This is a genomic window from Niastella vici, assembly GCF_002077945.1.
In the GTDB taxonomy this organism is placed as follows: Bacteria; Bacteroidota; Bacteroidia; order Chitinophagales; family Chitinophagaceae; genus Niastella; species Niastella vici.
This window is the reverse complement of sequence record NZ_LVYD01000076.1, coordinates 1-57671: the sequence shown is the minus strand read 5'-3', so window position 1 is coordinate 57671 and position 57671 is coordinate 1. Positions and strand designations below refer to the sequence as shown.

General features: G+C 45.4%; 41 protein-coding genes (1 of these 41 running past the window's edge). 17 read left to right on the top strand and 24 right to left on the bottom strand.

Going from position 1 to position 57671, the window contains the following annotated elements:
- Together A3860_RS32160 and A3860_RS32155 are read right to left on the bottom strand one after the other, a co-directional pair.
- On the bottom strand, positions 1–572 hold the 5' portion of the coding sequence (locus A3860_RS32160) for a hypothetical protein (RefSeq protein ID WP_081154629.1). It extends 151 nt beyond the left edge of the window; the window shows 572 of its 723 coding nt (coding positions 1–572); its start codon is at positions 570–572; the stop codon falls past the left edge of the window.
- Positions 573–782: 210 nt separating this feature from the next.
- Positions 783–1520, bottom strand: a complete 738-nt coding sequence (locus tag A3860_RS32155; protein ID WP_143774373.1) for a DUF5677 domain-containing protein — start codon at positions 1518–1520, stop codon at positions 783–785.
- A 737-nt stretch (positions 1521–2257) separates the two neighbouring features.
- Between A3860_RS32155 and A3860_RS40770 the strand changes: the two genes are divergently transcribed.
- The gene (locus A3860_RS40770) at positions 2258–2467 is read left to right on the top strand and encodes a hypothetical protein (RefSeq protein WP_143774372.1); all 210 of its coding nucleotides are present in this window, start codon (positions 2258–2260) and stop codon (positions 2465–2467) included.
- 106 nt (positions 2468–2573) lie between these two features.
- A complete protein-coding gene (locus A3860_RS32145; protein ID WP_081154624.1) occupies positions 2574–3038 on the top strand; it encodes a hypothetical protein in 465 nt (154 codons plus the stop codon).
- Between the two features lie 37 nt (positions 3039–3075).
- Here A3860_RS32145 and A3860_RS32140 read toward each other — a convergent pair whose 3' ends face one another.
- On the bottom strand, positions 3076–4581 hold the full coding sequence (locus A3860_RS32140; protein ID WP_081154621.1) for a Fic family protein: 1506 nt from the start codon (positions 4579–4581) through the stop codon (positions 3076–3078).
- Between the two features lie 380 nt (positions 4582–4961).
- On the opposite strand from A3860_RS32140, the gene A3860_RS32135 reads away from it, so the two are divergent.
- A complete protein-coding gene (locus A3860_RS32135) occupies positions 4962–5405 on the top strand; it encodes a hypothetical protein (RefSeq protein ID WP_081154606.1) in 444 nt (147 codons plus the stop codon).
- 496 nt (positions 5406–5901) lie between these two features.
- Here the strand turns inward: A3860_RS32135 and A3860_RS32130 are convergent, their stop codons facing one another.
- The 5 genes from A3860_RS32130 to A3860_RS32105 all read right to left on the bottom strand — a co-directional run bounded on the left by A3860_RS32130 (position 5902) and on the right by A3860_RS32105 (position 12257).
- Positions 5902–8778 (bottom strand): polysaccharide lyase family protein, encoded by a 2877-nt coding sequence (locus tag A3860_RS32130; protein WP_081154604.1) that lies wholly within the window; start codon positions 8776–8778, stop codon positions 5902–5904.
- A 363-nt stretch (positions 8779–9141) separates the two neighbouring features.
- Positions 9142–9561, bottom strand: coding sequence for a VOC family protein (locus A3860_RS32120; RefSeq protein ID WP_081154598.1), 420 nt, complete (start codon positions 9559–9561; stop codon positions 9142–9144).
- 56 nt (positions 9562–9617) lie between these two features.
- Positions 9618–10349, bottom strand: a complete 732-nt coding sequence (locus A3860_RS32115; RefSeq protein ID WP_081154596.1) for a helix-turn-helix transcriptional regulator — start codon at positions 10347–10349, stop codon at positions 9618–9620.
- A 46-nt stretch (positions 10350–10395) separates the two neighbouring features.
- The gene (locus tag A3860_RS32110) at positions 10396–10716 is read right to left on the bottom strand and encodes a hypothetical protein (protein ID WP_143774371.1); all 321 of its coding nucleotides are present in this window, start codon (positions 10714–10716) and stop codon (positions 10396–10398) included.
- A 125-nt stretch (positions 10717–10841) separates the two neighbouring features.
- Positions 10842–12257, bottom strand: a complete 1416-nt coding sequence (locus tag A3860_RS32105; protein WP_081154591.1) for a Gfo/Idh/MocA family oxidoreductase — start codon at positions 12255–12257, stop codon at positions 10842–10844.
- 278 nt (positions 12258–12535) lie between these two features.
- On the opposite strand from A3860_RS32105, the gene A3860_RS32100 reads away from it, so the two are divergent.
- Complete coding sequence (locus tag A3860_RS32100; protein WP_158085431.1) at positions 12536–13354, top strand: class I SAM-dependent methyltransferase; 819 nt, start codon at positions 12536–12538, stop codon at positions 13352–13354.
- Between the two features lie 146 nt (positions 13355–13500).
- Here the strand turns inward: A3860_RS32100 and A3860_RS32095 are convergent, their stop codons facing one another.
- The 4 genes from A3860_RS32095 to A3860_RS32080 all read right to left on the bottom strand — a co-directional run bounded on the left by A3860_RS32095 (position 13501) and on the right by A3860_RS32080 (position 20568).
- Positions 13501–15213: a RagB/SusD family nutrient uptake outer membrane protein gene (locus A3860_RS32095; RefSeq protein ID WP_081154634.1), complete on the bottom strand. Its 1713-nt coding sequence runs from the start codon at positions 15211–15213 to the stop codon at positions 13501–13503.
- A 10-nt stretch (positions 15214–15223) separates the two neighbouring features.
- Positions 15224–18496: a SusC/RagA family TonB-linked outer membrane protein gene (locus A3860_RS32090; protein ID WP_216823558.1), complete on the bottom strand. Its 3273-nt coding sequence runs from the start codon at positions 18494–18496 to the stop codon at positions 15224–15226.
- Positions 18497–18707: 211 nt separating this feature from the next.
- Positions 18708–19868 (bottom strand): FecR family protein, encoded by a 1161-nt coding sequence (locus A3860_RS32085; protein ID WP_081154584.1) that lies wholly within the window; start codon positions 19866–19868, stop codon positions 18708–18710.
- A gap of 94 nt (positions 19869–19962) precedes the next feature.
- The gene (locus tag A3860_RS32080; protein ID WP_081154581.1) at positions 19963–20568 is read right to left on the bottom strand and encodes an RNA polymerase sigma factor; all 606 of its coding nucleotides are present in this window, start codon (positions 20566–20568) and stop codon (positions 19963–19965) included.
- A gap of 243 nt (positions 20569–20811) precedes the next feature.
- On the opposite strand from A3860_RS32080, the gene A3860_RS32075 reads away from it, so the two are divergent.
- The 6 genes from A3860_RS32075 (at position 20812) to A3860_RS32050 (ending at position 31143) form a co-directional block, all read left to right on the top strand.
- Entirely contained in the window at positions 20812–22644 is a 1833-nt protein-coding gene (locus tag A3860_RS32075) for a glycoside hydrolase family 97 protein (RefSeq protein WP_081154633.1), read from the top strand.
- Positions 22645–22777: 133 nt separating this feature from the next.
- Positions 22778–23410 carry an RNA polymerase sigma factor gene (locus A3860_RS32070; RefSeq protein ID WP_081154579.1) on the top strand — a complete coding sequence of 211 codons (633 nt, stop codon included), beginning with the start codon at positions 22778–22780 and terminating at the stop codon, positions 23408–23410.
- Positions 23411–23542: 132 nt separating this feature from the next.
- A complete protein-coding gene (locus A3860_RS32065) occupies positions 23543–24748 on the top strand; it encodes a FecR family protein (protein WP_081154576.1) in 1206 nt (401 codons plus the stop codon).
- Between the two features lie 35 nt (positions 24749–24783).
- A complete protein-coding gene (locus tag A3860_RS32060) occupies positions 24784–28119 on the top strand; it encodes a TonB-dependent receptor (RefSeq protein WP_081154574.1) in 3336 nt (1111 codons plus the stop codon).
- A gap of 11 nt (positions 28120–28130) precedes the next feature.
- A complete protein-coding gene (locus tag A3860_RS32055; RefSeq protein ID WP_173820296.1) occupies positions 28131–29723 on the top strand; it encodes a RagB/SusD family nutrient uptake outer membrane protein in 1593 nt (530 codons plus the stop codon).
- A 31-nt stretch (positions 29724–29754) separates the two neighbouring features.
- Positions 29755–31143 (top strand): Gfo/Idh/MocA family protein, encoded by a 1389-nt coding sequence (locus A3860_RS32050; protein ID WP_081154569.1) that lies wholly within the window; start codon positions 29755–29757, stop codon positions 31141–31143.
- Between the two features lie 209 nt (positions 31144–31352).
- Here the strand turns inward: A3860_RS32050 and A3860_RS32045 are convergent, their stop codons facing one another.
- Both A3860_RS32045 and A3860_RS32040 read right to left on the bottom strand, forming a co-directional pair.
- Positions 31353–32696 (bottom strand): ATP-binding protein, encoded by a 1344-nt coding sequence (locus A3860_RS32045; RefSeq protein ID WP_216823557.1) that lies wholly within the window; start codon positions 32694–32696, stop codon positions 31353–31355.
- 330 nt (positions 32697–33026) lie between these two features.
- Positions 33027–33860 carry an alpha/beta hydrolase family protein gene (locus tag A3860_RS32040; protein WP_081154565.1) on the bottom strand — a complete coding sequence of 278 codons (834 nt, stop codon included), beginning with the start codon at positions 33858–33860 and terminating at the stop codon, positions 33027–33029.
- A gap of 190 nt (positions 33861–34050) precedes the next feature.
- On the opposite strand from A3860_RS32040, the gene A3860_RS32035 reads away from it, so the two are divergent.
- Positions 34051–34281, top strand: coding sequence for a hypothetical protein (locus tag A3860_RS32035; protein WP_081154563.1), 231 nt, complete (start codon positions 34051–34053; stop codon positions 34279–34281).
- A gap of 59 nt (positions 34282–34340) precedes the next feature.
- Here A3860_RS32035 and A3860_RS32030 read toward each other — a convergent pair whose 3' ends face one another.
- Genes A3860_RS32030 through A3860_RS32020 form a run of 3 tightly spaced genes read right to left on the bottom strand, consistent with a single transcriptional unit; the run spans position 34341 to position 36290 of the window.
- Complete coding sequence (locus A3860_RS32030) at positions 34341–34616, bottom strand: helix-hairpin-helix domain-containing protein (RefSeq protein ID WP_081154560.1); 276 nt, start codon at positions 34614–34616, stop codon at positions 34341–34343.
- Between the two features lie 23 nt (positions 34617–34639).
- Positions 34640–35707 (bottom strand): hypothetical protein, encoded by a 1068-nt coding sequence (locus A3860_RS32025; protein WP_081154558.1) that lies wholly within the window; start codon positions 35705–35707, stop codon positions 34640–34642.
- Positions 35708–35729: 22 nt separating this feature from the next.
- Entirely contained in the window at positions 35730–36290 is a 561-nt protein-coding gene (locus A3860_RS32020; protein ID WP_081154556.1) for a hypothetical protein, read from the bottom strand.
- Between the two features lie 102 nt (positions 36291–36392).
- Between A3860_RS32020 and A3860_RS32015 the strand changes: the two genes are divergently transcribed.
- Both A3860_RS32015 and A3860_RS32010 read left to right on the top strand, forming a co-directional pair.
- Complete coding sequence (locus tag A3860_RS32015; RefSeq protein WP_081154544.1) at positions 36393–37193, top strand: AraC family transcriptional regulator; 801 nt, start codon at positions 36393–36395, stop codon at positions 37191–37193.
- A gap of 88 nt (positions 37194–37281) precedes the next feature.
- Positions 37282–39072, top strand: a complete 1791-nt coding sequence (locus A3860_RS32010) for a DUF885 domain-containing protein (RefSeq protein ID WP_081154541.1) — start codon at positions 37282–37284, stop codon at positions 39070–39072.
- A gap of 57 nt (positions 39073–39129) precedes the next feature.
- Here the strand turns inward: A3860_RS32010 and A3860_RS32005 are convergent, their stop codons facing one another.
- A complete protein-coding gene (locus A3860_RS32005) occupies positions 39130–40446 on the bottom strand; it encodes a vanadium-dependent haloperoxidase (RefSeq protein ID WP_081154539.1) in 1317 nt (438 codons plus the stop codon).
- A gap of 377 nt (positions 40447–40823) precedes the next feature.
- On the opposite strand from A3860_RS32005, the gene A3860_RS32000 reads away from it, so the two are divergent.
- From A3860_RS32000 to A3860_RS40765, 3 genes are all read left to right on the top strand, one after another.
- On the top strand, positions 40824–45638 hold the full coding sequence (locus A3860_RS32000) for a PKD domain-containing protein (RefSeq protein WP_081154536.1): 4815 nt from the start codon (positions 40824–40826) through the stop codon (positions 45636–45638).
- Positions 45639–45640: 2 nt separating this feature from the next.
- A complete protein-coding gene (locus A3860_RS31995) occupies positions 45641–46672 on the top strand; it encodes a PorP/SprF family type IX secretion system membrane protein (protein ID WP_081154534.1) in 1032 nt (343 codons plus the stop codon).
- Positions 46673–47159: 487 nt separating this feature from the next.
- Entirely contained in the window at positions 47160–47429 is a 270-nt protein-coding gene (locus tag A3860_RS40765) for a hypothetical protein (RefSeq protein ID WP_143774370.1), read from the top strand.
- Between the two features lie 13 nt (positions 47430–47442).
- On the opposite strand, the gene A3860_RS31985 is transcribed toward A3860_RS40765, so the two are convergent.
- The 4 genes from A3860_RS31985 to A3860_RS31970 all read right to left on the bottom strand — a co-directional run bounded on the left by A3860_RS31985 (position 47443) and on the right by A3860_RS31970 (position 54428).
- Positions 47443–48804 carry a RagB/SusD family nutrient uptake outer membrane protein gene (locus A3860_RS31985; protein ID WP_081154529.1) on the bottom strand — a complete coding sequence of 454 codons (1362 nt, stop codon included), beginning with the start codon at positions 48802–48804 and terminating at the stop codon, positions 47443–47445.
- Positions 48805–48815: 11 nt separating this feature from the next.
- A complete protein-coding gene (locus A3860_RS31980; RefSeq protein WP_081154526.1) occupies positions 48816–52259 on the bottom strand; it encodes a TonB-dependent receptor plug domain-containing protein in 3444 nt (1147 codons plus the stop codon).
- Positions 52260–52468: 209 nt separating this feature from the next.
- On the bottom strand, positions 52469–53713 hold the full coding sequence (locus tag A3860_RS31975) for a FecR family protein (RefSeq protein WP_081154524.1): 1245 nt from the start codon (positions 53711–53713) through the stop codon (positions 52469–52471).
- Positions 53714–53831: 118 nt separating this feature from the next.
- Entirely contained in the window at positions 53832–54428 is a 597-nt protein-coding gene (locus A3860_RS31970; protein WP_081154521.1) for an RNA polymerase sigma factor, read from the bottom strand.
- A 116-nt stretch (positions 54429–54544) separates the two neighbouring features.
- Here A3860_RS31970 and A3860_RS31965 point away from each other — a divergent pair, with 116 nt between their 5' ends.
- Positions 54545–54829 (top strand): hypothetical protein, encoded by a 285-nt coding sequence (locus tag A3860_RS31965; protein WP_143774369.1) that lies wholly within the window; start codon positions 54545–54547, stop codon positions 54827–54829.
- 3 nt (positions 54830–54832) lie between these two features.
- Here A3860_RS31965 and A3860_RS31960 read toward each other — a convergent pair whose 3' ends face one another.
- Together A3860_RS31960 and A3860_RS31955 are read right to left on the bottom strand one after the other, a co-directional pair.
- Entirely contained in the window at positions 54833–55885 is a 1053-nt protein-coding gene (locus A3860_RS31960; RefSeq protein ID WP_081154516.1) for a hypothetical protein, read from the bottom strand.
- Between the two features lie 98 nt (positions 55886–55983).
- Entirely contained in the window at positions 55984–57165 is a 1182-nt protein-coding gene (locus A3860_RS31955; RefSeq protein ID WP_143774368.1) for a putative phage abortive infection protein, read from the bottom strand.
- Between the last annotated feature and the right edge of the window lie 506 nt (positions 57166–57671).

The following is a 57671-nucleotide window of genomic DNA, read 5'->3' as shown; positions in this document are numbered from 1 at the left end:
CCTTCTTGTAAATGCCAATAAATACTATCTCTCTCATCTGCCGAAAGATATGCTGGGTCTAAGTCATTACCTAAATGATTTGGCTCAAATTGTTGTGCATAAACAACAAAAATCTCTTTGCCAGATTGCGAATATATTATTGTGTCAACATAAGCAGAAACTACTTTAATTCCGCCTGTCTGTCTGTTTCTTAATGCAATTAATGAATCAACTTGCACCGCAATGCGTAAACTGTCTGTTGTAAAAATATTTTGGCTAAAAGGTCTTGGGTATTTTGCTGTTAAGTCTGGTGTCCGATTGTAATTAATGCTATGAACAAGTCCGTTTGCTGACATTACTGTCATTGGAAGCCCAAGTAACAAGAATAAAAAAGTGTCTGCGTATTTTTTGATTTGCCGAATATGAAAAAGAATTATTGTCAATGAGGTAAGAAATAAAATGAGAGAAGTATAACCAAGTCCGTCAAAAAAATCACCAAGTCCACCGCCACCTTGACCTGTAAACAGTTTGTAAATTGAATACAAAAGTCCAAGCCCTAAAATTGCAACTAAAAATTTTGTAGAGAGTTTCATACTGGTGGTTAAAATAGCAGTTTACGAGCAGGTATTGCCGATGGTGGGGAATTATAATTCCGTCCGCCGGAACTGCCGCCTGGCTTTTTGATAAAGTTTAATATTAAGAACTAAAACTGGGCTTTATTCGTCGAGCCCCGTACCACAGTACAACAGAATTACCGCTGCTGATTGTTTCAATGTCAAGCCCCACTATTGGCAATACCAATGTTAGGCGATGATTTGGTCACGGAGATAATTCGAAACAAGCTTTTGAATACAACTAGCGTAGTGTTGTCCTTGCAAAACAAAAATATTTCTAAAAACAGGATTATCATACTCATTTGCTAGGCTGTTCACAATCCACGATGATGGGTGAATATACTTAGAATAGAGCTTGAAAAAAGACTCATATTCAACCTTGTTATTTGTCTGCTTGGCAAGATAACTTACAGTCCAATGCTTCTCGATAGGAACTTCGTGTTTATTCATTAGTTCTTTAATATAAGTCATTCTATCCTGAATAGATTTAATAACCGCTTCAGGCGTGCTTGGTTCTGTTAACGATAAAAAGCCTTCATTGATTTCTAATTCCTCTGATGCCTTTTGCCCAACAAATTCTTTAGCTTTAGAAGGATCTGAAAGTATGAAAGCAACTAACAAATAACATTCAAACAAGTTTCTAGCCGAGATAGCGCAAAATTCAATCGGAGATTGCTGGTATAACGTCAAGCGTTCTAAAAGAATTGATGTATAATTAGTCAGACTTCTCAAAGAAATTATGACAAAGTCCAATTCCTCATTTTCATGTAAATGGGAAACTTTATCATTCAATTGCAAAATAACCTCACGCAGATTTGCTTTTATGCCTTCAGTAGATCCATATATTTCTTTATCTCCAAATTTCATAAACCTAATCAAACTATCGCCTAACAATATATTTCTGCTATTATACGGTACTTTTAACAAAAGACAATTTTTGTAAGACGTTATTTTTTAATTGCTGAGTTAAAAAAACGCGGTTATTACCGGGTAGCGCAAATACGACTTTGGGTTGGTTTAGATCGTCCTTTTGTTCGAACTCGGTCCCAATCGCCAACTTATAAATCTTTTTCATGTTATCGTTTGAGATTTCAACAAATACTCATTATAGAAATCTACAATCTTATTAAGTTCTGCTACAAAACGGTTCGAAAGTTGTAACCTACAGCCCGCAAAACAAAACAAGTGCTCCCGGTAGGGGGCATTTTGCATTTGGGAGCGGGCCGAGCTTGCTCGGCTAAGCGGACAAAATGGAAAATGCCAGGCGCGGCAGCGCCAGCACTTGTTTTGTTTTGACGCGCCCCATTTCAGGGATCAGCGTAGCTAATCCCTCCCTCTCCGCTGATAAATTGAAACGCCTTCAAGTTGTTGAATTTGAAGGCGTTTCTCTGGTTCGAAATATTTCCACAGGTTGAGTACCGGTTTAATTTAATGTTTGGTTATCAGGTTGTTGGCGGGTTCGAAGTGTATCAGGATGAGATTCTGTTGCCTAACGGAATTTGCCAGATCATGAAGAAACCATGTTTCATCCAGTTCTCTTATAACAAGCCATTTTTTCCGCTAAATTCTTCTTCATTATTACTGACAAGCTCATAGCTTTCACCTGGGCAAGTATAGCGATCAGCGTATCAAGCAGTATCTGAGTTTGAGAAAAATTCATACCATTGCAAAATAATAGCTGTCTTCACGTTAAAAATAAATTGATGCAGATAAACGAATTCGATTATCAAAGTCTGGATGCTTTGTTTGGCGATTATAAAGAGCGCGCTCAGAAATTATTAAATGAGAAAATAGATCTAAATAAATTATCAGAGGTTGCGAAAAAGCCCCTTGACACCCTTACGGCAGATGACCTGGGAGGGAGACCTGTATAATCTGCGAGGATATATGCTAAGGCTGATTAAACAAATCAACACTACTCAGGAATTGATTGAGGAAGCTTTTATTAAGTGGAAGTTAAAAATGAATTAACAATTGGCAATGCATCCATATATACCTCATTTATTGAATGATATTACTGCGGCATACCGTACAGAAAAGCCCTGCCAGGAAAGAGAAAAAAGCTTTGCAGAAATTCTGGAAGAGATCAGTCGGATGAAAGCGGATCGAAAAAATACATTTGGCTATTTCTGTGGGCTAAAGAAAGAGGACTTTCCTCCATCTGATCAGTTGCTTAAGAAAGAAATGAAGCTTGTAAGCAGTGCTTTTAAAAAGATGATGCGAAGCTGGAATATCTCTTGTTGGTTACCCAAGGGACTACCTGCTGATCTGGTCTATGATCTGCTCATCCGAACTCTGGAGCGTAAGATCAATCCGCTGGAATCTGGTATGGTGCAGTTTAGTTATTGCAGTATGAATCCCAGCAATTGTTTGCTGGGGCAGCATTGCACTTGTTTGACACGGAAGGCTTCCGAAGGAGGCGGCTTTATTGAAATTAAGCCTTAACCTGAATAGATTAAGTGATACAATATCTGCGTATGATTCACTCAGCCGGGCCTAACTCAAATATTTTTCTATATGCCAGTTGCATCAAGGTTATTTCTTCATTGGTTAGCTTGGCAAAATAGTCGCGCCTTCTTTTGGGAAATACACCCTTATTCTGATGCAGAAAAACAATCATCATATTAATGTCCTTATCCGGCATGTCCACAATCCGTTGCAATTCTTTTTTTACTTCGTCATATCGTTGTATAAATACAAGTTCTTCCGGCATATCTTGTTTAAGGGTTGCATGAATAACCTGGGCCAGGTAAATACATTGATCGGTCAGATCCGGATATCTGAAATAACCATCTACTTCTTTAAGGTTGGTTACCTCAATTTCACCATCTGCTTTTTTATCATACCTGATCTGCTGCATCAAAGGCTTCGAATACTTTTCCAGTGCAGCATCATAATCCCTGATATTATTGAGCATGTGGGCCGATACCGGGATGATCAATCCCTGCGGTACAACGCCGTCGTGCACAAGGATATCGTGTATCAGGAACCTGTGCAGCCTGCCGTTTCCGTCTTCAAACGGATGAATGAATACAAAGCCGAAAGCAATGATAGCCGCCCTTATTTCCGAGTAGATGCCTACGGTTTTAAATGCTGTATCTTTTAAGCCTTCCATCAATGACAATAGAATAGCTGGCGGCGGGCACAAATAATGGATCAGGTCCTGGTAATTGGATAATGACTGCCCGATATAGTTCTGGAAATTACGAAAGCCTGTCGCCGCAAACCTGGGATCGACTATTGCATTTTGCAACTGTGTCAGCCGGGCTTCAGCCAATAGCAGTTCTGTCTGCTCTGCCCCGGCTCTGACCAGCAAAGCAATAAATTTTTCCATCCTGTCGGCAGAAGGCTGTTCCCTTTCAATCTCATAGGAAGAGCGGGTCTCCTTTGTATAGAGATAGCTGGTTGCCCGTCTGAAGATATCGGGGGGGAATTCATTTTTTAACTGTTGTATTTGTTTCGATATATCCTGACTTAATAAGGCAGTAAGGATATTCGTTTTTCTCACCATCGGGCAATAAGCTGCGGTGCCTAATAAATTATTGTTGATGCGCCATCGCGCATCCTTTACCGTTTTACCTGTAATATATTTATCCGCGTCCAGGAGATCCACATAGTTGCCGGATATCGGTTTATTAATATCAAGCTTCTTTTGCGTCAGAAATTCATACAAAAAGCCAATCATCCGGGCGTATTTACCTGAGGGAGCAGCTTCAATAAAAGCAGTAATCTCTGAAACAGGAATTTTCCCCAACACGGTTTTAAGAAAATCGAGGTTCAGGTCATCATATTTTAAAGAAAATTCCAGGTGTGACAAAGGCGTATCTGCATCGGGGGCGTATTTTGCCCCATATACTTGTTCAATATTGCCTTTGGAGGTTAATTCAATGGAATCATTATTTCCTATATATGAGCAGTGGGTCAGTAAATAGCCCAATAAGCCATACTTCTCCTTAAGCCATTGATATCCTGCTGGTTTTGTAGGCATACCGTAATTTACGGTAAAATTGTTAATCCGTACGGTAAAATGATTATATTATGATCGTAGTGCAGTAAAATAATTACACATACCTTGAAAAAGCTGTAAACTCATATAATGTACTGTAAAATGGTTACCTAAAACAAATTTTACTGTAAATCGTTGTCTCCTTATCAATTGTGCATTTGTTCGAACCCGATCCCCATCACCGGCTTAATGGAATATTAGGTGTTGTTGGAGATGGAAGTAAAACAGGAATAGCATTATACCAGTCAACTGCGGGAGACAAAAATAATTATCAAAAAGTTGAACCGCCAAAACCTCCGCCACCACCGGCTGAAAATAAGACAACCAATCCGTAGAATATTAAAAAATAAAAATATTAAGTAATGAAACTACCATTGATTTTTATAACACTTATAGCCGCATGCTTAGTAATAAATAGTTGCCATGCTCAAAGTAAGGTAACAACAGAGTTCGGGGAGGTAATTGTTGAAAATAGTGATACTGCAATGTTGCACAGATTGATGAAAATGAATTTTGAAAAATATAAAGGCAAAGAGGTTCGACTTATTTTAGATGATTTAAGTAGCCAATATCTGCGAAGATTTTTCTATGAAGGAAGACCCGGCTATGCCAGTTTTTTACGCATTCAATATTCGGAAAAGTTAGCCCTTGATGTGCATGTTAGAAAATATGAACACATGAACCCGATTGATAAGGAATATAAATGGGATATAGAAAAATTTAAAAAAGAAAAAGTTTTTAAGATAAAACTCCGGTATAACCGGAAGTGCATAAAAGGATGCAACGAGGAGGAAGTTGATAGATAAGTTATTGCCAGTGCGATTGCATATTATGCCTGATCTATAGCACATTACTAATTAGAAAAACAGACTTGCATATCGTTTATACGTTACCTTTTGAAATTTCGACAAATACTTATAACAGAAATCTGATATTTTATTCATATCCGCCACAAACCGGTTCGAAAGTTGTAACCTAAAACCCGCAGAAATTAGAAACGCCTTCAAGTCGTTGGATTTGAAGGCGTTTTTGTGTTCGAATGATTTTCAAATGATAAACCCCTTCTTGAATTAAACTTTGACTATCAAATAATTAGTGAGTTCGAAGTGTAATAATAACTAGCGGCACTGTTGTACCTGCGTTTTAGCCCACCACCAAGGCATCGCCGAAGGCAATCCCTCCTATAGAACCTGAAAAGAATTGCACCAACCCGAAAGCTGGTGCAATATTGAAACTTTAACAATCGGGAAATTGGATTTCAACCTGACCCGCTTATCTGAAAAGTTTAATTGACAGGATGTTTTATTGTTTTGTAAATTTCCGGGTTATTGTATGAACCCCATCGTCTATACGAACTAAATATACGCCAGCCGGGAAGCCAGCCATATTAAGCACATATTGCGCCTCTGAAATATTAACCGCAGTAAATAGCATTCTACCCCAAACATCGAACAACCGGATGTTCTGCAAACTTTTACCATCGCTTTTACTAATGGTAATCACATTTTTGGCCGGGGAAGGATAAATGCTGAGTGAACCCGCTTTATCGGGCGGTAATACCGGCTGCTCCGGTGTAGCTACCCTTGCCGATGTCAGGTTCGCTTCCAGGCTTATATAGTCGTACATGATATGGCTTACCCAGGCTGAATTGGAAGGCATTACAAGCGTTATAACATTGTTGCCGGCCACAAATTTTGTCATTGGAATAAGTACCTGGTTATATGTATATTTTCCATAATTGCTTTGACGGATAAATGCATTGCCATCGCCACCACTTGGATAATACCCCGTAAACAATGAGTTTTCGTTATTTACGTAAATCCATTGTTGTGCATGATCGTTGCTGGCATAAGCAATTGTTAACCGGGCGTAACCGGTGGTAGGGAATCCGGTTGGAAGTGTAAAGTTTAATCGCCATTTCCAGGCATCCCCCGGATTGGCAATGGCCGATGTATCGGGATATTTAGTATGCGCATAACACAATGCAGTAGCCCAGTTATTATTGGCAACCGTATATTCAATAGGATTGGCAAACGAGTCCCTGAATTTATTTTGGATATTACCTTCGCAGTAAGGGAAGTCACCCATTTTAAATTCATTACTCATTCTATTGGGCGTACCAATTTCCCATAAAAGTGATCCATAACTTCTGTCGATTACCCGGGTTTGAGTTCCCAAACTGGTGGTTCCGCCTGCAGTTACTACTACATTATCCAGCCGGTACTCTCCTACAGAACCGTCTGCATAAGCAAAGAACGAATAGGTGCCAGGGCGTATATTAGGTATTGAAAAATTACCGCTGGAATCCGACTTCACCCAATACTGGTAATCTTTACACTCATACTGAAAGTTAGTAGCGCCGTCTGCCAAACTGGTAACGCCTACCCAGGCGCCGCTGCCGGTATAACCGGGTTTTAGGGCATCTGATATCACAAATTTTCCCTCCACTGCACCGCGTAAAGAAGCAGGCGGATAGGCCGCAGAATCTTTCACCCAGGTATAAGGCCACTGCGTTTTTTCCTGTGTTAACCTTTGTTTGGCGGCGGCCCAGTTTAAATCCCCGGTAGACTGATCGGTTGTCAGTAGCAGGTAGGGGCCGTATACTTTTTTCCAGCTGGTAAGCGTATCGGCCACCAGGCCTTTTGCGCCATAATGCACTCCGTTCATACACTGATGAATAATGCCTGCAGCGGCATTCAGATCGTGGTACATCGGCCCTTCGTTATAATATTCGCAACTGGTATTCAGCAGCCAGCAGCCGATATTGTTAACATTACTGGCGTGGCCCCACAACGGATTGTCCCAGAATTTCATAGAGTACTCGTACTTGCCATCGTATTTGCCAGCCCGTACCCCTGTTGTAAGCAATACAATTTCCTGCGGACCGCCGCTGTTTACGGCCTGCGTGTAGTCGTATTCGGAAGGCATTTGCCAACTGCGCAACGAATCGGTATAAATTCGCTCGCACAGGTTAACACCGCTTGCATTATAGGCTATCCACCATACCTGCCGCCAACTTCCCAGGTCAAAGGCCGGGTAATTCGGTTTGTGCTCCAGCTTGCTATACACATACACACCCTTATCGTCTTTTTTCAATATATAATGCAACTCTGCATCGCAGGGCGTAACATGACCAATGGATGGCGTATAGGGGCGTTTTAATACGATGTGCGCCAGGTTTGCATCGTCCTGCACCACTTCGTAGGTACAGCCCCAAACCGTTTCAAAACCTTTAGAAGTAGTGAAATCGTGGTACATGTATTTATGGCTGCTGCCAGTACGGTTTACCGTTTCTGCGCCCTTGTACCGGTACGACAAAACATTGCCGGTATATTTTTCCACTGTAAATACCAGGTTGGTAGTAGAAAGTACCACCGAATCGGGATACTCCGTGATCATAGAGCCTGCCGGCCGCGCCACCTGCGCTATGGTGCTAGTGCCATCGTAGGTAACAGTAATAGTTTTACCCGGCGTACAGGTCATTTGTCCGTTGGCGACCAACCCGTTTAACAATGTTCTTTTGTCGCCGGCTGCTTTCAGTAAACCGCCATCGCTTACATAAATAGTTACGTTGCTGCCAATGGTTAAATTGGCCGTGGCCGAAAGGCTGCCGCCCAAAAGGTTGATGTTGGCAGAGAGGCCTGTGCCATTGGCAATGTTTAAATCGGTTCCTGCTGTTAATGAACCGTACAAATTAAGGGTTGCCGAAGCGCCGGAATTTCCATACGCAATATTACAGGCGTTCTTCGTACTGAATTTGGCCGATGCATTGATCGTTATGGTGGCCGGTGCGTTTCTGCCAATATACCCGGTATTGCGCACGTTAAAATCTGCCGGTGCGTTCAGCGTAATATTGCCATTTAAAGAATCGCTTCCCCAGGGATAAATAATGCCATTAATAGTCATGGAGCTGCCGGCTAGTGTATTCAGCTTAAGCGGCCTGTAGGAGTTGCCGCCGTTTCCACCGGTTAATACACAGTTGTTGGGAGAACCGTTCCCGATCATCAGTATTTCTGTTTGTGCCAGCGCTGCAGTATTGGTGGCTGGGCTCCAGTTAGACGAGGTAAAATAATTGCTGCTGGTAGAACCGTTCCAGGTAACTGTCTGAGCTGTTATGTTATTGGTAAAAAACAGGAATTGCAATACTATCCACCACAGGTGAACGCAGGTTTTTTTCATGAAAGAATCGTTTTAAAGTTAGCAATTGGGATACGGGTCGATTAAACTTTTCATGAACAAAGTATCAATTAAGACCTGCCAAAGCATCCTGTTTCATCCTGATAGGTCAGTTCATTTTCCTGCATGCCTTATAGAATAATCATATATGTAGTATGGATTCTGTTTTTCACCTTGATGGACTGCAAAGTATTTATTGTAGAAATTTATAATCCGGGCGTTCTTTCGAAACTTGCAAAGACCGTGTCCCCCATTTATAGCCCTATCGGATATCGGGTAAACGCCGGGGCAATTCAACTTTATCATTCTTTGGGGATTACCTAAGGCGACTTGCAGGCCTTTTTGCTTTAATTGGTATGCTAATGCTTATCTGCTACTCAACTTTCCGTCAAACTTTTTGATAGCTTCTGCCGAAATTGGCGTAAAGAAATTAACAAGGTTTCCATCCGGGTCACGGAACAAAAATGACCTGTTTCCCCAGGGCATTGTTGTTGGTTTTTGCACAATGCAATGCTGAAGAAAATCAGCCAGCCTTTTGTAATCGTTATCTACATCTTTAGTGATAAATTCTATTATGGCAGTTCGATTCTGTGCGGCTTTTGCCACCTCCTCACCTCCAAATAGCTGTAGTGTTCTGGTACTTCCAATTGCCAATGTGGCCCATTGGGTTTGCAGTTCGGCAAAATCATCGGTGTATTGAATTGCAGCTATACCAGTGACATGATTGTAAAATTCCACGAGTTTTTTTACATCAGCCGTAATAACTCTAACTGACATCAGGTTCATAATACTGTTTTTTATGGATAATATATGCTCTTTGTTGGAGCAAAGATGAAACAGGCTTATGACAAGGGTGTGTCAGGGGTGGTGAATTTTTTTTCTTTTTCCCTTAAATATTCCTGGAGAGTCATTTTGTGCGGTTGAAAATTCAATTCAGTCAGTTCAAGTTTTAGGATGTTGTTAAGTTTGAACATCCTAAACTCCTTTCTTAATCTACACCAGGCAATTAGCGCCCAACTTTCCTCAAGGCAATAGTACAAGGCAAATGGCTCAACAAACCTTACCGTTTTTTCTTTTTTGCCTAATGAATGATAATGAATATGGAGAACCTTAAATTCGATAAGGGCATGTTGGATAAGTGGAAGCAAATCGCTTTTTTGTGTTCTTAACAACAAGGGGCTAACAGCAATCCTGTTTGCTAAAAATTCTACTTTTTCTTTTGTTGAAAATTGCAATACTGCTTTTATTTTGTTCAAAGCAGATAGCAATTCTCCTGTAAATGAACGGTCGGTATTAGATAATAAAAGTTGTTCTGCTGTAATTAGCGCATTTGCTTCGCTCCCGGTAAACATTACAGGCGGTATCTTATATCCCTCCATTAGCGAATACCCTTTACCATCTATTGTCAAAACAGGTATGCCTGCATCTTCCAGCGCTTTAATGTCTCTGTAAATTGTTCTGATGCTTACATTGAATTTTTTAGAAAGCTGAGTGGCGGTCAAAAGACTTTTTGTTTGCAATTGTGTAGCTATTGCAACCAGTCTGGAGATTCGCTTTAAGTCGTTGTCGTTCATTTTTGCTAAAATTGGTCACCGGCTGAATTTGCAGCCGTATAGGTGTTCATCGTCCACCAAGGGTTTTATATTTGTTTGCAGTTTCTTTGTCACCCAATTTATCTGCAAAATAAGAGATTTTTAATGCGATGTCTTTTTTTGACTTGTCGTAGTCAAATGCAAGCATCAGTACTGCAATGGAAAATGTTTTATAATCCTTGCCTTGAGATCGACGGCAAACTGGTTCGAAAGTTGTAACCAACAACCCGCAAAACGAACAGTAATGGTGCCCCGTCAACTGGGGACATTTTTTATTTCCGGTAGCGGGCCAGGCTTGCCCGACTAAACGAACGGTAATAAAAAATGCCGGCACGAAGTGCGGCATCATTACTTTTTGTGTTAAGCCCCCACCCAGAGATCAGCGGCGCTAATCCCTCCCTTTTCGTTCATCTATTCCACCTGCCAAACCCTCTTTTATCCTAAAATTGCTGGTGGTGAGCGCAGGCCAAAATGTTATACTTTGTAATACTGTTCCCATCCCTTCCTTGGCGGCGGGCCTGTCAACAGCTCATTGGCTTTTTTACTGCTGGTAATCACTTTCTTTTTTCTATCGAACTCAATTTTTTCACCTGTCCATTGTGCCAATACACCTAAGCAAAATACCTGGCTTAGCGTACCGGCAACCGAAAATGGGGAACGTGTTTTTTCTTCGCCTTTACATGCTTTTAAAAAGTTTGCAAAGTGATTTGATGGACTTTTCGGGACCTCCGGCAGCTTCGATTCCATATCCTTTGCTTTCGCTTCCGGAATAATGGATAATGTACTTGCATGCGACCCTCCTTTAAAGATCAGTTCTTTACTGTATATGATCTTGCCCGGGTTAAGTTTGGCAGGTTTAATTGCACCTGTACCTGGTGGTGGTATGTTTGGATCTAATCCCTGAACGCCATAACCTTCCGGTACCGGGGGCAGGTTATCAATACCATCATACCATTTTATTTCCACAGGTGGCATTTCGCCACGATTGGGAAATTTGAAAGAAAGGGTGGTTGACGTGGGATAGAAGAAGTTGTTATGACCCTCTAATTTCAGGGGATCAATTTCATAAGGTAGTCCAAGGTCCAAAAACTCATGTGCGGTATCAAGAATATGTGCACCCCAATCGCCCAACGCACCCATTCCAAAATCAAACCAGCAACGCCATTGTCCATTCACAAAATCTTTGTTATAGGAATGACCTTGTGTTTGCATTTGCCATACCTCCCAATCGAGTGTCGAAGGAATGGGTTCTGCTGCCGGAAACGAAGTGATCTTCGTATTCCAGCCATGCCAGCGGCGGGGCGAGTTCATGTGTGCAGTGATGGCTGTTACATCTTTAATGATGCCCGCTTCTTTCCAGGCTTTAAATTGGAAATAATTTGCTTCCGAATGTCCCTGGTTGCCCATTTGTGTAACCACTTTCGGATGTTTGGCTGCTGCCTTTATCATGAGCTCCACTTCGTTGAACGTTCGGGCCATGGGTTTTTCTACATATACATGCTTGCCTAAACCAATTGCCATCATGGTAATTGGAAAATGTGAAAAATCCGGAGTGCCTATTGAAACAGCTTCAATCTGGTTCCCCATCTTATCAAACATTTGTCTGAAGTCTTTAAAACGCGGTACATTGGGAAACTGTTTCAGGGTATCAATTGTGTGTGGAGCTTCCATATCCACATCACAGAGCGCTACAATATTTGCCAAACCCGTTTTGTAAAGTTCCCTGATAATTTCTCCGCCCCGGTTGCCAATACCAACACAGGCAAGATTTACTTTATCACCGGCCTTCCGCTTACCATTTGCCAGTAAAAAACCGGGCGTAGCGGCCGCAGCAGTGGCTAATATTGCCTGGATTAAAAATTTTCTTCTTGAATAATTGTGATCATTCATACGACAAGAATTGTTTTTACTAAAATGCAGAACCCGCACGTGGGTAATTTCAAATGTATAGGTTGATATGCTGCTAAAATTCCATTATTTTAACATGTTTGCATCTTATTTTATCTATGGTTTGCAGGACGTTTGCCGCCGTAAATGGGTTTATGAATGCCGCGCTAAAATAGGAGCAACCAGTAACAGGAGCAACCCACCTCTACAATCCTTCGTACTGTTCATCAATTATGGATTGTCCTGTTTGTTCCGCCACCTCCATTGCAACAAAACACCCAATGGGAACCGAACGCGCTGTGCTGCGGTGCACACAATGCAGCACGGAGTTCCTGTTCCCGCAACTGAACAACGAAGCCTTACAACAACTATACTCCGAAAGCTATTACGCCGCCTGGGGGTTGAAAGGCGATGCCGACAACGAAGCTACGCGGCAAATGAAGCTGGCTACTTTTGAACTGCGCCTTGATCTGCTGGCACGTCTGGGAAAACAGGGCCGCCTGCTCGATGTAGGTTGCGCCACCGGCTACCTGCTCGAAGCGGCCCGGGACCGTGGCTGGGCGCCCTATGGCGTTGAATATGCAGCCTGGGCTGCCGCCATGGCACAAAAGAAGTTTGGTAGCGAAGCCATCTTTAACGGCACGCTGGAACAGTGCCATTTCCCCGAAAACTTTTTCGACGCCATCGTTATGAGCGACCTCATTGAGCATGTGCGCAGTCCACATGAAACATTGCTCAAGGCAAGGTCCCTGTTAAAAGACGATGGACTGTTGCTGATCGTTACGCCCGATACCGCCGCCATTTCGCACCACCTCATGGGCAAACGCTGGACGCACTACAAACCCGAACATTTTTTTTACTTCAACCGCCGCTCCTTTCAGCACCTGGCCAGCAAGAGCGGGTGGAAGATCATTCATTATGAAAAAGCGGCCAAGGCGCTGAACATCGGCTATTTTCATACGCAATTCAATGTATACAAACACTGGCTGCTTACGCCGGTGGTCAACACGCTCCATGGCCTGCTGCCACGCAGCGCCGCCAGCCGTAATTTCTGCCTGTCTATAGGCGAAATGGTGCTGGTGCTGAAAAAGCATTTTTAACAGGGGCCTCCCATGAAGATCTCCGTTTGCAGCAACGTGTTCAATTATCATACAACCTGATTTAAAAAACAAACCCGGGATAAAGATCCCGGGTCCTGGTTTTTCTGGTTGTGGTAGTTGTTCAACCTTAGCGCATGTTAAGCTGTTTAGTAGCCCGTATTCTGTGTTAATTCAGCACCGGTGTTGGCCTGGATCACAGAATTGGGGATGGGCAATTTATTTACTTTAGGGTCAGGGATATAACCATTGGCTATTACATCACCATTGTATTTTTTCAAATACTCAGGGAGCTTACCTAACCGCATCAGCGTATTTAATCTGAATTCTTCCATGTATAATTCCCGCGCGCGTTCATCGAGGATGAGGTCGATGGTAACATCGCCGGCAACAACCGGGGTGGCATGGGCCCTTGTTCTAATGACGTTAATGTCGCTGGCAGCGCCGCCCGGGTCGCCTGCAGCCAGCTTTGCTTCTGCCCGCAGTAAATACGTTTCGGGCAATCGCATAATGTACCAGTTCTTATAAGTTCTGCCGTTGTCGTGCCACTGTTTACTGGTGGCATCCTGAAATTTTTTGTAGTGCACAACGCCAACACCTTTTACAAAGGTGGGCGCACAGTAGGCCCTGAAAAGCGCGGGGTCTTTTACATTGGCTCTTGTAATGGGCTGGCCATAGAATGCACCGGCGGGGTTGCTCCAGTAATAAGTGCGAATAACATTGAAAGGCGAGTTCCTGAGATCATTATTCCAGTCGCCCTTATATTGCCATATCAGGGTGTCAATGTATTTGGTGGCAGTTAAAGCGCCATTGGGCCGTCCCATTAAAGTATCCTGTAGAAAATTGGGTTTATCGTTCAAATCGGTCAACGCCCATGGCTTGGGTCCCCACCACCTTTCCATTACAAAAAAACCGCCGCTGGCGTTTACATCTGTGTTATTGCCGCCAAGAATGGTAGGGCTCTGTTCTATATTCCAGAGCGCTTCTGCATTTCCTTCTTTAAAATTAAAATTGCCATCCTGGAACAGGTCGAAATACACATCGCCCCAGGGTTTGGCAGGGCCCTGATACAATGGTGCATTGGTGGTGAACGCAGTCCATTTGCCAAAGCGGGCAGTCATTAATTTACAGTTGCCGCCCTGTATTACCGCGTCGGCGGCTTTAATGGCGCCTGTATAATCCTTGAGGCAAATGTTGATCTCGCATAACAGGCTATAGGCGGCTTCGCGGGGAGCGCGGCCCATAGTTTGAGTGGTTATGGGGATCATATACTGGGTGGCAAAGGTGAGATCGTCTTTACATTGCTGGTAGATCTCCGTTTGGCCGGCCCTTACATAATCGAACTTCGGCGCCTTTGTTTCGGTCAATACCAACGGCACACCGCCCCACATATTGGCCAGGAAATGGTAGGCAAAAGCGCGCAGGAACCGGGCTTCGCCCACAATGGCATTCTTGTCGGCATCAGATCCCCATTTGGCTGCAGGCAGGTCGGCCCGTTCAATAATGGCATTCGCCTCTGCAATGATCTTGTATAAACGCCCCCACCACTTACTTGAAAAGTTATTATCTGCATTAATGGTATTCCACCTGAAAAAGGGGATCACACTGTTGGTGCCGTTCAGGTTATCGGCGAAATCTGCATCATACCCCAACATGTCATAATTTTCAGCAGCGTCAGTGTTTGCATAAAAATAGGTACGAACCTTCAGGTATATATCTGCCAGGGCCGATTCAAACTGGGCCTTATTGGTATAGGAATTTTCCGGGCTGTAAAAATCGAGCGGTGTTTCGGTTAAAGATCTTTTACAGGAGATCAGGCTGCATGATGAAATAAATATAAAAGCGATCAGTATTTTTTTCATGGTCATTGAATTAAAAATTTAAGTTTAATACGCCCATTACAGTTCTGATCGATGGTATGGAACCATCAGTTAAGCCGCTGTTGGTTTCGGGATCAAGTCCTTTCCAATGGGGAGCATGGGTGAAAATATTATCTGCGCTCACAGAAAAGCTAACGCCGTTGAGGCCATATGGCTTCAATATTTTCGTTAGATCGTAGGTAAGAGCAATTTTTTGCAGTTTTATAAAGCTTCTGTCAAAGTATTTAACCCCTCTGTAAGCGGCAGCGTTCGCATAATTTGTACGGGGGAACAGGGCGCCGGTATTGGTGGGTGTCCAGTAATCGTACACAATATGATTAATAGAAGCATTGTTCGCAAACCCATCGTTATACGGTGTATTGCTTCCCGACAGGAAATGTTTGTTTCCACCCCACATGGAATATACGTATACCATCAGGGTAAAGTCTTTGTATTTGACCGTATTCGTAAAGCCCCATGTATAGGCGGGTTTATTATCGCCGATAAACACCCGGTCACTGTCTGACGTTATCTTTCCATCTCCGTTTACATCCTGCAATTTATAGGTTCCGGGAGCCATGCCTGTCATGATGACCCCATTGTCTTTATCATCCTGTTGCCACATGCCGGTCACGTTGTAATCGTAAATGGTTCCCAGCGTTTTTCCGATAAACAAATTACCCGACGGCCGGTCGGCTTCTTTACCGGTTACAGGGTCTGGTCCATAGGCCGTAATTAACTTGTTCCAGTTGCGGGCAAAAGCAAGATCTGATCTCCACATAAGGTCTTTTAATTTTACGTTTATCGTACTCAGGCTTATCTCAATTCCTTTATTATTTATTTTACCCAGGTTGCTGTTGATGGTGGTAAACCCCGAAGTGGAAGGGATCGCAAGCGGAAAGATCAGGTTGTGGGTATTTTTGGAGTACAGATCAATAACGCCCGAAATGCGGCTGTTTAAAACAGAAAAATCAACCCCAAAATCCATCCCCTGGGTATATTCCCATTTCAGGTCGGTATTGCCCAGGTTGCTTATAAACTCGGTGGGAACAAATGAGGCGCCGTTATAGTAATAAAGCGCGTTGCCCATTCTTGCCAATGTACCATAGGGTGATATGGACTGATTACCCGTATTGCCATAAGACGCTCTTATTGCCAGGTTATTGATGAGCGTTACCGGCTGCAGGAACGCTTCCTTCGAAATGTTCCAGTTAACGCCGCCTGATGTAAACACGCCATACTTGTGATTCTCGCTAAATGCCGAAAACCCATCGCGCCTGATCGTTCCTGTTACCGTATATTTTTGTTTAAAGCTGTAGGTTAAGCGGCCCATTTCGCCGGTGGCCGCAGTTTTTGAGCCGCCGGTGGTAACTGTTTGAGTTTTACCATTACTGAGGCCATATACACCCAATGATGGGTCATTGAAGTTTTCTCCATGCGCGTTTTGCGAGAACAACTTATAATCTTCTGTAGAATACAGTAAGGTGGCGTCAATGTAATGGTCGCCAAATGTTTTGCTGTATTTTATCAACTGGTCAATTAACGTGTTGGTGCTCCTGCTATAATTGGCATCGCCGGTGCCGTTTTTGGGCAATCCCGTTACCGTTTGCAAACCGTAAAACGCCCCGTTCTCATTCCAGTTCTGTGTTATGGATGTGGTGAGGTTATAAGATAACCCGGTTATCCAGGGAACTTTTATGGTAGCGGTTACAATGCCGTTCAAATTGTTTTGCCGGTTATAGCTCTGATTGGGAATTTGCCAGTAAGGGTTATTAAAAGAAGTAGTGGTTTGTGGAAACTGGAGGTAATTGCCGTCGGGCCCTTTTAAAGTAGCGTAGGGGCTGAACTGGTATGGACTGCTTGAACTTCCGCCGCCACTCTGTCCGTATATGGTTGCACCGGGGTAGTCTCTCAGGCTGTAATAGGAATTAAGGCCTAATTTAAACCACTTTGTTAGATCGGTCGAGATCCTTGCTCTTACAGAGTAGTGATTGTACTGGTCATTTATAATAACGCCTTTTTGTTTGATTATGTTTCCGGAGATATAATACTCGGTTTTATCGGTTTTATTGGCAACGCTTACCGTTGCATTTAACGACTGGCCGTTCTGTCTGAATAAATTGTATGGGTCATTCAATGTTGGCTGATGATCGGGGGTGGCGTTATAGTTGGTAGCTTCTATTGGCTGCAGGTAGGCGATAATATTATTCGGGTCGGCTGTTAAGCCATTTGCTGTTCTTATATCGAGCACCCTCTGCAAATATCCTGGTGCATCATATACTTTTAGCGGCTTCAATTCATGGGTGTTGCCATAACTCACATTAACAGCGAACCGGGGCTTGCCATTGATACTGCTGCCCCTTTTCGTTTCGATCAATAAAACACCATTGGCCGACCGGGAGCCATATACGGCGGCGGCGCTGGCGTCTTTCAGTACCGTAAAACTCTCAATATCGGCCGGCGCAATGTCATTCAATGATCCCCTGAAAATGGCCCCGTCAACAACGATCAATGGGGTAGTACCGGCATTGATCGAGTTCTGGCCCCTGATAGAGATAGAAGGGAGATCGCCTGCTTTATTGGTGCCGCCTACATTGAGACCCGTTATAGTTCCTTTAACTGACTCCAGGATATTATTGACCGGAACATTTTGATACGATCTTAAATTGGCGGAAGCAACAGCGCCCGTTACCGCCTGCTTTTTTTGAGAACCATAGCCCACCAGTACAAACTCCTGTTGTTCATCAACGGCTTTCAGCAAAACTATCCTGATGGTTTTTTGCCCGTTTAAAGGGATCTCCTGTGTGGTCATACCAACATAGGAAATTACCAGCGTTTCATTGCCATTTGTTGGGATGCTAAAGCGTCCCGATTTATCGGTCCTGGTTGCAACGGTAGTGCCTTTCAAACTAACCGATGCGCCTGTCAGTGGAGTGCCCCCTTCGTCCAGTACCAGTCCTATCAGTAATTCAGCTACAGGTTTCCCCGTTTCAATTTTTTCTTTCAGGATGATGGTCTTGTCAACAATGGTATAGGAGAACGGCTGGTTTTCGAGGCAGCGTTTCAATGCTTCGGTGAGTGGCGCCTGGTCCAGCACCAGGTTAACTTTTTTGGCTATACCAAGCATGTTGTCTTCATACCAGAAATAATAACCGGTTTGTTGTTCAATTTTTTGAAATACCGACTCCAGGGGTGCATTTTTTTCATTGAGGGTAACGTTCTGCGAAAACCCCCTGGCGTTTACTTCAAGAACACTTACGATCAGTAATAAAATAGTGAGTTTCATAATTCGTAGGATTTTAATGATTGTACTCCGTTCCTTCCTGCTTGCGGAGCGAATACAAAGCGCTGTTAATTGCATTACTTTGCATATCCCGGTTACCCCGGGACCTGGTTTGGGTGAATGAATAATAATGGTGGTAGCTATCGTATTGATTAATTGGCCCGGTCCAATAGTTGCCGGGTTTCCGCTGCTAGGGGAACCCGGTTTTTATGGCTCAGGGAATTACAACAATCCGTTTTGGTTCAATCCTGAAATGAATATTGCTTTGTTCCAGAATTTTAAGCACGGTAGAAGCATTGGTGTTGCGGCTGATCTTTCCGGAAAACGTACGTGCAGGAACAGCTCCTTCATAGCTTATGTCTATATCGTACCAACGGCCTATTTGCTGCATAATGGTTTTTATACCGGCTTTATTAAAATAGAATAAATTGTTTTTCCAGGCCATGGCGCTTGTTGTATCTGCATTAGGTAATACCGTTATGCGCCCGGTTGCCGTGGTTACTTTTGCCTGCTCACCGGGGGTTAGTAAAATCGAGTCTGCAGTGGCATGGTTGCTCACCGTTATTTTTCCCTGAAACAGCGTTATTTTCATTTCCCTTTCTTCGGGGTAGGCATTTATATTGAAATGGGTGCCCAGTACTTTTATTTCTGCCGAACCGTTCTTTACTATAAAGGGGGTATTGTTATGGGCTACTTCAAAGTACACCTCACCGCTTGCGGCTACGGTACGCTGGCTGCCGGTAAAGTTGGTGGGGAACCGGAGGGAGGAGGCTGCATTGAGCCACACTTTTGTGCCGTCTGAAAGAATGAGGCGGTAACGGCCACCCCTGGGGGTAGTTAAAAGATGGTAACCTGTTTTTTCCTGTTTGCCGGCAGCTGAGTAAACCAGGATGCCTTTGTCGCGTTGTGTGAAGTGGGGGGTGTTGGCATTGGCCGGCATGCCGCTGGTGTCAAGCGGTATGCTGCTGCCGTTGGCCAGGGTAAGCACCGCTTTTTCGCTGCCCGGCGCAAAGTCTTTTACCCGTAAAGCCGGCGGGTTGTTTGCTGTACTAACCTTTTTATTTTCTTTATTGAAAAGGTAAACAGTTCCGGCGCCAATCAACAATGTTACAGCAGCAGCTATGGCAATCGTTCTACCCAGCCGGCGAACCCGGGCTTTCTGCCTTATATGCCAATCAATGCCTTCATAGATCTTTTCAATTTCTTCTGTATAAGGTTGGCCGGCTGAATTGTTTTCCAGCTGGCAGCGTACCAGGTCCTGTAATGCGGCGGCATTTTCGGCATTGGCAAACTCATGCATCAGCCACGCCGTTTCGGCTTCCGTACAGTTGTTTTGCAGGAAGCGGGCAAATAGTTCTGCTGCATTTTCTTTCATAGGTATACGTTTCGGTGTATGCTAATACCATGCAACAGGAAATTTCCTCTGCTCCGGATGAAAATTTTTTTTTGAGGGGGAAGAAAGGGGTGGGTTATAAAGGCCCTCCATCGTTGGTAAATAAGATCAGGACCAGGATAATGATCAGCTCTTTGTTTTTGCGGGCATATTCTTTCAGGAACCGGTTGGCTTTTACGATATGATCGCTGATGGTGGAAGTGGAAATGCCCAGCAGCGCGCTTACTTCTTCATAGCTTTTGCCTTCTATTTTACATAATTGAAATACCTGTTTGCGTTGGGGCGGCAGGGTATCGATGGCATGCTGCAGAAAAGCAGCCTGTTCGCGCGAAACAATGGCTTCTTCAACGTGCGAATAGTTGCTGCTCATGATGCCGGTAAGTGTATTGATGAGAGCCCTGTCGCGCGAGGCCTTCACATAAAAATTGCAAACCTTGTTTTCGGCAATTCGAAAAAGATAGGAGCGGAAAGACTGGTTTACATCAATGTGCCTGCGGTGCTCCCATATTTTAATAAACACCTCCTGAAGAATTTCTTCTGCAACAGCTTTTGATTTTACCAGCTTTAGTATATTCCCATAAAGCCTTCCGCTGTATAAAAGATAAATTTGTCTGAAAGCAGCTTCATCCCCGATGATCAATTGGTTCAACAGGTCCTTCTCGTTAGTATCGGCAATGATCATTTGAAATAGTTTGAATCACCATTTTAAATAAAAGTAGGATACACCAATTGATTTATAAAATTATTATAAAGTAAAGTTTATCTAAGGCGGTCAAAGCAAAATAAGCATCGGTTGCAGTCAATATAGTGGTAGTTCAGGAGTGATCAGTTGTGGAAATTTGGCGGGCCAAAATTTAACTCCGGAAAAAAGCGAACGCGCTTTACCCGATTGCAACGGGTAAAAATTTTCAAGCTTTCAAATATTATGATAAAAATAAAAGCAACATGCTGCCTGCTGCTCCTGGTTATACTAGGGCAAACCGGCCATGCACAGGTAGCGAAAGTATACAAGGCGTTGTCTCCTGACAGAAGCACTGGTATTGAAACAGGTGTAAGTAAGAGCGGACAACTCCTTTACCGGCTGTTTGTTGGCGGACAGCTGGTTATTGACTGGTCGGCGTTGGGTATAACGCCATCAAACAACGTAGTTGAACCGGTAACCATTATCAATGAAGCTGCGCGCAGCAACCGGCAACGGTTTGCCTGGCCGCTTGGCGAAAGCGACACCATAACCAATGATTATAATGAATTGATGTTGTCGTGCGTGGCGCCTTCCATCCATTATAATTTTATTGCCCGGGTGTACAATGGCAGCCTGGCATTCAGGTATCAATTGAGTAAGACGAGCCCGGCCGTCAATAGTATAAAAAAGGAGCAAACAAGCTTTCAGTTCACCGGGCCGTATACTTTATACCAGTATAATACCGAATCGGTTTTTACCCCTGTTACAATAGATTCATTCCGGCGAACCTGCGATCTTCCCGCTACGCTTACCAATGGCAAATGGTATCTCAGTATAGGGGAAGCAGCCAACGATCATTTTACAAAGGCTGAATTGAAAAGGGGAACAGCCCCGCATAGCCTGGAAGTTGCTTATGTCCGGGATACTGCTGTACATATAGTTGACGCCCAACTTACGCCCTGGCGAACGATCAGTGTTTCCCCAACTGCCATCGGCCTGCACCAGTTCAGCCAGCTTGGTTTACAGTTAAACCCGCCACCGGCCAATGGCATTCCTGCGGGCGTGCAACCTGGCAAGCTCATCAGGTCTGTGGTGCTCACTACCCAGAGCGGCCTCGATTGTATTGATTTTGCCGCAGCGCATAACCTGCAGTACATCATGTACGATGCCGGTTGGTATGGCGCCGAATTTAATACCGTTTCAGACCCTACCCAGCCGATACCGCAAATTGATATGCCTGCCGTTATTGCACATGGAAAAGAAAAAGGCATTGGGGTGATCCTCTATGTGAACTATGTTGGGCTCAAACAAAAACTGGATACCCTGCTTCCCCTGTATAAAAACTGGGGTGTGGCGGGCATGAAGTTCGGCTTTGTAGATGCTTTAACGCAAAAGGGATTGAACTGGCTTTCGGGGGCGATCAAAAAAGTGAATGAGTATGGTTTTGTACTGAATATCCACGATAATTATAAACCTACCGGGTTAAGCAGAACGTATCCGGCCCTGCTAACGCAGGAAGGTATACGCGGTAATGAAAATACACCGGATGCTTTTCATAATACCGTACTGCCTTTTACCCGTTTTATTGGCGGCGCGGCCGATTACACCTTTTGTTATCCCAATATAAAAGAAAGCTATAGCCATAAGCTCACGGTGAGCAAGGCGCAGCAACTGGCACTCACCGTTATTTACTTCAGCCCCCTGCAGTCGTGTTTCTGGTATGGCAAGCCGGCCGATTATACGAATGAAGAAGAGATCGAATTTTTCAAATACGTTCCAACCGTATGGAATGAATCGCATTACCTGTTGGGCGAAATCGGCAAAAATATTACGGTAGCCCGCAGGAAAGGGAATACCTGGTTTGTGGGAAGTGCTGCCGGGTTAACCGACTGGCAAAGTAATCTGCCACTCAATTTTCTGAGTAAAGGAAAAAAATATATCGCCACGGTATATGAGGATGATGAAGCAGGCGGTATCCGCAAAACGGCCATGACCGTTAAAAAAGGAGATGTAATCCATTTTGATATCAGGGCTAAGGGTGGGCAGGCAATGGTCATTCGTCCTGCGGTGCCATAAACACCGGGTTTTAGATTTAGCGTTTATAATTGAGAGCAGGGGCTGCATCAGCAATGGTGCAGCCTCTTTTTTTTGACGGGTTCAAAACCTGTGCATTAATCCCCCAAATTCCCTATTTTAGACACTTAATAAAGTGTCTACAACACCCGGTACATATTACGAGCAAAGTGTAATACAGCGATTGCAAAAGGGCGACAGCGATGCATTCCTGGAAGTATACAACCAGTACCATCAGCCCCTGTATCATTATGTACTTCGCTTTGTTAAATCTCCTGCCATTGCTGAAGATGTTTTGCAGGACGTATTTCTCAAAATATGGGAGATCAGGAGCCGCATCGATCCCGCACTTTCTTTCAAAGCCTACCTGTACCGTATTTGCCGCAACAGTGTTTTCAAACTATTAAAGAAGATCGCCATCGACGAAAACCTGCGGGTGCAGGTGATGCAGCAGTTTGCGCAATCGGTTGCCGACGCCGACCTCAAAGTGCTGTGGCAACAATACCAGGAATTGTTACAAGCCGCCATCGATCGCCTGCCACCTCAACGCCAGAAGGTGTTCAAACTTTGCCGCGAAGAAGGCATGACCTATGAACAGGTGGCCGCAGCGCTGGGCATTTCGCGCAACACTGTAAAGGAACATATGGTGCTGGCCATGAAATTGATCCGCGAACACCTTGACCAATACGGCGATACCCCCACACAGTTTATGTTATTATTATTTCTCATTTCAGAACTCCCCGCCGCTCAGCAGCTTATCCTGGGCTAAAAATCTTTTTTTTTCACCGGCACCCACCCTCCACCCGCCATTCGGGATATTATATGTACTACATTAGTGATATTATGCGTGCGATGAGCATGTTATGTACCATATAAACTGTGTAGCTATATACAATTGACCATGGCGGAAATGAATGAATATTATACCCGGCTTTTAGGGAATTACCTGAATAATGCCTGCTCCCCCCAACAGGTGGAGGAGCTGCTGCAATGGCTTCAGCAGGATGTGGCTAACCGGCTGTTATTGAAGCAGCTACAGGCTGAATTCCAGGAAGCGATGGACTCAAATGCGGAAGTGCCTGCCCACATCAGCGACCGGGTGCGCACCCGGTTACTAAAGGCGGTTCAACCCCCTGCCTCCAGGACCTACAAACTATTATTTTACCGCGCGGCGGCGGCTGCTATCCTGCTGTTGCTGCTGGGCGCGGGGTTGTTTTACTTCGGGAGAAAAGCGGCGGTAAAAAATGGTTCCAGCCAAACAGCTTCCACGCCCCCTGTTCAAACAACCCTGCCCAAAAAGACCGGCGCCTTTATAACCCTGGCCAATGGAGAGCAAATAGAATTAAATAAAACCGGGAACGGGCGGGTGACCGGTCACGGTGCTGTCAATATTATAAAACTGGCCGATAACCGTATTACGTACGATTCTACTGTAAACAACAAGGGCGCCGTCGCGTATCATACTTTAACGGTTCCGCGGGGAATTAAAATGGTGCAGCTAACCCTGGCCGATGGTACCCTCGTATGGCTCAATACCGCTTCTTCCATAAAGTATCCCACCACGTTTACCGGTAATGAACGCCGGGTTCAATTAACCGGGGAAGCCTATTTCGATGTTAAACACGATGCTGCCAAACCCTTTTCGGTGCTCACAAAAAATATAACAGTAAATGTACTGGGCACCCGGTTTAATGTAAGCGCTTATGACGACGACGTGCAAAGTAATGTGGTGTTGGAAAAAGGCAGCGTGGCCCTCAGTGCTAAAAGTGCCGGCGGCACGCTCACCAAACAACTGGTACCGGGTAACCTCGGCAGCTTTGAAACCGGTGCACAAAATATCGCCGTTGCATCGGTCAATACCGAGGAATATGTGTCGTGGAAAATGGGTTACCTCATCTTCAAACAGGCGCCGTTGGAACTAATCGTGAAACGGGTGTCGCGGTATTACGACGTTCAAATAAACACCAGTGTGCTGGCCCATAGTGATGAAACATTTTCGGGCCGGCTCGATCTGCAAAATAGTATCGACGAAGTCATGAACCTGGTGTGCCTTGGCACCTCCTATATGTATTTACCAAACCAACAAAAACTGGCTGTAAGAAAATAAACTATATAACCACATTGTTAACTAACCGCTAACGTATGAAAATTAACTGCTGCAAATGTCCCGGTAGGGGGCATACCAACCTGCTATTTTTAAAGATCAGGTTCACTGTTTATTTACTGTTCCTTGGCATGCTGAGCGTTTCAGCAAAAACTTATTCCCAGAACACGCGTGTTGATTTGAATCTGCAACACGCCACCTTACCCGAATTGTTTGAGGCCATTCAAAAGCAAACTGATTATCTTATTTTTTACCGCGACAAACTGCTAAAAAAAGAATTGCGAAAGACGGTTCATTTTGAAATAAAGAACGCGTCTGTGGCCGATGTGCTTACCCTGGCGCTCAATGAAACCGGTCTAACCTATACCATCAATGGCCGGCAAATAATCATTACCCCTAAACAGGAAGTAATGACCGCCACACCCGCGTTGCCCGATCCGGCAGCGGTTATCAAAGGCCTGCCGGTAACCGGTACGCCTGCAGCGGTGGTAACTACTACTGTCAACCGCCGCGACTCTTCCCTTACCATCAGGGGCCGGGTATACGATACCCATGAACCGCCGGTGGCATTGCCGGGGGTTACCATTAAAGTGAAAGGGGCTTCCGTTAGCGCCACCACCGATGCAGATGGCTACTTTACTATCCACGTGAGCCGGTACGATGTACTTGTTTTCTCGAGGGTGAGTTTTAAACCGGTTGAATACACCGTTTCAAAAAGCGACAATGCACTGAATATTTCCATGAAGGAAGATGTGAGCGACCTCGACCAGGTTGTAGTAGTTGGTTTGTCGGAACAAAGAAAGAAACACATTGCCAGTTCGGTGGCCACACTCGATGTGGCGTCGAATATTACCGGTAAGCCCATTACCACCTTATCGCAAAGTTTGCAGGGTGGGGTTACCGGTTTGCAGGTAACGCAAAGCTCGGGCCTGCCGGGCGGCGATGCGGCTGCCATCAAGATCAGGGGCATCAGTACACTGGGTAATAGCAATCCGCTCATCCTGGTCGATGGTATTCCCATGGATATGAACTTCATTGACCCGGTTACGGTGCAAAGTGTTACCGTGCTCAAAGACGCCGCCGCCGCTGCCATTTATGGGTCCCGCGCCGCCAATGGCGTAATTGTCGTTACCACCAAAAGAGGTATACCCGGTAAAGTATCGGTTACCTACGATGGTTATGTGGGTATACAGGCGCCCACCTATTTACCAAAAGTGGTGGAGGCGCCTGAGTATATGCGTATGTACAACGAAGCACAGGTGAATGCCGGTAAAGCGCCTTCCTATAGCGACAGTGATATCATCAATACCATGAATGGCGTTGACCCCGTGCGTTATCCCAATACCAACTGGATCAATGAAGTCATCGATCAACACGCGCCAATAACCAGCCATTCACTTTCAGTAAGCGGTGGTAATAACGTGGCCCGTTTTGCCCTCACGGGTAATTACCTGTACCAACAGGGCATGCTGCCGATAAACAATACCGGCCGGTTCAACATCAGGGCCAATACGTCTATAACGCTGAGTAAGAATTTCACCGTTAACCTCGACATGCTGGCCATTAAAAGAAATACCCTTACGCCTAACCGTACCGCAGGTAACAATGGTAACCGCCTGCTCGAAGATGTGTACCGCGTTCCACCCACCATTCTACCCAAATATCCCGAAGTAGATGGCAGAACTATTTACGGCCGCTATGTTGATATTGTTAATCCCGTGGCATACGCCGAGCGGGGCGGACAGCATAAATATGAGAGCGGACAAACCAGCATTAATTTGCAGCCCAAATGGCGCGTATTACCGGGGTTGAACCTGCGCGGTCAGTTCAGTTTCAGGTTGAACAGTGATATCACCCGCGATACCCGCGATGCCTATAACTTTTTTGATTACTACACCGGCCAGTTATTACAAACCTGGACCATGCAACGCTCCGTATCTTCTGCACGGAGTACCTATTATTACCTGGGCGCCAATGCCGATTATACCCTCACTATGGGCGACCATATGATCTTTGCCATGGCCGGGTATTCGCAGGAAGAAACCAATTCGGGCGACTGGGATGTATCGTCCATGATCTCGGGCTATGCCAAACTGAATTATTCATACCAGAATAAATACCTGGTCGAAGGAACTATTCGTACCGATGGCTCTTCCCGGTTCAGCCCCAACCACCGGTTTGGCTATTTTCCTTCGTTTGCGCTTGGCTGGAATGTGCATAATGAGAACTTCCTGAAAGGAGTGGGTTTTATCAACAACTTTAAATTAAGGGCATCTTACGGGTATTTAGGAAATGAGAATATTGGTTTATACCAATACCAAACCCTCATCAATTCTTCGAGTGGTGTTGAAACCACTTATGGCAATCCCGATATTACCTGGGAAACCGTGCATATGGCCGATGCCGGGGCCGACATAGGTTTGTTTGGCGGCAGGCTCGAATTCACGGTTGATTATTACAACAAAACAACCAACAATATTATTCTGAATCCTTCCTTACCGCTGGTAGGTGGTTTTGAAGACCAGGTACCGGTGAATGCTGGCCGGGTGCAGAACAAAGGATGGGAGCTGTCGATGAATTACAATGCAAAGCCTTCAAAAAATATTCGCCTCTCCGTAAGGCCCGGCGTTTCGTACAATACCAATACCATTTTGAACCTGGTGGCCGGCCCGTATATAAATTCAACCGGTACCACCATTAACCAGGTGGGCAGCGCCATTGGCAGTTTGTATGGGTATAAGACCGCAGGTTTGTTGCAAGCGAGCGATTTTGACGGTACAGGCAAAGCAGTGGTGCCGGTGCTGCCCAATGCAGCGCCCGGCGATATCAAATACCTTGACCTCAGCGGCGATGGAGAGATCAACGCAAAAGACCAGACGATCCTGGGCAACCCGGTTCCGCAATTGAACTACTTCTCGAATTTCAGGATCTCCTATAAAAAAATTGACCTGGAATTCTTATTACAGGGTACTAACAAAAGCGATGCGGTATTGCTCGATATGTTCGCATTACCATTGGACTTAAGCAAAGACGGCGGCGTGCCCACAAAATATTACGCAGCCAATTACTGGACACCGGAGAGAACCGGCGCGCGCTTTCCCCGCCTGTCAACCGCACCGGCGAATAATAAGTTGTCGTCCGATTTCTGGTTCCAGAACGGCGCCTATGTGCGCGTGAAATATATTCAGCTGGGGTGCAACCTTACCTCGGCCTTTACAAAGCGGGCAGGCATCAACGCTATGCGACTGTATTTCAATGCCCAGAACCCGCTCACGTTTACCCGGCTTAAATTAACCGACCCCGAAAGCCGCGGTAACCAATGGACATATGGAATTATGAAAACCTATACCATAGGCTGTAACATTCAATTTTAATTCGCCACAATATGAGATCCATAACTTTTATCATATCGTTTGTTGCCGGATCACTGCTGTTTTCCGGTTGTAAAAAATTCCTGGAACACGATCACCCTACCGCCATCTCCGATGAAGAATGGTGGAACACAAGTGCCGACGCTACCAATGCGCTTAATTCGGTGTATGTAGGTGTGCCCGATGGATCATCGGGGCGGCAATTAATGTTTTTATCGGCATTGAGTGACGAAGCAGTTGCCCGTCAAAGTACGCGCGGCGATTACGAATCGTATGTAAAAGGATTGCAAAACCCCACCTGGGATGTAGGCACCGGTATTTGGCAGGATGATTTTAAAGACATTCGCCGGGCCTGCCGCTTTCTCGAAAACGTTGACAATTGTTTTATGGACGATTCACTGAAGAACCGGTACAAGTATGAAGCAAGGGCATTGCGGGCTTATTATCATATGGAGCTGATGCTGTTCTTTGGCGGAATACCCATTATAAAAACCTCGGCAACGCCGGCCGAAAGTTACCTCGAGCGCAATACGGAAGCAGATGTGTACAATTTTGTGGTAAGCGAATTGACCGACTGCGCCAATCACCTGCCGGCTGTTTATACCAATGCCGATCTTAAAAGAGTGTCAGCAGGCACCTGCTGGGCGCTCATCAGCCGGCTGGCTTTATTTTATAAAAATTATGATGCCGCCAAAGACGCTGCCAAAAAGGTGATCGACCTCGGCGTGTATGAATTGTACAAGACCGTTTCGAACCCAAAGAACAGTTATGCCGATCTTTTCCTGTACACGGGAGAAGTGAATAAGGAAAGGATCTTCTACAAGGAGAATACCAGTGGTGGTAATCAGTGGCTCACCTTTGCGCCGCTGGGGGTGGGTGGAAAAACAATTATTTCACCTACTGCTTCTGTAGTAAATAATTACGAAACCAAACAGGGAAAAACTATTTGGGAGCTGGGGCCCGATTCCATTGCTATTTATCAAAAAGATCCCAATTACAAAAACAACCGCGATCCGCGGTTGACCGCCTCCGTATTGTTACCGGGACAAACCTATTCTTCCTATGTACTGAAGCCTTTCGATGCCGCGCAAACCAACCTCGACCGGCTGGGTGCGCAAAATGCAACGGCTACCGGCTTCTGGGTAAACAAATACCTTGACCCCAAGGACCGTACGGGCACGCGCACCCTCGATTATATGATCATTCGCTATGCAGAAATTTTGCTCAACTATGTGGAAGCGCTGGTGGAAACGGATAAATGGAGCGATCCCGATGTGGTGCGGTACCTGAACGACATTCGCGCCCGTGCCGCCATGCCGCCGGTAGATGTTTCAAAATACAATACCAAAGAAAAGCTGCGCGAACTGGTGCGCCGCGAACGCCAGTCGGAGCTGGCATTTGAAGGAACGCGTTTTTATGATATCCGCCGCTGGGGCATCCTGGGCGACGTCATGAACGGACAGGTATACGGCGCTATTGACCCGGCTACCAATCAACCGGTAAAAGTGGAGGTGCGCTCGTGCAATGTAGCGCGCGATTTTCGCTGGCCGGTTCCACAGGCCGAGATGCTGGCCAACCCGCATATGACGCAAAACGATCTGTACTAAGGATAAATATTAAAACAATCAATTTTCATTCATGAACAGAAGAAGTCTAATAAAGCAGTTGGGTTTAAGCATAGGCGCTACCGTGATAGGGTCAGAAGCTGTGGCCCGTTTGGCAGATGGAACGGTGGAATATGAGGTGCCCAAAAATCCCTTACACAAACCGGTCGACAAACCCGTTACCGCCATTACGCTCGGCGCCGGTGGGCGGGGAAATGTGTATGGCAACTTTGCCGCTAAATTTCCCAACCTGTTAGATATTGTTGGGGTGGCGGAACCCATTCCCATTCGCAACGAGCGGTATGCAAAATTACACCAGATCGCCGATGCCAACCGCGTCGATACCTGGGAGCGCATCTTTGAGCGGCCGAAATTTGCCGATGCCATTATTATTACCACGCCCGATAATTTGCATTATGCCCCCTGTATGAAAGCGCTGGAGATGGGGTATGATGTACTGTTGGAAAAACCCATTGCGCCAACAGAAAAAGAATGCCGCGATATACTGGCGCTGGCGAAAAAAACAGGCCGTATTGTGGCGGTATGCCATGTGCTGCGCTATGCCCCATATTTTGTAAAGATGAAAGAATTGATAGCACAGGGCGCTATAGGAGAGGTGATGAGTGTGCAGCATATGGAACCTATTGAACATACGCATATGGCGCATTCGTATGTACGCGGCAACTGGCATAACTCAAAACAAACAACGCCCATCATTCTCGCCAAATCGTGCCACGACCTGGATATCATAAAATGGGTCATTAACAAGCCGGCCAAACAAATAGTAGCTATGGGCGATCTCAAATGGTTTAAAAAAGAAAATGCGCCGGCGGGCAGTACGGCGCGGTGTACCGATGGTTGTACGGTTGAAAGAACCTGTCCGTATTCAGCCATCAGGTCGTATTACGATAAGCGCCAACGCACGGGGGTATTCGACCTGCCCGATGATAAAACAAAACATGCCGAAGCCATTATGGAGAAATTGCGCACCACCAATTACGGCCGTTGTGTTTACCGTATGGAGAATGACCAACCCGATCATTATATCACCAACATTCGCTTTGGCGATAACGTTACCGCCAGTTTTTCCATGGAAGCGTTCACTTCCTATGGCGGACGCCGCACGCGTGTTATGGGGTCTATGGGCGATATGGTAGGGGATATGACTGAGCTGGTGGTCACCGATTTCAGGACCGGCAAAAGCAACAAACTGGTGCCCATTGCAGAAGATGTGGAAGGGTATAAGAACAATGGACATGGCGGGGGCGACTGGTTGCTGGCGCATGATTTTGTACAGGCTGTAGCGCAGCAAAATCCGAAGCTGTTAACCTCTACCATCGATGAAAGTATCGAAAGTCATATTATGGGTTTCATGGCCGAGGAGAGCCGAAAGAAAAACAAGGTTATGGATATTAATTTATAAATAAACGAGCTGATCTATGATGAACCGTCCGTTAGTTTAGTCTTCATTAAGTGTTGAGATTCCTTAGCGCCCCTGACGTTGGTTGGGGGTGTTTTTTGTTGTGTGCCCGGCCCTATCATAAACCTGGAGGTGAATTAGGTAGCGCCTACTGTAACAGGGCAGTTGAATAACCCCGATTTTAATTCCATCGAATTCGATGGGTATCACAATTATAATGTTTTCACCCATGTTAAGTATTTTTCAATCTGAGCTCCCAGATAGTAAGGAAGGTTAAGCAATAAGTATTCCTTACCTGTTGGGGTTGTAATTGTATCAACTTTTACTTTTCCATTATATAGTCTTACTGCAAAACGATGGGGTGCAGCATCCATGAAAAGATGCAATGATCTTAATGTACCACTGGAGCCTGATTTTACTTCAATCGGAATAATTAATCCATCGTGTTGTATTACAAAATCCAGTTCAGCCGTTGCTTCCGCTTTTTGGCGCACCCAAAAATTAAGGTTGTTTAAAACATTTGATTTGGATGCGAGTAATTCCTGACCTACAATATGCTCAGCTATTTTTCCCTGATATATGTTGTCAAGATTGCTTGTTCCAATAATGTCTTTTTGAAGCCCCACGAAATGATTCATCATTCCGGTATCCAATAATTGTAATCTTGGTGATTTTTTAAAGTCAGGAACAATGGGGATGGAAGTGTTCGTAGTGGGATATAACAAATGCAATAACATTACTTTTTCCAGCGTTCTCATCGCTTCTCCCACTTCTTTTGATCCATAATTAGAATTTCCAAAATGGTTGAATTTTATTCGATTCCCAGCTTCAAAATAAGAAGATTGTATTACATGCCTGATAACTTGTACCAAATTATTCGTTCGGCCATATTTTTCCACATCATTTATGTACGAAACAATTAGTGATTCGTAAATTGTTCTTAATGCGGTAAGATTTCTATGAGTTAAATAATGGTCCACTACTGCAGGCATACCTCCTATCAGGGTATATGTATGGAATAAGGTAAGTAATTTATCGTGGGCATATTCATCCATTGGTATTTTCCTGTATTGTTCTAATGCAAGTTTTTCTCCATTGGCCTGAAGAAACTCATCGAACGAAATTGGCCGTACAACTTTGTATTCAACTCTTCCCACAGGAATTTTTATATCTCCTTTTATTGCCGTTTCAAACAAAGACCCTGCAGCTATAACATGGAGATTAGGCACCTGTTCAAAAAAATAACGCAGAATATTAATAGCTTCAGGCACCTCTTGAATTTCATCAATGAACAATAATGTGTCACTAAGTTTTTCAATGTCTTTATCTCGCAAAAAAAACAGTTGTTCTACAAGTTGGCTGATGTTTTTATAATTTCTGAAGGGCGCTGCATCTTCCTTCAATTCGAGATTCAGATTTATATATTGCTGATATGATTGAGCGAACATATTAACGATAGTAGTCTTCCCAACCTGTCTTGCCCCTCGTAATATGAGCGGTTTCCGGTGCGAATTTATTTTCCAGTCATTTAGCTCTTCTATAATGTTTCTGTACAAAATTTTCTCATTTTGGGGGTAAAATTATGCTTTTTTAGGCCCATTTTGAGGGTAAAATTTGAAGAAAATAGGCCCATTTTAGGGGTAGTTTTGTGGAATGTATTGATAATCAGCTTGGTAAGTTTTTATATTCGCAGCCCCTTTTCCTGGGCTGTAAAATGCGGTGGAGAAGAGTTTTTTGTTGGATCAGGAAAACTCAAGTGTATACTCCCTTATCTACCACCTGCTGCTGAAGTTGTATAATGGGAAGACGGTTACGATTGTGAGCAAAGTAACCATGAAAAAGAGCGCATGTTCCTGCGGGTATTGACTGGCAGGGAAATGCTTTTATCATTTCAAATATTTATCCAGGAAGGCAAATACTTCGGGGCCCCAAATGTCCCCATCCCTTACAAACATATGTCCATCTTTTGCCTGTGTGCCACGGGGTGGGTATATTTTTATCTTATACGTTTTTCCTGCTTTTTCCATTTCGGCTGCCTCCTGAATACTCGGTTGTATGCTGAAATCATTTTCTGCCTGGATAAAATAAACCGGAACGGTGGCCTGTGCTGCTAATTTTTTCATCCATTCCCGGCCATCTTCAGAACCATCCCACATCATGGCAGCGCCTGCAAAATTCACTGCGGCTTTGATACCTGTATTTTTAGTAGCCATGATCATGGTTTGTATGCCACCAAAGGAGATCCCTGCCACGGCTATTCTTGACGTGTCGATCCCTTTTTGCTTTTTTAATGCCTGTAAGCCACTCAACTGATCCTGAAATTGTTCTGTTTCATGCAGTCGAATGATCACGGGGTAAGCAGCATTAGGCCCTTCATTATTTCGAATGCTGTCGAGAATGTCGCCCATATATCTTCCCTGTCCTTTGGATAAAGTTTGACCTCTTCTGAAAGGAGTAAAAAAAGCATATCCATGACCTACAAAATATTTGGCAACTCCAGGAAGATACCACATACTATTCGCTTCACTGCCGTGATTGAACAAAACAGCCGGAAAAGGACCCCTGCCTTCCGGCTTCCATAATAATCCTTTTAAAACAAGATTGCCACTGGTAAAACTAATGGTATCGGGTTTGGTGGCGAGTGAATCCTGAGAGAATACTTTGGATAATGTAGAGCTCAGGAATAGCAGCAATAACAGGGAGCGCAATATCTTTTTCATATAAGTTCAGGTTTAGCGGTATTAAGATACCGTTTTTCAAAATAATCTTCTTTGGAGTCGTGGCCTACCGTGAAAACACCCCATTTATCGTTTAGGGATATGGGATGAATAATTTCCTAAATATCAATTGATTATTGGCAATTAAGCGGGGTCATTCCCAAATGCAGGGGAAACAATGTAATTTCGCCACATGCGGCGCACGATCATCTTCATACCAAAAGGGCATACAGAAACCATAACAGTTACAGTTCACCACAAACCGGAACTGAATAGCGCCGAACATGCCGGTATCTGGGACATTGATACAAACGAAGTATGGCTGAGCACCCATTTATGGAACCAATTCCCTGCTAATGATCAAAAACAGCAGGGAAAAGTATTCGCAAGCCTGCACAAAGTGAGCAGGTCATTGTTGAAATGAATTGAAAATGCCGGCTGGCAATCAAACAATTTGAATGGCGAATGCTCCTGTAGCAAATTTTATTTCTTATCCTTCCAGTTCCACCATTTCAGTTGCTCGCTGTCCTGATCTTTCGCAGGTGTTTCTGCAAAATAAACCGCACAGCGGAAAACATACAACACACACCTGTCCTGCACACAGCCGGCAAACTGGTTCGACTGGTCATACAATTGTTCCGGGTCTTTTCCTTTCAAATCTTCAACGCGCCTGATGCCAATGTTGTACAGATCGGTTGCTAACGATTTTCCAACGCCGGGTATGCGGGTTAAATCTTTTATTGATTGTGCAGTTGTCATTAATAGATTGTCTTGTAATTAACCTACGGCCTTGTGATCTCAAAAATAAGGGTGTCATCAATGAATTTTAATACCCCATTGTCAAGGATTGCGCGCTTTCCGAGCTTAAAGTCCAGCCTGATATCTAAATCAAAAGTGTCTTTTACAATGGTATACGAGCCTCTATAAGTAGTAAAGCACCAATGGTCGCTCCTTTCTGCCTTCAAATAACCGTTTTCCTTAAAATATAAACGAGATCCACCATCGCTGCCAATTTGAGAATTGCTGGCTGTGAATAATGTAGGAGAGTTGTCAAGCTTTTCAACATGTTTTAAATGCCATACGATATATCCCAGGCATATAGCAGCAATGGCCAGAGATAGCAATATCATCCTGCCAGCATTAGTCCTGTAAAATAAAATTAGCCGGATCAGCTGCGTGGCAGCTATCAGGCAGAGAATGGTCAGTGGTACATAGTCGATAAAATCGAAGAAGATCGTTTTCTGGGTGATTGTCCTGGTTTCACCGTAAATAACCAAACTTCCAAATATAAGGGTGAGTATGAATAACAAAATTTGAAGCCAACGGACCGGGCTTATTTTTTTCGTTGGTATTCTCCAAAGTTTCTCCATTAGGTTATTGTTGTAAATGTATTCAGTTGAAACTCCGCCACCTTCAATAACCAGCCCGGTCTTATTGTTAATTATTATTTGACGCTTGCGTATCCTGACTTTATTTAATTTGAATTTATCTGCGCTTAAATCCAATTTTTTTAATTTGTTGTCGGTATCAAGGACTTTGATGATTCTCAAACTATTTAATTTATTCAGGAATGCAAAACTCTGGTCTATTACGCTTGATGGACTTAAAATGGAGAATCGTAGTGTGAAATATTTTACATTTCTTTCGCCTGGCGTTAATAGAACGCAAATTTCAGTTAAACCAAGGGCCGATCTTATTTCAAAATAGAACTCTCGATGTGTGTCGATTGATTCGGTATTGGATTTACCAGCCAGAAAACTGGCTCCTGCGCTTTCAATAATGTCTTTTATCTCTGTCTGGGGAACAGGGTTTTTAAAGTTAACTTGTAATAAATATGATTCAAATCCCATTTTAAACTGATTGTATCTTATACTACCCCTTTTTATAATACTCAATGATCGCCGCCAGTTTTCTGTCTGAGATGCCAAAATTGAACAGATCATATTTATTCACAGTGGTATCCTTGTGAAAAATGAGTAAATAGGAATTTGTCCTCTTCCCTTCCTGTCTGTTCATAATACCCGTTTCGGCTATCTCTGCCCAGTAAAATTTGTTTTTATCAAAGGTGATGCCTTCCCCGTCAACCGTGATCCGGTAATTATACCTCTTTTTAAAAAATGTAAAGTAAAGTAACAGGTAAATGATCAGCGACACTAAAAGTAAACCGAAAAGAATAACCCCAAAAGGAAACTGATCTACCAGCATCAGCCTCAGCAAACCAATCCACACTAAACAGGGGATTGGTAAAACGATAATAACAATCGCCTTATACAAAACAGAAGGTTTGATCACTTTTTTTTCGCCTAATGCAAGGGATGGCGCAGCGACTGCAATGAATTTTGTTGTTCGTACCCGGGGATAATTTCCTAACACTTTGTCGAACCAGGTCATTTTACTTTCTTCGCTTTTTATGAAATCGTCTATGTATGTCATGGGGTGGGGGATGTGGCTCCTCAAATTTACCGCTAAAAGCTAACAATTAAAAGTTATCCAGTACATTTGACTGCAACCATTTAATTGGCTCCGGAGAAAATTATGGAAAAACCTGTAGTATTGGACAAAGGTTGTTACGTGGGCGCCAAAGTGAGCCAGTATAATTTTGGCGGAATAATAACCAGTGAAACCTGCTTCCCCGAAAATTATACTTCCAACTGGCATTATCATCAAAACCCCCATTTTTCTCATATCCTCACCGGTGGCAGTAAAGAGCAACGACCACGCAACGCGCAAACCCAGCTTCCCGGCGATGGCCTGTATTATTATCCGGGCATCCCCCACAAAAATGTTGAATACCGCCCGGGTACCAGGATCTTTAATATTGAAATAGATGCCGCTTTTTTTAAAGCGCATGATCTGCAGATGCCCGACGCCGACAGAATGTTTGCCGACAGCACCCCAATAAATTCATCGGGCCTGCTGAAAATACTAAAACAACATTACTTTCATGATGCCCATAGCCAACTGGCCATAGAACAGCTTTGTACCGAACTGGTATCCGCTTATCCCGTTGTTGCCCCGTACTCGCCCGCCTGGTCGCGCAACATTATAACGGTTATGCACGATCATTGGGACCAGCCTTTATCCCTTGCCCAACTCTCCGCTAAAGTGAATATTCATCCCGTAACCCTGTCGAAATACTTTTCCCGGTATTTTCATTGCTCCCTGGGCGACTATGCCCGGAAGATCAAAGTAGAAAAGGCTGTACAATTGATGCGGTCACGGCAACTTTCGCTCACCGCAATCGCCTATCAATGCGGTTTTAGCGACCAGGCACATTTTACCAAAACATTTTACCTGTTTACCGGCCTGCTTCCCAAACAATACCGCAAACTGTGATCGTCCACGCTAATAGGATACAATTTTAGCGTTGCGTCATTGCTGAAATTTGCGCGTACTATGGCAGAACGTATTAAATCAAATTTATATGACAGGAAGGCGTTGTTCCTTTTTTACAGGCTTTAGTTTGTTCTCTGTTTTATTTTTTGCTTACCGGGCCCCCGCGCAGCAAAAAAATGCGGCGCTTAATAAGCTGTTCGCAGCGTATTACCACGAAAACCAGCAACTGTATCCATTAGATGCAACGTTGTCGGGCGATCACCGGTACGATGACCGGTTAGCCAACGATATTTCAATTGCCTGGCTCAATGCGAAAGAGCGGTTCAATAAAAAGTATTTACAACAACTGGCGCGGTTCAACCGGAACCTTTTAAATACCACCGATAAAATTTCCTATGATGTTTTAACCGAAATACTGACCCTCGACCTGGAACGGCGCAAATTTCATTTCGAATACCTGCCCATCAACCAGTTTACCTCGGTGCCGCTGATAATGGCGCAATTGGGGTCGGGTAATGGGGCGCAACCTTTCAAAACAAAACAGGATTATGCCAACTGGATCAACCGGATCAATGATTTCAGCGACTATACTGATACCGCTATCGCCAACATGCGCACCGGCATGCAAACCGGCATTGTTCTGCCAAAAGTGCTGGTGACAAAAATGATCGATCAAATGGAATCGGTGGCCAATGCCGACAGTCTGTCGAATGAGCTGTTTAATCCGGTGCGTACATTGCCCGGTTCTTTTACCGCAGTTGAAAAGAAAAAGATCGCGGCACAAATGCTGCAGGCTGTTACCCAAAAATTATTGCCCTGTTATCGCCGCCTGGCTGCCTTCCTGAAAAATGAGTACCTGCCGCGGGCTGCAGCCGTTGCAGGCATGGGTGCATTGCCCGAAGGCGCCGCTATGTACCGGTTCTATGTTCGTTCCTATACCACCACCAACCAGTCGCCGGAAGAAATTTATGAAACCGGTCTGCACGAAGTGGCGCGAATAAAGGAGGAGATGGAAAAAGTGAAGACGCAAACCGGCTTTACAGGCAGCTTACCCGAATTCTTTTTGTTTTTACGGTCGAACAAACAATTTATGCCTTTCAAAACACCGGAAGAAGTCCTAAACGCTTACCGGGCCATAGCAGCGAAAATAGATAAACACCTCGATTCATTATTTGATCTGAAACCCAACACCCCAATGGTCATCAAAAGGGTAGAGGCATTCAGGGAGGCGGGGCAGAACGGGCCTTCCTACCTGGCAGCCCCAGCCGATGGCAGCAGTGCAGGCATCCTGTATGTACCTGTTCCGGACGCCACAAAAATAAATGTTACTTTTTTAGGGATGGAGGCCACCTATTTACATGAAGCCATTCCGGGTCATCATTATCAAATAGCGCTTCAACAGGAAAATAAGGAATTGCCTGCTTTCAGAAATCACATTGCATTCTCTGCATTTTTTGAAGGATGGGCCTTATATGTAGAATCGCTGGGCAGCCAACTCGGCTGCTATACAGATCCATATCAGCAAATGGGCGCCTTAAATAACGAAATGCATCGCGCTTTACGGTTGGTCACCGACGTGGGTATTCATACCGGTAAAATGACACCCGCCCAGGCAATTGCCTTTATGCTGGAACATGAATCAATAAGCGAAGCCGATGCTACCCTGTCGGTGGAAAGATATATGGCCATACCCGGTCAGGCGCTCTCCTATAAGACCGGCGAGTTGGAGATAAAAAAGATCCGGACAAATTGTGAAGCGATCCTGAAAGATAAATTTGATCTCAGAAAGTTCCACCATGCCCTGTTGGTGCAGGGCGATATGCCGTTAACCGTGTTGGCAAACTATATGAATGAATGGGCTAAGGAACAGTTGCATTAATAAAACTAAAAGCCTCCCGGTGCATCGGGAGGCTTTTACAAATTTATTTACCGCACCTTACGGATGCTTATTTTTATTCGACACCAATTTAATATCCGCAATTTCATCGGCTAATTTTTTACCCATTTTCATGGAAACTTCCTGGGTCCATTTATAATGCAAACCCCCGTACACTCTTGAGATAGCGGCTTCATCCTCCAGGTTTGATAAGGAAGTAAAATGCCGCGCCGGTAATCCCCGCCAATCATAGGCGTTGTCGGTGACTTCAATATCGCCGTATTCTTTTTTCAGCACCTGTATAAAGGGCGCCCAGGCGCCTAACAGGCCACTGGTATATTCAGGGTAGGGTGGGGTAGGTAAATAAGGCAGCCAGGTGGCATCTATATCCCGTTGTATATAGGTGATGGGCCTTATGAGGTTATAATGATACTTCGACCGGAAGGTAATGATGCCGCCATCCTTGAAGGCGATGCCGGTTTTGGCATACACTTCAGCCGCCTCGAATAACTTTGCTTTTTGATTTTCATTTACCCAGGTTATGATGGAAAGTGCATGATAGGGCGCCGGAACGCCCACGCCGGGTCCCCCCGCATCGGCATACCAGTTGGCTGTCGCTTTTTGCGCATCTGTCAAATGCTTTCCAATATCATACACCTCTTTTACGGCTTTATAGAATTTTGAGGAGGGGTTTTCTGAAAATTCAAGGGGCTCTGGCGCCAGGGCCGTTACACTATACCACAGAAATGGCCTTGAATCGTGCAGGAACGGCCCTACCGTAGCAAAAGCCGGCAGGGTAGGCACCCAGGAAGCGGGCGTTACCGGTGGCGGTACATAGCCCACACTGCTCAAATTGAATTTATCGGTGGTTGACCAGTTGTAAATAGCTTCTGCAATGGCGCGGCCAAAAGCTTGCGAACGATGCAATACCGCATCGGAAGTGGTTTGGCTGAACCGGTCGTAATTCACCTTTTCCATGGAGTCGATGCTGGCTTTATTGGCATCGGTAAGCGTAAGGAACAGCTTGAACATCATGGCCAGGGCGGCATTGGCGCTTTCACTCCACAAATACCGCTGCCAGGCATCGGCCTGCGGCATCGCCGGCATTTGATACAGCGAGGAAGATAAACTTTCGGCGTTTTTGTTTCCGTTGCGCACTGCTTCATAAAGACCAACCCCTATAAAGGCAAAATTCCTGAAATTCAACAACACCACCGGTTGCGGATTGGCCGGCCGCTGCACTTTCGCGATAAATTTATACCAGTCATACACCACGCCGGCGCTTTCTTCCTGTTGATGTGGCGGCAGGTCTATCTTATGGCAACCATACAGCACACTGATCCCTATTACGGTCAGCAATATTTTATTTAATTGCATAACGCATCATTTTAAGGGTGAATAGGTATTAACGTTTCAAGGGGATGTGCAGGGAGTTATCGAATGGAAGGGATTGAAAACAGCTGTTTGAATTTTTAAAGGTACCGGATAAAATTTGGTTTGGAACAGGAGCTGACGAGGGTCAGGGTTTAGGGCGCTTTTGTACCCGGTCATCAACAATGCAATTGCAGTACTTTTTAAAGTGTAGCACCTTCTCTTTTATTCGATTATAGTTTATGGTTATTTGCCAAATTGAATTGTTAGTAGATGTCCCCCGATGATCCCCCGTCAATTGTACTAATTGTCCATGCTTTTTTTACTTTGCACCTTCTAACCCTCCCAATGCCAGGCTGGCATTCAATCAATTTCCAATATTTATGAAGAAGATCATTGCGCTGTATTTTACAGGCGTGGCTTTTCATATCCTGATTGGCTGCCCCGGTGTACAGGCCCAACTTACTGCTAATTTTTCGGCTGCGTCCAGGGCGGGCTGCGGGCCATTATTGGTAAATTTTACCGATCAGTCTATTGGCAATCCCGATACCTGGGAGTGGGACCTTGGCAACGGCACCATTTCTTATTTTAAAGATCCGGCAGTCACTTATTTCAATCCCGGTACCTATACCATCCGGCTTACCGTTAAAAAAGGAACCGCCACTGCCTCCATTACCAAAACACAATATATTACGGTATATGCGGCGCCGGTCATAAATTTTACCCATTCCACTTCGGCCGGTTGTTTTCCGCTGAAAGTAAAATTTACCAATCAAAGTACGGCCGGCAGCGGTTCCATCAACAGCTGGTTATGGGATTTTGGCGATGGCGTCACCAGCACGCTCGAACATCCTGAACATATCTATAACAATGCCGGTGATTTTAATAGCTCGCTGCGGGCATTTAACAGCTTCGGCTGTACGGCTTCGGTTACCCGCCTAAAAGCCATCAGCATACAAACGGGGGTACAGGCGGCTTTCACCGTTGGGTTGGCCAGCAGTTGCCAGACCCCGGCCACCATCGCTTTCACCAATACCAGCACCGGTACCGGCACCCTGAGCTATAGCTGGGACTTGGGCGATGGCAGCTTTTCGGTTGATGCCAACCCGGTTCACACCTATATCAACGCCGGCCAGTATGCGGTGCGGTTGACCACAACGAATAATACCGGTTGCACCCATACGTATACGAAAAATGTTGCGGTGGGCGCCAATACTGGCGGTTTTACTGCGCCGGCCATTAGCTGTATCAATGAATCCTTTGCTTTGTTGAGCACCGCGGCCACCAACCCGGTCAGTATCTCATGGGATATGGGCGATGGCGCCACAGCTACCGGCGACCGGCCCACGCACGCCTACACCGCCACCGGTAATTACACCGTTACCCAGGTTGCCCGTTTCAACAATTGTATTGATACGCAGTATACAACCATTCAAATTATCCCCCGGCCGGCCGTTGACTTTACTGCAGCGGTTACGGCATCCTGTAAGGCGCCTTTTACCACCACTTTTACTGCCGGGGCGCCCGGCGCGGTTTCGTATGCATGGAATTTTGGTGATGGCGCCACTTCAACGCAGCCCCAGCCTGCACACACTTATACGGCGCCCGGTTCTTTTACCGTAAGCCTCACCATTACCAACAGCGCGGGTTGTGCCGAGAAAATAGAGAAGGCCGGTTATATCGTGATCCAAAAACCGGTTGTAACCTGGCTCGATAAGCCACAGGAAGGTTGTGTGCCCTATACTTTTTCACCCACCCTGACCATCAATTCGGTTACCCCGGTTACCGGACTGCTGTGGAATTTTGGCGATGGCGCCACCGCCACCGGCGCTAACCCGGTTCATACCTATACGCAAAAAGGCAATTATGCGGTGAGCGTTACGTATACTACACAGGATGGCTGCCAGGAAACCCTCCCCAAAGACAGCCTCATAAAAGTGGGCAATAAAGTAACGGTGGCCTTTACCGCCAGTCCCCTGCAGGTATGCGCTTCCAGTCCCGTTTTGTTTACCGACCTCAGTGCCGGCAATCCGCCTGCCGATAACCCCATCGAAGAATGGTTATGGCAGTTTGGCGATGGCGACACCTCGCACCACAAAGATCCTGTGCATTATTTTATTGATACGGGCCGGTTGAGCGTTACCCTAACGGTAAAGAGCAATGGCTGTGCCTCGGGGGTCACTTATACCAACTATGTGCACATAGCGCCCCCTATTGCGCGGTTTTTAGAGACCATGAACTGCAGCCAGCCCTACAGCCGGTCGTTTCTCAATACCTCGTTGGTCGACAGGTCGCTGGCGCCGGTAACGTTTCAATGGGATTTTGGCGACGGCAGCACGGCCAACAGTGAAAACGCTTCGCATGTATATGCCGCCACCGGTATTTATACCGTACGGTTAACCGTTATCAACGGCGGTTGCCGCCACGCGGCCACCAGCAAGGTGTTTATTGTAGATAATACTTTTTCTTTTACCGCTTCGGCCGATACCATTTGCCCCAATGGCAGCATCCAGTTCAACAAAAGCATCAGCAATACCGACAATTTGATCGACAGCTATATTGCTTCCAGCAATTCGGGGCAAACCTGGCGCAATACCAATACGGTTACTGAAAAGTTTGCAACCCCCGGTTCCTACACCGTAACCGCTTTCCTCATCGATACCAACAGGTGTTCCAAGCTCATTGAGCTGCCGGTAAAAGTGATCGATACCAAAGCCGGGTTTACTGCGCCGGCCGCAGCCTGTATCAATACGCCCGTGCCGTTTACCGACGGTTCCACCACCGATGCGCCGTTGCCTTTTGCCAGCCAGGTCATTAATTATGGCGATGGAAGCGCCGATGAAACCAACCCGCCTTCCTTTGGTCATACGTATACAAAAGCGGGTTTGTATACCATCAGGCTCACCGTTACCGACAGCAAAGGATGCAGCAATACCACGGCAAAAACCACCATTCAGATCGCCGACCCGCAGGCAAGCTTTATATCGCCCGACTCCCTCAGCTGTACCGGCAAAAATATTGTGTTCAATGCCCTGGGGCCTTCCACCTATACCTATAAGTGGGATTTTGGCGATGGCACCACGGCTACCGGTTCAACCCCCACGCATAACTATACCAACGAGAACGCCTATACCATCCAATTGGATTATACCGACCAGTATGGTTGCAGCAATTCAATTACCCGGCAAAACTATGTGCAGGTAAACAACCCCGTAGCTGCGTTTTCGATCAATGGCGATCAGAGTAATTGTCCGCCCCTGGTGGTACAATTCACCAATCAGTCGCAGCATATCGATAAACTGGCCTGGGATTTTGGCGATGGCAATACCTCAACAGAAAAAGACCCGGTGCATTTTTATACGTATCCCGGCGAATACTGGCCGGTGCTTACTATAACAGGCAAGGGCGGTTGTGTTTCCATAATGCAGAATAAAAAGATCACCATCAACGGGCCGCGGGGAACGCTTACCTATGATAACCTGCCCGGCTGTACGCCGCTTACCGTTCACTTTAAGGGGAACAGTACCGACCCCGTAACGTTTATCTGGGATTTCAATGACGGCGCCATTGCCACCACCTCGGGCGCCGATACGGTATATACCTATGTGCGGCCGGGCAGTTATTTGCCCCGCATGATATTGAAAGATGTGCAGGGCTGCCAGGTGCCCATTAAAGGAAAAGATACCCTCACCGTATACGGTATACAGGCCAATTATACAACCGATAAGCAAACCTTGTGCGACCAGGGTATTATTAGGTTTACCGGCGGGAGTATTTCAAATGACCTTATCACCAATTATTTGTGGACGTTTGGCGATGGCACGGTGGCCACCACAAAAGATGTTGCCCATAACTACACAACGCCGGGCGATTACCCGGTTACGTTACAGGTTACCACGCAGCATAATTGCACCAGCGATACCGCCGGGGTGGCGCCCATACAGGTAATTACCTCACCCCAGGCCGGTATTACGGGGCCAACAGCCGCCTGTATGCCCGGCCGTTTGCAGTTTACCGGGAATTTATTAAACGCCAATCCGTACCCGTTAACGTGGACCTGGAATTTGGGGAACGGACAAACAGCTGCCACGCAGGCGCCGCCCGTTGCCGCATATACAACGCCCGGTAGTTACCAGGTGGCATTGACCGTTACCAATTCGTATAATTGTACAGGCAGGGCTTTGTACCCGATCATTATTCATCCGCTGCCGCCGGTTGATGCGGGCAATGATATCCTCGTATGCCGCGACCGGCCGAAGCTGTTACAGGCCACCGGTGCGGTAAATTATACCTGGTGGAGTACGGGCAGCCTCTCGTGCACCCAGTGCAGCAGCACGATGGTAAACCCGGTAAGCACGGTTACCTATTATGTAGAAGGGGAGAATGGGTTTGGCTGTAAGGCTACCGACTCGGTACTGGTAACGGTACAGCAACCGTTTACGGTAATGGTGAACCGGGGCGATACGCTTTGTACCGGCGACACCTACCGGCTGCGGGCCACCGGGGCCGATGCGTATACCTGGACGCCCGCTTCCTCGCTCGATAACGCCCAGGCTGCCGCGCCGCTTGCCAAACCGGTAACCACCACTGTATACCAGGTAATAGGCAGCGATAAAAATAATTGTTTTGCCGACACGGCGCATGTGCCGGTGGTGGTATATCCTTATCCCACCATAACGCTCAACGATCAGCAAACAGTCACCGTTGGCAATTCGGTTACCCTGCAACCGGTGCTCAGCGCCGATGTTACCAGCATCAACTGGTTACCGGGCACCTGGCTCAATTGCGTTCATTGCCCTGCACCCGTAAGTACACCCAAACAGGATATTCAATACCGGCTGCGGGTGGCCAATGCCGGCGGGTGTGTAACCGAGGATGCCATTACGCTGTTTGTGGTTTGTGGGGGCGACAATGTGTATTTGCCCAATACCTTTTCACCCAATGGCGATGGGGTCAATGAGGTGTTTTATCCAAGAGGGAAGGGGATCTCCTTTATAAAAAGGTTCTTCATTTATAACCGCTGGGGCGAGGAAGTATTTAAACAACTGTCGTTTTACACCAATGATGCATCACGCGGCTGGAATGGGACCATTAATGGCGCCCCGGCGAATGCCGATGTATTTGTGTATGTGATGGAGGTGATTTGTGAGAATGGACAAACGCTGACGTTCAAAGGCGATGTAACATTAATTCGATAATTATGAAGCCTATACCAATTAACCGCTTTGTATGGCTGCTGTTGCTGTTACCGTGCACGCTACCTGCGCAGGATATACATTTGAGCCAGTTTTTTGAGGCGCCGTTATTGCGCAACCCTTCGCTGGCAGGTTTGTTTGAAGGCGATGTACGGTTGCAGCTGGTGTACCGCGATCAGTGGAAGAGTGTTACGCCCAACTCCTTTCGCACGGCCTCCTTTAATGGGGAGTATAAAATGCCGGTTGGCGGGGGTGATGATTTTTTTACGGTGGGCGGACAGGTACTGTATGATAAAGCCGGTTCGGCTGTTCAGTCAACGGTGCATTTGTTGCCGGTGGTGAATTATCATAAGAGCATCAGTACCGAACGAACGAGTTATATTTCGCTGGGTTTTATGGGCGGCTGGGTGCAAAAGCGAATTGACTATACAAAAATGACTACCAACAACCAGTACCGCGATGGCAACGTTGACCCGGCTATGCCTACGGGTGAGTATTTTACCGATCCGGTGGTTGGTTATTGGGATGGGAGCGTGGGCGTGAATTTTAATACCACGCTGGGCAGCAATTATCAGCATGTGTTTTTTATAGGTGCCGCTTATCATCATCTCAACCGGCCGAAGGCTTCCTTTTACCAAAATGCGGGCATTGAACTGCATCCCAAATATGTTTTTTCGGCGGGGCTTAAACTAAGTGTGGATGAGTACCGGTATTTTACGTTGCACCAGGATGTATTTATGCAGGGGGCGTCGCGCGAAATTATTGGCGGCGGCTGGTATTCGTATGTGCTCGACGATTTGCCCGATGATGCCCGGTATGTACTGCATGCCGGGGCATTTGTGCGTTGGAACGATGCTATTATTCCGGTAATAAAAATGGACATCCGTTCGTTGGCGGTTACGTTGAGTTATGATATCAATACCTCGCCGTTAAAGACGGCCAGCCAACTGCGGGGCGGGTTTGAACTGGGTTTATGCTGGAAGGGATTTGTTGGGCGCAACAGCAGTGCAGAGAAGGTGTTGTGCCCGCGGTTTTGAGCGCTACCTTTTTGGTGGCCGATTCAAAAAACCGGCAATAATTACCACCGCTTTTTCCTATTTCTTCTTCGGTAAATTCGGTTTGTAGCAGGGCCTCCGTAACCGCATAATAAAAGCCGGTAGTTTCACCGACCCAACTTCTGCACGAAGTCAGATATTCTTACAATACTATACAACCTATAATATTGTAAACTGAAACTAATTCGTTCTCAATTCACCCATCCCAATTATCCGCATTTAGTCAAGATTGCTGCAGTTTTTGCAAAAACATTTTTGTCAAAACCTGAAACTGGATTGTTTACAATAAATAATAATACTCCCATTCCATCCCGAATGTTTAATTTTTCGATGGAACAGGCGCCTTATTACCCCAATCCTCCGCTTTGATGAAAGCTTCGAAGTGTAATGCTCCTTCAACGTAATTATATGGTTGGCTGAGTTTATCTAAACATAGGCGTATTTTATTTAATCACATAAACCCAATTTTATGGTAAAAATTAAATGGGCATTCATTTCTATGGCCATCATCTTCGCCGTTTTCGGCGCCTTTGCCACCAAACCCCAGGCCAGTTGCGATAGCCAAACCCAATACTTCCAATTTGCTGGTAGTTATTATCCGGCCGGTACTTATGGTGTCGATTACACCTGTTTGAGTGGCCCTGGTACCTGCACCTGGTATAACCCCAATCCGTATAATCCCAATAGCTTTTCGCCCTGCAAAACCGGGACCTTCCAATTTGTTTTTCTAAACAAGTAACCTGGCGTTTCATCTATCTCGGATTTTGTTGCAACCCCTGAACGGAAGAGATTACATCTGGCGGAATAGGTAACACAAAAAGGTTGCTGTTAGCCGGAAGCGTATACTCTTTTCCGTTCATTACCCGTTTAAGACTGATGCCCTGGTTCTCCCTATTATAACGGCGAATGTCAGCCCAGCGCAGGCCGCGAAAAACCAATTCCCGCCGCCGCTCTGCAAGCACCAACTCTAAAGCAGCAGCCGGTGAACTGGCGGTTAACGGGGTATATGTGCCACTCCATCTTTTCTCCAGTAAAGCATTCAGATCATTTAGCGCATCGCTTGTATTTTGCAGGCGGGCATTTGCTTCGGCCCTTATCAACAGCATTTCATCGGTTGCCAGGCCCGAGAAGCGGAAAATAGTACCGCTATAACCGGGTTTCAAAACAGGCAAGCTATCGTTATTTTTTGTGTAAAAGAGTTGCTTTCGCAGGTCATGCGAATCATACGACTTGTATAATGTAGAGTCCACTACAAAATTATCCTGGTTAAACAGGTTGATGGTTGAAAGCAGGTTGCTTTGATAAATAACTTCCTCATTGCTGTTATTGAAAGGGAATGGGTCGGTAGTTGAAACGCCGTTGTAGTCAATCAACTTGTTATGCAATTGCAAACAGGAGTCGGCATATAGTCTGGCATTTGTATAGTCGGCCATGACAAGGTAAACCCGCGCTAACAGCGCATAGCCGGCTGCCAGGCAGGGCCGGTTCTTTCTTTTATTGTCGATGGTCCCCGGCAACAGGGGCAGGCTTTGTTTACAGTCATCGATCACCTGGTCATAAGTAGCCTTTACCGTAGCCCGGCTCGATGGTATTGCCGGATCGGGCGACAGCCGCACCGGAATACCCAGGTCGGTACCGGCTTGCGGCGAGTACAGTTTGGCAAACTCCAGCACCACGTTAAAGAGGGCGTACGCCCTGATGAACCGGGCGCTTCCCGCAATACGGTCTCTATCCGATTGATTGCCCGAATTGGCAAGCTTTGGCATCGCTTCCAGGATGGAGTTGGCGATATATACCTGTTGGTAGGGGTAGTACCAGTCGCCATACAAGGTTTGGCCCTCGAAAATATCCGGCTTCCAGAAATACGTGTTTAGCTCCACCTTATTATTAGCCGCAGAAGTATCTGTTAAAAAATAATCGTCGGCCGAGAGCTCCGACAACCCGGGCGTTTCGCGCATTGTGTTTGTATTGTCTAACAATGCCTGCGCATTGTCAACGGTATTTATGATCAATAGGCTGGTATCTGTATTCTCCCGCAGCTTGTTTTTATTACAGGCCGTGAAAACTAAAAAGTTTATTATGATGAGTAGTTGTAGCAGATTGAAAGCCTTCATTGGGTTCAATTTTATTTTAAAACTCCTTTAAAGCCAAAAGTGACGATGGTGGGTTGCGGATAGCCCAGCAGGCGGTCGGGGTCCAGGTTTGATTTGGTTGCACGCCATATAATTCCTGCATTGTTGCAGTTAACATACAGGTTCGCCAGGCGCATGTGCAACTTTCGAAGTACTACGCCTTCCAGGTCGTAACTGAAATGAATGTTTTGCAAACGGATAAAGTCTGCTCTTTTCACCAGACGGTCCGAGTACAGGTAAAAATAATCGCGGAACCTGTCGGCAGGGTACTGCATGCGGGGAACGTCGGTACGATCTTCATCGCCCGGCTTTTGCCAGCGTTTGGCGAAATCTGCAGAACCGGGGTTGGTTCCACCGAAAATACCGGTATAGGTAACACCTTGTTTGCGATAATAAAAATTGAATTTGTAGCTAAATGTAAAGCTCAAATTGAATTGCTTCCAGTTGAACTCGTTCGTGAGGCTGCCGAACACCGGCGGCAATGAGGGGCCCCGGTAAGTAAGCGCGCTCACTCCCGGGCTTTGGGTCATCGACTGATAGTCCTTGTTCTTACCGGGGCCAATAGGGTCTCCCAACACGTCAAGGCCTTCTGAAGGGAAGCTGTAGATCCCATAGAGCGGCCGGTTTGGGACTACGCTGAACCAGTTGGGGTCACAATACATCCAGGCCGGTTGCAGGGCAGTATCGGTTTTGGTTACGTAGTCTTTCACATAGCTTAACAAAAAGGTGGTTCGCCAGCGAAGCCGTTTGTTCAGGTTCCTGCTCGTGAGGTACACGTCAATATTATGTGCCGCCATAGCCGCCGCATTGTCCATCATGCTTGCCATACCCGTAGTGGGGTCAACCCATTTTTTGCCTACGAGGTCGGTGCTTTTTTTATAATAATAATCGATGGAGCCTTCCAGCACCTGTTTCCTCAAGCGGAAATTCAGCCCCAGGTTATAAGTGAGTACTCTTTCCCATCTTAAGTTGGGAAGCGAAGGATTATTGATGTCGGCAATTTGATCGCCATATTCATTTATGCCTTTCATGGTTAAGGTTTGTATGGCGCTTACGCCTAATGGCGGGTTGCCGCTTACGCCAAGACTCGACCGTAGCTTCAGGAATTCGATCAACCGGGGGTGAAAGAAATGCTCGGCGCTGATGTCCCAGGCTGCCGCCACCGAGCCTAAGGGGTTTAACCGTTTATTCGTTTGGGATCCATAGATATTCGACCGGTCGGCTCTTAGCGCAACGGACGCAAAATATTTTCCTTTTAATTGCAGGTTGGTATAGGTATACCAGGAAAGATAATTACTGGCCGTACGTTTTGCATCGTTCAAATAAGGGATATATAATTGGGAAGAAGGAAAATAATATTGACGGTATAAGGTTTGGTAATTGAGGCCATCCGCGCCTTCAGGTCTTTCAGTTGTGTAATCGTATATTCTCTTCACTAAGTAATCGCCATTTGTAAAAAGGCGGTCGTTGCCCAGCATAGCGCTGAGGATATTCGAATGGCCGATGGTTTTCACATAGGAAAGTTGGGCGCGAATGTTCCATGTTTTTAAGGCGATATGGGAATAGTCCAGAATATTTCCCCAGGGAATTGGCCGGTCTACCTCTGTTCCATTGATCTGGGTGTAGCTGTTGACCAGGTCGTTCACAAAAAAACCATCTTTGTTTTTCAGGTCTTTTTCTTCGCTGGTCACTTCCTGATATTGCGTATACACACCGGCTTCGAGGCCCTTTACAAAAGGAAATTTATCGTATTTAACGCTTACCTGTACGCGGTGATCGGTTTGCGTGTTATTGTCGTTCCGGAGCCTGAATTCTTTCAATGGCCGGTAGGCCCAGTCATTTAATTTCCGGCGGCCACTGGCATCAACACCTGCGGTGTCGGTAAACAACTTGTTTCTTTTAAAAGCCTGGGCGGCCGCATCGCCCAACGAGTCTACCAGATTCGCATAGGTGACCGGGATAGCCGGCTCATTGTCTGTATTTCGCTGTTGACTATAGGTAGTGGCGCCGGTGAAAGAAATTTCGAGCCCTGCTGCGGGGCGCATGTTGTAGTTTAAGGAGAGGTTCAGGCGTTGCGTTTTACTTAGTTGCAATTCAGGAAGCGAATGATCGAAGCCGGCAGAAAAAAGATACGCATGATTCTTTTGGCTGCCTGATACCTGTAGCGAAAAATGTTTTTGAAAAATGTTCCGGTAAAAGTATTTGTTCATGTCGTTCCTGATATCCAGGTCTTTCAGGGCCTCCAGCTGGTCATTTGAGATGCTCTTGTTCAGGATGCGCAAGGCTACTTCGGGTACATAAGGATGACTGGGGCTTTTGGCCAGGAAATTATAATACCCGCTATGGGTCAAAAAGGTATCTATGAAGAACCTGTCTGTGGGGGCCAGCCTGTCTTTCTCAAACGCGTCGGTTTTTGTGCCCACACTTACAGCGGCATTAAAAGAAACACGGAGCGGGTGATTAAATTTTCCTGATTTGGTGGTTATAACAATCACACTGTTGCCGGCCATTGCCCCCCACAACGCTGTGGCCGAAGCATCGCGCAAAATGGTGATGCTTTCCACATCATCGGGGTCTATGTCTTCCCAGCGGCCATGCCAGGGAAAATTGTTGACAACGATCATGGGGTCGGCCCCGGAAAAGATGGTACTACGGCCACCTATAGTGGCATATTTTGCCTGGTTGGTATTGGGCACCTTGTTTACCGTTAACAAAAAACCGGGGGTAACGCCCTCGAGGCGGTCGTAAATATTCTGGGCACTCCGTTGCTGTATTACCTCGGGCGCTACTACAAAGCTGCTGCCGATACTTCGTCTTTTCAGGAGCTGCGCAATGCCGGTATGGATAACCTCTACCGGGGCCAGGTAAGCGCCTTTAGGGCGGTAATGCACCTGAACCGAAAATGTAGGTGAATTGGGCAATGTAAACGAACCTGTTTCCACGTCTTTTGACCCGTATGTAAACACTGCTCCGGGGCAGGCATGCACAAAAAAGTTACCATAACTATTACTATGCGTTACCTGTATGTTCTCCGCGTTATACACGAATACATTTTCTACACCCTCGCCCCAGTCATTAGTAAACTGCCCCCAGCTATCGATCGGTTTACTGCCGGCCGTTGTTTCGGCCGAAATCCTCCGGGCAACAATAATTGTTTGAGCTACAATGTAACAGTAGAAAGGCTGGTCTTTGTAGATCTTTTCAAACACCTTGAAAAACGGTTTGTCATTTTCATGAATGGATAATTTCTTGGCACCATCCAGGGCATTCTCCTGGATACTGAGCCCCAGGCCCGTTATGTCGGAAAATTTGGCAAGAACCGTTTTGGCCTCGGCAGAATCCACATTGAATGAAAAGTTCAGTTTCTGAGCCGTTCCTGATTTTGTGATCAATAGAAGAAATGAAACAATAGAAATTAGGGTAGCCGATTTACACATGCTACTAGATTTAATTACTAAATATTTTTTCAGATCCGTAACCAGGGATAAGGCGGGAAGTCTTCAGGAGCGAATGCGGTTGTTAGGTTGGCCAGGTTAAATTTGGATAGGGCGTAACCTGTGCGGGCACAGGCACGCGCCTATCCTATAGCCTCAGGATAAGGAAAAGGTTAAAATGGTATTTAGCTGGCTTTGCCGGGGTGCAGCCTTTATTTACGCACATACAATTTCATTCCGATGCGTTTGAAGTGGACGTTCGTACAGCCGGCGGTTAAATTATCAATAAGTGTATCGATCGGTCTGTTCCTAAAGTCTTTAAAGTAATTCAAAATAATAGCAGGCCTGTATTCATACACTATCTCCAGGTTGTACCACCGGGCAATTTCTTCGAGGGCCGAAGTAAGGCTGTCCTTTTCGAACAGGAATTGGTTGTTTCTCCATGCGAGAATTTTAGTCATATCCGGTTCGTTATTTACCACTGGCATTATGCCGTTGGCAAAAACCGCAGATTGTTCTGGGGCAACGGGCGCCGCTCTTTCACCTGACCATACGCTCAGTTGGCCTTCTATCAATGTAACTTTAGCCATTTTGTTGCCGGTATGGGCAAATACATTGAACCGCGTGCCGGTTACTCTTATTTCGGCGCCCTTTGCCTTAACAATAAAGTGCTGTGGTTCGTGAGCCACTTCAAAAAAGGCTTCTCCTTCCAGTTCTACCAATCGCTCGTTACCGGTAAACACCGAGGGGAACCGGATACGGGACTCTGAGTTTAACCATACCTTGCTGCCATCGGGTAAAACAAGCCCGTATGTAGCACCCCGGGGTGTTTCCAGGGTATGAAACTGTAATAACGGCTGCTTCTCGCCGGTTCTCAATGTTTCTGTACAAATGATCATTCCATTTTTATTTGAGAATACCAGGTTATGCTGCGCGGTTAAGTAACCGTTTGCCATGGTGTCTTCGATGACGAACCTGCGGCCGTTAGCCAACGTCAGGATCGCTTTTTCGGTTCCCGGCACAGGCGTTTGGGATGAGTCCCGTTGACTGATTTCCGGGGCGTTGTTGTTGTTTACAGGCGGTTTATTGTGCGCATTGAATACTTTTACGCCAACAATGGTCACAACAACCGCTGCTGCGGCTACCCACTTCCATTTTGTAAATAGCCGGTTGCTGGTTTTTACGGGCGGTGATGTCGCCCGTTTTCCAAGGTATATTGCCTCTTTATCCTCGTCGACAATCCTCGACAATACTTTTTCAGCCTCGATTTCATTGGTATTTTGGAGCTCCTTCAATTCCCCAATCACCCAGTCAAGGTTTCGGAAATTTTTTATCAATTCCCGGTTCTTTGTATCGGCGTCAAGCCACTTTTGTAATTCAGCTTTCTCCTGATCATTCGTTTCACCACGCCAGGTTTTTAGGATAAGTTCGGCGAGGTGTTCATACTTCTTTAACATAGTTGACAGTTTGCATTATTAAATGCCGGCTAATCAGAACTATATAATCCCCTTGCTTATAAATAGAAACAGCAAATAGGAAAAAAGTTAGAAGCCTGCACTGGAATTTTTTAAAAATTTAATTTACCAGGAAGCTCATGATCGTTATTATTAATAGCAGAATGAGGAAATCCAAAAGGTGAGGGCGTAATTTTTTCCTGGCGATGCGGAGTTGCGTTGATACGGTAGCTTTACTGATACCCAATTCATTGGCTATCTTTGTGGTCGTTTTGCCATCATAATAATACATGCCAAAAATTTTCCGGCATTCGGCGGGCAATGAGTCTACTATTGACTCAACTTTCAGTTTCAATTCATTAAGAAGAAATCCGCTAAAGGGATCACCGCCCAGGTCTTCAATATTGAGATCGTCGGGTATAGGGATCACTTCACCATACTTCTTATACGCGCGCTTATATTTTTTCAGCGAATTCAGGCATGCATTCCTGGTAGCAACGTACAAAAAAGATTTGATACCCAACAATGATGTAAAACATGAATGCTTTTTAAAGAGGATGGCAAAAACATCCAGAACAATTTCCTCTTTTTCCTGTTGGTTCTTGATAAATTTTCCAGCGTAAAATAAAATGGCCTTATCGAATTTTTTCAGGATCCTGACATACGCCTCCTCTTTGCCTTCGTTGAAGGCCCTGATCAGTTCAGTCTCATTTTCCATAGTTGCTTCATTTAAGGTTGTTGATTATTTAAGTGACTGGCATACCTATGCCAGGTAGTTTTTTGATCCTACTTGCTTTGGGTTAATTTGACATAATGTGAAAACAGAATTAAAGCGTGTCTCTGAACACGTTTAATGTGAGGCTATATGAAGGAGCATTTGCTGAAAAGTATAAACCAGCAATTTTGCGCACCAAAGATAATGCGCCGGTTTGTGAATATTTATATTTTAATGGAGCAGATTTGGCAGTTTATGAAAACTTGATTTTGGTCATTTTTTTTGAAGAAAGTACAGCAGGTTGTAAAGAATCGCCCGAAAGGCAATATATAAAGTTACTGCCTTTCAGGCGCTCTATTATAGAGAAGCTCCGGTTGTCGAAGCCAAGCAAGCATAATGAATAGGGTTTACATTTCCAGGTTGTAGGGCTGGTATAGCGATTCACCTTTTTCGTTAGTGATCTCCAATGGCAATTTTGTGCCGGGTTGCAGGCCAGCTGCCGGCGTATAAGTAAGGGATATCTGGTTCTGTTGCCGGGTGAAATTCGTGATGGCTGCGCCGTTAATTTTAATGAAGACGGGTTTTTTATCCAGGTTTTTTCCTTCGATGGTAATGGGGGTGGGGGTACCGGCTTGCATTTTAGGCGCGGTTATATTTGTAACCTGGAGTTCAGCAATTTTATTAGTAATTGGATCTTTCCGCTCTTCCCTGGGTGTTAAAACCACATCAAACACTTCTTTTAATTTAAGGGTGGTGCGGTCGGTAAATAGCCCGGCTAAAATGGAGATGGTCATAAGTCCATATAAATTGATACTGCTGCTGTCATCGTTCAAATTGAGAAAGCCGCCCCTGAATACAAAATAGATGGCTATGGCAAGCCCTGCAGCCGTAAATGGTTTAACAATATACCATAATAACCAGCTTTTCTTAAACTGGCCATTGCCAATGAAGGTGGTAAAGGAGGTTGAAATATAGATCATGTTGCCTAAAAACCCACCAAGGGCCACCAGTATCAACAGCAGGGTATTTAAATTCAGTAGTTTGTTATCGGCACTTGTGGTAGTACCGGCAGGTATCACGGCAACGCCTTTCATCCCCATTTGTGCCAGGTCTGTTTTTTGAACCGGGGCCGAATCAGCTGTTGCGCCCTGATGTAAGGTGTCGGTACCCGTTTGGTTACCAGCTGTTGGTGTTTTATTGACGCTATCTGTTTTCGCAGACTTACTAACGCTATCAACGAGCCTCACATGAAACCATTCATAGGTGTAATAGGGTGTTTGGGTTGAGTTATGAGCAGGTAGCCTGTCTGGCCAGTGCGCTATCAGGTAAAATAAACAAAAAAAGGTAAGCAACACGAGGAAGGTACCACCCAGCAGTTTACCTAACGTGGTGATCTGATTGCCATCGCTATCTGTATAAGGCTTTTTATCTGCCGGCTGGTTGTTGTTGTTGGCTTCCATGGCTATAGTTGTGTTTAGTGAAGGGAGCTATTACTATATGAAAGCTAAGAAGGGTATACTTATTAAAGAAGGGTATTTTTCACGTATTTCAGGTCAGGCTAAAAAAGGTTGCTGAGCGATCTATTCCCTACACTTTTCATTTTAAGGGTGCCATCATTTCCCTGAAATTCAAACAGGGGTGTTTCTTTGGGATTGCGGTTGTATTTATCAATAAGGCCGTTTACTGCATCCACTATATATTGGTGTTGAAATAGCTCGCCCACCCAAAGGTTATGGATTATTTTATATTTGGTAAAAAAGTGGTTTTCTTCATTTTCCCAGGCGCCGCCGTAGCCTTCGCTTAGCCAGTTGTAGAAAAGCAGAATTTGTTCATGGTTACTTAACTGGGCCCTGAGGATCTTTAAATATTTCATCTGGCTGTTATAGTCGGTTATTACATCACTGTAGGCAACAAACTTTACCATCAGGAATAAATGTCTGAAGTAGTGACCCAGGGCGCTTGAGTAGCCTTTATATTCCCTGAAGTCGATGGGGTGTGCGTAGTCGCGTTCATTGGGGCCATCTATTATTCTGCTCCAGGAGTGCGATAAGGAGTCTATATCAATATAATCGCTGTTAAAACCCCAGAAGAAGATCTCGAAAGCATGTTTGTACTCATCGATAAAGGGCAGGTGTTCAAATTTGATATAGCTTAAAAAGGTTTTAAATTCATCGGCCATGGTAACAAAGGCCTGTCGTTTTGAAACGGGGTTGCCATTTACCACGCTTGTTATAGTGAGTTCATCCACATTGGCTTTGTGTAAGCGAAGCATTTCGAAGAACTGGCTTTCAAATTGCTGAATGCGGTTTTGTTTTTCCTGGTATAGTTGTTCCTGTTTAAACTGGCGTTCGGTTTGTTTTATTTGGTCGGTGAAAATATCGACCTGCAGCTTATTGGCTCTGTACTGCATGTAAAATGCCAGTCCGGTCACAATCACGGCCGATAAATTAATGAATGGGCTCATTAGTCCGCCAATAGTATCGCCAATTTGACCGGTTGTTGTATAGGGCAGGTATTTTAAAGAGGGAGCGCTGGTAAATACGAGGGGCGAAAATGGGGCGAACAGGAACAGCAATGCTGCCAATACCAGTAATGCAATAATTAAAGGGGTGAGGTTGGTTTGATAGTTCTTGTTATTGGCTTGCATGGGGAACTCTTTAGGAAGGTCGAAGGTAGCGCTTTCTTTTGCGGAAGGGAGTGGAATGTGTTGGTGGGACGGGCTGGGGTGTGAATGCAGCATAAGTTGGTTATTATAGACTATCCGGAAGCATAAATGCAATTCTCCGTGTTCACTATACATTATACAGGTGTAACTATAAAATATCCCGTTCTCAAAATGTTGTGTCCAGATTTCATTATGGAGCGTCAGTAAGCAACTCCTATGTATCAGTAGCAAAGAATACGCCGTCCCAGCATAACATTTGGCTATATCTTAGGAAGGTATGGAATAATCTTAGCCAGGGATGAAGCAAATTCATTCAGGTTTCACTCAATTCTGGCCAGGGATGATGAAAATCCATTCAGGTTTGATTCAACCCGGGGCGGCAATGCGCTGAAGTTGGTCCGGTAAAGCGAAACGTTGAATCAAAATGCGGAATAGTTACATCAAAATGCGGCATAGTTAGATCAAAATGCGGCATCTGAAGTCAGGTAAGCCGAATAGTTAGCCTGGTATGCTGAAATCTTAGTCTGGTATGCCGACATCTCAGCCTGGTATGCCGTTATCAGGCTAAAATCTCACAATGA

Excerpts from the sequence above, each read along its gene's own strand:
- A3860_RS32015 (WP_081154544.1), top strand. The coding sequence starts at position 36,393 with ATGGAAAAACCTGTAGTATTGGACAAAGGTTGTTACGTGGGCGCCAAA.
- A3860_RS32105 (WP_081154591.1), bottom strand. The coding sequence starts at position 12,257 with ATGAATGATCACAATTATTCAAGAAGAAAATTTTTAATCCAGGCAATA.
- A3860_RS31980 (WP_081154526.1), bottom strand. The coding sequence starts at position 52,259 with ATGTGTAAATCGGCTACCCTAATTTCTATTGTTTCATTTCTTCTATTG.
- A3860_RS32095 (WP_081154634.1), bottom strand. The coding sequence starts at position 15,213 with ATGAAAAAAATACTGATCGCTTTTATATTTATTTCATCATGCAGCCTG.
- A3860_RS32135 (WP_081154606.1), top strand. The coding sequence starts at position 4,962 with ATGAAACTACCATTGATTTTTATAACACTTATAGCCGCATGCTTAGTA.
- A3860_RS32140 (WP_081154621.1), bottom strand. The coding sequence starts at position 4,581 with ATGCCTACAAAACCAGCAGGATATCAATGGCTTAAGGAGAAGTATGGC.
- A3860_RS31960 (WP_081154516.1), bottom strand. The coding sequence starts at position 55,885 with ATGGAAGCCAACAACAACAACCAGCCGGCAGATAAAAAGCCTTATACA.
- A3860_RS32030 (WP_081154560.1), bottom strand. The coding sequence starts at position 34,616 with ATGACAACTGCACAATCAATAAAAGATTTAACCCGCATACCCGGCGTT.
- A3860_RS32065 (WP_081154576.1), top strand. The coding sequence starts at position 23,543 with ATGGCGGAAATGAATGAATATTATACCCGGCTTTTAGGGAATTACCTG.
- A3860_RS32120 (WP_081154598.1), bottom strand. The coding sequence starts at position 9,561 with ATGAACCTGATGTCAGTTAGAGTTATTACGGCTGATGTAAAAAAACTC.
- A3860_RS32145 (WP_081154624.1), top strand. The coding sequence starts at position 2,574 with ATGCATCCATATATACCTCATTTATTGAATGATATTACTGCGGCATAC.
- A3860_RS31975 (WP_081154524.1), bottom strand. The coding sequence starts at position 53,713 with ATGTTAAAGAAGTATGAACACCTCGCCGAACTTATCCTAAAAACCTGG.
- A3860_RS32085 (WP_081154584.1), bottom strand. The coding sequence starts at position 19,868 with ATGAAAGAAAATGCAGCAGAACTATTTGCCCGCTTCCTGCAAAACAAC.
- A3860_RS32005 (WP_081154539.1), bottom strand. The coding sequence starts at position 40,446 with ATGCAATTAAATAAAATATTGCTGACCGTAATAGGGATCAGTGTGCTG.
- A3860_RS32055 (WP_173820296.1), top strand. The coding sequence starts at position 28,131 with ATGAGATCCATAACTTTTATCATATCGTTTGTTGCCGGATCACTGCTG.
- A3860_RS32035 (WP_081154563.1), top strand. The coding sequence starts at position 34,051 with ATGCGGCGCACGATCATCTTCATACCAAAAGGGCATACAGAAACCATA.
- A3860_RS31970 (WP_081154521.1), bottom strand. The coding sequence starts at position 54,428 with ATGGAAAATGAGACTGAACTGATCAGGGCCTTCAACGAAGGCAAAGAG.
- A3860_RS32130 (WP_081154604.1), bottom strand. The coding sequence starts at position 8,778 with ATGAAAAAAACCTGCGTTCACCTGTGGTGGATAGTATTGCAATTCCTG.
- A3860_RS32010 (WP_081154541.1), top strand. The coding sequence starts at position 37,282 with ATGACAGGAAGGCGTTGTTCCTTTTTTACAGGCTTTAGTTTGTTCTCT.
- A3860_RS40765 (WP_143774370.1), top strand. The coding sequence starts at position 47,160 with ATGGTAAAAATTAAATGGGCATTCATTTCTATGGCCATCATCTTCGCC.
- A3860_RS32090 (WP_216823558.1), bottom strand. The coding sequence starts at position 18,496 with ATGAAACTCACTATTTTATTACTGATCGTAAGTGTTCTTGAAGTAAAC.
- A3860_RS31955 (WP_143774368.1), bottom strand. The coding sequence starts at position 57,165 with ATGCTGCATTCACACCCCAGCCCGTCCCACCAACACATTCCACTCCCT.
- A3860_RS31995 (WP_081154534.1), top strand. The coding sequence starts at position 45,641 with ATGAAGCCTATACCAATTAACCGCTTTGTATGGCTGCTGTTGCTGTTA.
- A3860_RS32075 (WP_081154633.1), top strand. The coding sequence starts at position 20,812 with ATGATAAAAATAAAAGCAACATGCTGCCTGCTGCTCCTGGTTATACTA.
- A3860_RS32100 (WP_158085431.1), top strand. The coding sequence starts at position 12,536 with ATGGGAACCGAACGCGCTGTGCTGCGGTGCACACAATGCAGCACGGAG.
- A3860_RS32060 (WP_081154574.1), top strand. The coding sequence starts at position 24,784 with ATGAAAATTAACTGCTGCAAATGTCCCGGTAGGGGGCATACCAACCTG.
- A3860_RS32025 (WP_081154558.1), bottom strand. The coding sequence starts at position 35,707 with ATGGGATTTGAATCATATTTATTACAAGTTAACTTTAAAAACCCTGTT.
- A3860_RS31985 (WP_081154529.1), bottom strand. The coding sequence starts at position 48,804 with ATGAAGGCTTTCAATCTGCTACAACTACTCATCATAATAAACTTTTTA.
- A3860_RS32040 (WP_081154565.1), bottom strand. The coding sequence starts at position 33,860 with ATGAAAAAGATATTGCGCTCCCTGTTATTGCTGCTATTCCTGAGCTCT.
- A3860_RS32020 (WP_081154556.1), bottom strand. The coding sequence starts at position 36,290 with ATGACATACATAGACGATTTCATAAAAAGCGAAGAAAGTAAAATGACC.
- A3860_RS32115 (WP_081154596.1), bottom strand. The coding sequence starts at position 10,349 with ATGAACGACAACGACTTAAAGCGAATCTCCAGACTGGTTGCAATAGCT.
- A3860_RS32080 (WP_081154581.1), bottom strand. The coding sequence starts at position 20,568 with ATGATCATTGCCGATACTAACGAGAAGGACCTGTTGAACCAATTGATC.
- A3860_RS32050 (WP_081154569.1), top strand. The coding sequence starts at position 29,755 with ATGAACAGAAGAAGTCTAATAAAGCAGTTGGGTTTAAGCATAGGCGCT.
- A3860_RS32000 (WP_081154536.1), top strand. The coding sequence starts at position 40,824 with ATGAAGAAGATCATTGCGCTGTATTTTACAGGCGTGGCTTTTCATATC.
- A3860_RS32110 (WP_143774371.1), bottom strand. The coding sequence starts at position 10,716 with ATGATGCCGCACTTCGTGCCGGCATTTTTTATTACCGTTCGTTTAGTC.